The organism is Mesorhizobium sp. B2-4-7 (genome assembly GCF_006442685.1).
Classification (GTDB): Bacteria; Pseudomonadota; Alphaproteobacteria; order Rhizobiales; family Rhizobiaceae; genus Mesorhizobium.
Genome location: NZ_VFVH01000011.1, coordinates 165,236 through 219,760, shown reverse-complemented (window position 1 = coordinate 219,760; position 54,525 = coordinate 165,236). Strand labels below are relative to the sequence as shown.

The window sequence follows — 54,525 nt, the reverse complement described above, 5'->3', positions numbered from 1 at the left end:
ATCACCGGCGGCATCGACCTCTCGGTCGGTTCGGTGCTGTGCCTGTGCTCGATGGTGCTGGCCGTTACCATGCATGCCGGGTTTTCGATCGAAGTCGCCATCCTGGCTTCGATCGTCACCGCACTCGTCATCGGCGGCTTCAACGGCATTCTGATCGCCTATCTCGGCTTTCCGCCCTTCGTGGTGACGCTCGGCATGCTGTCGATCGCCCGCAGCCTCGCCATGGTCGCCTCCAACAACACCGTCGTCTTCCAGTTCGGGCCCGATCACGACAAGCTGCTGGCGCTGGGCGGCGGCGCCTGGCTGTTCGGGATCGCCAATCCGGTGCTCTACATGATCCTTTTGGCGCTGATCACCGGCTTCGTCCTGCGCTGGACCAAGTTCGGCCGGCACATCTTCGCCATTGGCGGCAACGAGCATGCGGCGACGCTGACCGGCGTTCCGGTGCGCCAGATCAAGGTCGCCGTCTACATGATCTCGGCGTTGTCGGCGGGAATAGCCGGCATCATCCAGACCGGCTGGCTGGGCGCCGTCACCACCAATCTCGGCAACGGCATGGAGCTGCAGGTCATCGCCGCCACCGTCATCGGCGGCGCCAATCTCGCCGGCGGCGTCGGCACCGCCTTTGGCGCCATCGTGGGTGCCGCCCTCATCGAGGTGATCCGCAACAGCCTCGGCCTGCTCGGTATTAACGCCTTCTGGCAGGGCACCTTCATCGGCGGCGCCATCCTGCTGGCGGTGCTGTTCGACCGCATCCGCAACTTCAGGCGAAGCGACTAAAAGCCTGTCTTCGCCGAAGCGGCGTTCATTTCGGTCCTATCGCTCAGTCTGAAAATCGGCTGAAGCGGCCTGCCGCGAATACCGGGCGTGCGGCTATGCCTTGACGGACACGGAAAACCGGCCGCACAATCCCCAAGCAGGCGAAGGGAGGCCAGTCGCCTGCGGGAGGATATACCCATGACGGAAGCGATCAGGCTCTACTGGGGCCAGTTCGGACATGTTTCTGTCCTGAATGTCGCGAGCGACTTCGTCACCCATGCCCATGTCGAGGCACATCTCATCATCTGGCTGGAAGGCACCGCCGGCGAGATGACCATCGGCCGTGAGACGGTCCTGCTTGGACCTGGCACGGCTGCCGGCATCAACTCGCTGCAGCCGCATAGCCATGTGCTGTCGCACGACGGCACCCCAGGCCTGTTCCTCGCCTTTTACATCGACCCGGACTGGGCACGGCGGCGCCGTGACCTGCCCTCGTCCGCGCCGCTTTTCGCGCAGGCGGCAATCACGCTCGAACCCTGGCTGCACCAGGCTGCTGCCGGCCTGCTCGATCATCTGACCGACAATGAGAGCATCGACGATGTCGCCAATTACGAGATCGAGCGCTTCATCGACTCGGTGCTCGATGCCGCCGACGCTTCAGCTCCGCAGGAGCCGCGTGGCCGCGTGAACACCATGCAGGATTTCCGCGTCCGCAAGGCGATCCAGCTGATGAAAGCCAATGTCTGCGAGCGTATCTCCTTCGATGACGTGGCGCGCAGCGTCGGCCTGTCGCGGCCGCATTTCTTCGCCCTGTTCAAGGAACAGACCAGTTTGACGCCCAACGTCTACTGGAACACGCTGCGCATGGAGGAAGCGGTGCGCCAGCTCCAGTGGTCGCATGAGCCGCTGATATCGGTCGCCTGCAATCTCGGCTTCACCACCCAGGGCAATTTCTCGCGTTTCTTCCGCGACCATGTCGGCGTGCCGCCGACGCTCTATCGCGAAGCGGCGCGAGCAGTGTCCTGACGGGCCGGAAAGCGGCTATTTTCAGACTGATTGATACGTGCCCAAGACGCATTGATAAGCACCGCGACCACGATCGGCCTACCGTCCCAAGCAGAACGTTTGCAGGGGAAAGAGCATATGGCTGATGTCACCATCTCCACCGTCATCGACGCGCCGGTCGAAAAGGTCTGGGCGCGCATCCGCGACTTCAACGGACTGCCGAATTGGCATCCGCGCATGGTCGAAAGCCATATCGAGGACGGCAAGGACGCCACCACGATCGGCTGCGTGCGCAACTTCCAGCTGGCCAGCGGCGCGCGGCTGCGCGAAAAGCTGCTCGATTTCTCCGATGAGAATTTCCTCGTCAGCTATTCGATCCTGGAAACGCCGCAGCCGCTCACCAACCACAGGGCTACGCTGCAATTGCGGCGCGTCACCGACGGCGACCGCACCTATGCCGAATGGACCGCCAGCTTCGACGCAGCACCCGAAGAAGCCGACAAGCTGGCCGAGGGCATGGGCGCCAATGTCTTCCAGGGCGGCTTCAACGCCCTGAAGAGCCATTTCACCGGCCAGGGTTGAGGAGCGGGCCATGGCGCTGGCATTGCAGAGTTTTGCAACGGTGAAAGACGCCAGCGCGGCGCTGAAAGCCGCCGGCACGCGCTATCTCGGCGGTGGCACGCTCGTCTTGCGCGCCGCCAATGAGGGCGACGTTTCGGTCTCCGGCCTTGTCAGGTCGACCGACCCGGCCTTGTCGGTCATCACGGTCTCCGGCGGCACGATCCGCATCGGCGCTTCGGTGACCATGGCGGCGATCGCCCGCCATCCCGAGCTCGGCCAGCTTGCCAAGGCCGCGCGTGCCGTTGGCGGTCCGGCGATCCGCAACATGGCGACCGTCGGCGGCAATCTGTTTGCGCCAAGCCCCTATGGCGATTTCGCAGTCGCCCTGCTGGCGCTGGACGCCATGGTGAGCACCAATGACGGCGAAATGCCGATGGAAGCGTTTCTGGCCAAGCGGGGCGGGAGCCGCGCGATCGTCACCTCGGTCAGCTTCACGCGGCCGGCGCAGGGAAGCTTTCGATTCGTGAAGGTCTCGCGGGTAAAGCCCAAGGGCGTCTCGGTGCTCAGTATCGCCGCTATCCTGGAACAAGCCGGCGACGGCACGATATCCTCGGCGCGCATCGCGCTCGGTTGTATGGCCGACCGGCCGATGCGAGCCAAGACAGCCGAAAAAGCGCTGCTCGGCAGGACACTGGACGCGGACGGCATCGCTTCGGCACTGGCCGCCGCGGGCGACGGCACCGCACCAATCACCGACCCGATCGCCAGCGCCTGGTATCGCGCGCAAGTGCTGCCGGTTCATCTCGGTCGGCTGCTGCTCAGCTAGTCACATTCGGGGCGCGCGCTTGCCCTGCGGGGCAGGCGCGCAAGGAGGAAGAATGGCAAAGGTTCCCGTCCAGTTCACGCTCAACGGTTCTGAGAAGGCCGAATTCGTCGAAAGCGGCACAACGCTGCTCAACGCCTTGCGCGACAAGATCGGCGACACTTCGCCGAAGGGCGGCTGCCATCAAGGCACCTGTGGCGCCTGCTCGGTGATCGTCGACGGTGAGCTCCGGCTGTCCTGTCTGACGCTCGCCGAGACCTGCAACGGCGCTGCCATCACCACCACGTCGGGTCTTGCGGAAGGCGGCGTCCTGCATCCGCTGCAGCGCGCCTTCCTCGACGCCTTCGCCACCCAATGCGGCTTCTGCACGCCGGGCATGCTCATGGCGGCCAAGGTGTTGCTCGACCACACGCCCGATCCCAGCCGCGACGATGTCGTCGAAGCGCTGTCGGGCAACATATGCCGCTGTACAGGCTACGAGCCTATCATCCAGGCGGTGCTCACCGCCGCTCGCGCCAACTCGCAGAACGCGGCCTGAGGGAAGCAAGATGGAACTGCGCAAAAGCTATTTTTCGGACGTCCGCAAGGATGACCTCAACGAGATCGGCCAGCCGAGGCCCCGCTCGGATTCGCCCGGCCATGTCACCGGCAAAACCGCCTATTTCGCCGACCGCAACTTTCCCGGCATGTTGCATCTGAAGATGGTGCGCAGCCCGCACCATCATGCCCGCATCCGATCGATCGATACGTCCGAAGCGGAAAAACATCCGGGCGTGGTGAAAATTCTCACCGCCAGGGACGTCCCGCACAATGTCTACACCATCCTGATCCTGATCCAGATCGGGCCGGAGGACGAGGCGGTTCTGGCCGACGGCAAGGTGCGCTGGAAGGGCGAGGCCGTGGTGGCGGTGCTGGCCGAGACGGAGCGCGCCGCCCAGGAAGCCGCGGCCAAGGTCAAGGTCGACTACGAGGTGCTGCCGGCCGTCTTCGACATGGAGGAAGCGCTGAAGCCCGGCGCGCCCCTCGTCAACGAGTATCACGGCCAGAACTACTATCTCTATGACAGCGGCGAGTGCCGCAAGGTGCGCTTCGGCGATGTCGAGGCGGGGTTTGCCGAGGCCGACTACGTCCTCGAACAAAGCTACCAGTCCTCGCCGATAGAGCATGCGCCGACCGAGACCACCGGCTGTATCGTGGCACCGGAGGGCAATGACCGCTTCACCTGCTATACCAACACGCAGGCGATGTTCTTCACCCTCGACAACACGTCGATCATTTTGCAGATGCCGGGCAGCAAGCTGCATTTCGTCGGCGGCACGGTCGGCGGCGGCTTTGGCGGCAAGGTCGATGTCATCGTCGAACCGATCGCGATCCTCGGCGCCAAGCTAACAGGGCGACCGGTCTGTTTTACCTACAGCCGCGAGGAGGAGATGCAGATCTCGTCACCTCGCGCGGCCGAAAAGGTCGTCATCAAGGACGGCGTGATGAAGGACGGCCGCATCGTCGCGCGCAAAGTCACCGGCTACACCGACGCCGGCGCCTACTCCCGCCATTCGCCCTATGGCGCCCAGAAGGGCGCGGGGCACTATCCCGGCCCCTACACCATCCCCAATGTTTGGATCGACACGTACTGCGTCTACACCAACCGCACCCCCTCCTCCGCCATGCGCGGCTTCGGCGTCACCATCGGTGACTTCGCGCTGGAGGTGCAGATGGACAAGCTGGCGCGGCTGATCGGCATGGATCCGCTCGAATTCCGCTTCATCAACGCCTATCGCGACGGCGATATGAAGGCGCATCGCCAGCCGACCGAAGGGGCGGCCCTCATAGAGTGCATGCAGGAGGCCTCGCGCGCGGCCAACTGGCCCGTGGCTGAGAAATACATGGCAATGTCCTCCTACGCGAAGGGAGCTTGAAATGGCGATCAGGCGTGGACGCGGCGTTGCCGCGATCAATTATCCCACGGGCATGAACCTTGGCGGCGATCCCACCCAGGCGCTGGTGCATTCGACCCCAACCGGCAATTTCATGGTGACCCTATCATCGGTCGATCTCGGCCAGGGCATGAAGCAGATCATGGCGCAGATCTGCGCCGAGACAATCGGCGTGCCGACCGACCGCGTCGTCGTCGACACCGCCGACACCGACACCGGCCCGCACTGCATGGGCACTTTCGCCTCGCGCGGCACGCACCGCGCCGGCAACGCCGTCATCCAGGCGGCGAGGGAAGCCCGCCAGGTGATGCTGGAAGTGGCCGCGGAGGAGTTGGAGGTCAACGCCTCCGACCTCGAGACCGACGGTCAGGGCAACATATTGGTGAAGGGCGCGCCGCAGAAATCGATCTCGATCTTCGACGTCGCTCTGTCGGCGCATTTCAAGCGCGGCCGCTCGATCTCGGGACGCGGCATGTTCCTCATCCCGCGCTCCTATCCGGAGAAGGAGACCGGCGCGATGAAGCCATCGACCTGCTACGCGCATGCCTGCACGGTGGCCGAGGTCGAGGTCGATGACGAGACTGGCGAGGTGACGGTGCTGACAGTGAAGAACGTCTTCGAGATCGGCCGTGCGCTGAACCCCAAAATGGTCGAGCAGCAGCTGGTCGGCGGCTCCTGGATGGGCATCAGCCACGCGCTCTACGAAACGACCGAGCCCTATTATCCCAGCCGTGACCACGGCGGCACCGACTTCAATCAGTATCTGATGCCAGGTCCCGGCGATCTGGCCGAAACCGAGGTCATCGTGCTGGAGCGGCCCTCGGCAGATGGTCCTTACGGCGCCAAGGGGCCCGGCGAAATGTGCGCCAATCCACAGATTCCGGCGGTCGCCAATGCCGTTTTCGACGCTGTCGGCGTGCGCATCGACACGCTACCGATCACGCCGGAACGCATTTTGCGTGCGCTCAAGGCGCAAGCGACGACCTGAGGACCGACATGCCCGAGGTAAACGCCGAAACGGTCGCGACTTCGCCAGAAGCGGTCGCCGAGCGCCTCGCTGCCTCGCATTATCTGGCTGATGAAAGCCTGGCGACGGCCATCTTCCTGGCGATCCGGCTGGGCAAGCCGCTGCTGCTCGAAGGCGCTCCGGGCGTCGGCAAGACGGAAGCGGCCAAGGCAATCGCCGGGCTGCTCGGCCGCGATCTGGTGCGGTTGCAATGCTATGAAGGCATAGACGCCGCGCATGCGCTCTATGAGTGGAACTACCAGCGCCAGCTGCTCGCCATCCGCCATGCCGGCGAGCAAGAAGTCGATATCTACGACGACCGCTTTCTGATCGCCCGCCCGCTGCTGCAGGTCCTGAAGGCGCCGGAGCAGCGCATCCTGCTGGTCGACGAGATCGACCGTTCCGACCACGAATTCGAGGCGCTGCTGTTGGAGTTTCTTTCCGACTTCCAGATCAGCATTCCCGAGCGCGGCACCATCCGCGCCACCGCACAGCCGATCGTCATCCTGACCTCCAACCGCACCCGCGAACTCGCCGAAGCGCTCCGGCGGCGTTGCGTCTATCACTGGATTGGCTATCCCGATGCCGAGCGTGAGGCGGCCATCATCATGCTGCGCGCCGGCGATGTCGCAGAGGCAACGGCACGCGCCGTGGCCACAGCCGTGCAGACCATCCGCGCGCGTCCACTCGCCAAACCGCCCGGCATCGCCGAGGCGGTCGAATGGGCCAATGCCGCGACCATTCTCGAAAAAGGCGGCAGTCCATGGCCGGAAGCCTTCCGCCGCGCCATCGGCGTGCTGATCAAGGACGAGGAGGATCTGTCCTACATCGCGCCCGAGCTCGGCCGGATCGTCGACGAGGTGCTGGCGTGAGCCGCGACGTCATTCAGCAACGCGGGCGGGACAGCGCCCCCCTCTGTCCTGCCGGACATCTCCCCCGCGCCGCAACGCCCTTGCTCAGCTTCGCTCGCCTGCTGCGCCGCTACGGCTTCGCTATTGCCCCGGAACAAGTCTCCCGTTTCATGCAGGCCGTGACCCTGCTGGGGCCGCGCTCGATGGCGGACATCCGTGAGGCGGCCCTGGCCACACTAGCGCCGTCGCCTGACCGCCGCGACGAATTCGAAGCGCATTTCCAGAGCCATTTCTATGGCAACGCGTCAGCTGTGATCGAAGGCGATGCAGACGAGGAAACGCGCATCAAGGATGATGGCGGTGCCGACGACGAACGGATCGAGGCCGAGCAGAAACAGGAAGGCGGCGAGTTGTCTTCCGCCCTGGAGCAGTTGAGCTCGCGCGACTTCCAGCGCGACGACGACAGTCTGACCGCGTTTCGCCGAAAGCTGTCATCGGCCCTGCCCGCCCGATGTTCCTTCCGCACCGTGCGTACCCATTCGCGCGGCAAGCTCGACCTGCGCCGCTCGCTCAGGGAAATCGTCGGCGCAGATGGCGATGTCCCCTCGCCGCTGCTGCGCCGCCGCCAGACCGTGCCGCGCAAACTGCTGCTCTTGATCGATGTCTCCGGCTCGATGAAGCTGCACACCGCCGACTATCTCAAGCTGGCGCATGCCGCCGTCCAGGGCGCGGACCGCGCCGAGATCTTTACCTTCGGCACGCGGCTCACCCGCATCACCTCGGCATTGCGTATCCGCGACCGCGATCAGGCGCTGGCGCGCGCGGCGGCCCAGGTCGACGATTGGGATGGCGGCACCCGCATGGGACCGACCCTGCTGGCATTCCTCTCGGTGCCGCGCTTTTCGTCGTTCACGCGCGGCGCCGCGGTCGTCATTCTCTCCGACGCGCTGGAGCGCGGCGACCATGCCGAACTGGAGATTGCCATGCGCAGGCTTAGCGCCCGCGCCTTCCGGCTGTCGCTGGCGACCCCGCTGGCCGGCGATCCGCGCTTCCAGCCGGCGACAGCGGCGCTGCGCGCCATCCTGCCCGACCTCGACGATCTGGTCGACGGCTCGTCGCTGGCCGGCCTCACCGATTTCATCCTGTCGCTCGCACGCCCCGCCCCGGCGGCCGCGACCATCTGGAAAAGGGTATCGTGATGCAGAAAGCCATCGACGCGCATTTCCACATCTGGCGCCAGAAGGACCAACCATGGCTGGTCGGCCCGATGGTGCCGCGCATCTTCGGCCCTTACGAACCGATCCGCCGCGACTATCCGATCGATGAATTTTTGGCCGACCAAAAAGGTTCGGGCGTCGAAAAAGCCGTCTATGTCCAGACCAATTGGGCCAAGGAGGATTTCGAGAAGGAGGTCGCCTTCCTGCAGAAGACCGCTGACGAGACCGGCTGGCCGCACGCCATCGTCGGCTATGCCGACATGACGGTGGACGATGTCAGGCCGCAGATCGACCGGTTGATGAAATACAGGCTGCTGCGCGGCGTGCGCATGCAACTGCACTGGCACGAGATCCCGGCCTTCCGCTTCGCCGCCTCGGCCGACCAGGTGATCGACCCCAAGGTCCGCGCCAACGTCGCGCGGCTGAAGGATTACGGCCTGTCCTTCGACCTGCAGCTCTTCCCCGCCCAGATGAAGGACGGGCTGACGCTGGTCGGCGAAAACCCGGAGACGAATTTCATCCTGACCCACGCCGGCATGCTGACCGGCATGGAACCGGAAACCACCGAAGCCTGGAAGGCCGGCCTGCGCACACTGTCGGCGGCGCCCAATCTCTACGCCAAGCTGTCTGGCCTCGGCACCTTCGTTCACCGCAACGACCCGGCGCTGATCGCCTACATCATCGACAATGCGATCGATATTCTTGGCAGCGACCATCTGATGTTCGGCTCGAACTTCCCGATCGAGAAGCTCTGGACCGGCCACGCCGAACTGATCAAGGCGCACCGCGATGCGGTGGAGAAGCATGGCACGGCGGCGGAAGCCGACATTTTCTGGAACGCGGCGGAGAAGGTTTACAGGCCGGTGTAGCGCGTCTTTCCTCACTTCACCTCGAACTGTGGATCGACCGGGATCTGCATTGCCGTCACCAGATGGTTGGTCTGTCCCGCCAACCCGATGATCGACACCAGTTCGCCATGCTGTGCGTCTGTCATGCCCTTGGCGCGCGCCGCCGCGGTGTGCGAATGGACGCAATAGGAGCAGCCATTGGCGGTCGACACCGCGATGTAGATCATCTCCTTGGTCAACGGATCGATCGCACTGTCTGCAACCATCACCGCCTTGAGCTGTTCCCAGATACGCTTCAGCGCCGCAGGATCATTGGCCAGCCCGCGCCAGAAATTATTGACGAAATCGGATTTGCGCGTCGCGCGGATGTCGTCGAACACCGCCTTTAAGGCCGGGATTTTCTCCACCTCGGCATCGCTCAGGAGTCTGGTGGTGGCCATGGTGTTTCCTTTCGTTTTTTCAATGCCGAACGTTTGAATCGGACGCTGAACAGCCGCCGCCAATCCATTCACTTCATTCGCCTATTCGCCTTTTGCGACGCAAACAGCACCGCGAGGGTGTGTCGAGATTCAGGTCAGGCCGAGTCGAAAACGACGGGTTCCGAGAACCGGAGCGGAGCGTACTTGAAGTACGTGAGCGCCGGAAGCGCAGGAAGTCGGCGTTTGCAGGCCGGCCTCACCTGAATACCGACACACTCTCTAATGCACCGCCGCATACATAATCTTCTCCTCCGTCGCCTCGGCCGGCGAAAACTCCTCGACGATACGGCCCTGGCGGCAGACCAGGATCCGGTCGGACAGGTTCATGATCTCCGGCAGGTAGGACGAGATGACGACGACGGCCAGACCCTGGTCGGCCAGCCGGTTGATGATCTGGTGGATCTCGGCGATGGCGCCGACATCGACGCCGCGCGTCGGCTCGTCGAAGATGACGACGCGCGGCTTCTGCACCAGCCCCTTGCCGATCACCACCTTCTGCTGGTTGCCGCCGGAAAGCTCGACCACGCGCGCATTGTCGTTGATCGCCCTGATGTTCAGCGTCTTGGTCCATTCGGCGGAGAGCGCGCGCATCTCCTGCTGATTGATCACCCAGCCTTTTTCGCGGCCGGCCGCCAGCAGCCCGCCGAACAGGTTCTCGGCAATGCCCATCGTCTCGAAAATACCTTCGCTCTTGCGGTCCTCCGTGACGTAGACGATGCCGTCGGCCACCGCTTCGCTCGGCACGAGATAGCGCACCGGCCTGTCGTCCAGCTCGATCGCCCCGCCGCGCAGGAAATCGCGTTTGTAAATGCCGGACACGATCTTGAACGTCTCGGTGCGGCCGGAGCCGATCAGCCCGAAGACGCCGGTGATCTGGCCTTCGAAGATCGAGAACGAATTGTTGCGCACGACATTGCTCATTGAGATATCCTGCACCGACAGCACTTTCTTGCCCGCCTTGCGCAGCTTGGCCTCGTCGCGCTGGCGATAGATCTGCCCCGATAGCGTGCGCCCGACCATGGCGGCAACGATCCGGTCGCGATCGAAGGCCGACGTGTCGTCGGTGATGACCAACTCGCCATCGCGCAGGATGGTGATGCGGTCGGCAATCAGCAGCGCCTCCTCCAACGCATGGCTGATGAAGACGATGGAGACGCCGCGCGCCTTGAGCCGCCGAATCAGCGCGAAGAAGTGCCGCTTCTCCTCCGGCGTCAACGTCGCGGTCGGCTCGTCGAAGATAATGATCTCGGCATTGTGGTGCACGGCGCGCGCGATCTCGACCATCTGGCGCTTGGCCGCGCCAAGCGTCGCCACCATGGCGTTCGGGTCGACCGGAAAATTCAGCGACTGCAGGAACTGCTGCGCCGAAATGTAGGTGCCGCGCAGCCGGTTGAGGAATTTCTCGGTGCCGAGATAGAGGTTCTGCGCCACCGTCATCGACGGCACCAGGCTGGTCTCCTGGAACACCATTGCGATGCCCGCCTCGAGCGCCGCATGCGGCGAGGCGTAAGCGATCTCGCGTCCCTTGTGGAACATCTTGCCCGAACTGGCGTCGACCACTCCGGCGATGATCTTGGTCAGCGTCGACTTGCCGGCGCCGTTTTCGCCGAGCAGCGCGTGGATCTCGCCCTTGCGCAATTCGAAGCTGACATTCTTGACCGCGGGCACGCCGCGATAATTTTTGGTGACATTCTCCAGGCGCACGATTGGTTCCATCAAAACCCCCCGGCATCGACAGCCAACACGCAGTCGCCGCCCTTCGAGGCGACGAACAGTTCGCCATCTTTTTCAACCACGCTGCAAATGCCGTGACGTATGCCGTTGGCGCGGCTGTGCAGGCTGAACCGAGGCTGCATGTTCTGGTCGAGCCTGACCACCAGACCGTAGGAGCGGCTCGGCGACCAGGGCTTGTGGATGCCCATCGTGCGGATGCCGCCGCATTGCAGCGGTTCGAGGAAGCTGCGGCTTGAGGCCAGAGCCGGTGCGATCCAATAGGCCGGCGGCACCTGCTCGATCATGTCCTGACGGTAATGCGTCTCCTGCAGCACGAATTCGATCAGCCGGTTGCGCGGCGCAAACAGGGTCAGCCAGGCGCCGCCATCGGCTGCCGGCGACAGCCGCGCGGGATAGCCGGGCAGATGGGTCAACACCGTTGAGCGGCTGCCGCTTGCCGCCTCGAAGCGGATGAGCTGATGGCGCCAGCTCTCGCTCACCAGCACATCCCTGCCGATGGGATGGAGCCCATAGGGAAAGGCGATGGCGCCGGCCACCTTGCGGAAGGTCCCGCCTGCCGCATCCTGCTTCCAAAGCGATCCGGACGTGCCTTTCTTCATCAGGTCGGCCGCCCATTGTGATGGTGCGAATTCGGCCGAACCATTGGCCAGCCACAGAGCGCCGTCACCGGGATAGGCGAGCGCGGTGATGCAGCTGACACCAGCCGGTAGCGAAACATCCCTACCGCCGACCAGGAGCCTGCCGCTTTCCAATCCGACCGTCAGCTCACCCGATGGCGAGAACGCCAGCGCGGTAACGGTGGACGCAAAGGTCTCGACCAACTTGGGCGCGGTACCGGCGGCAATCGAATAGACGGCGTTGCCGCTGGAAGCGAGCAGCTTGTCGCCAGAGATCAGCAGATTGTCCGGCTCGGTCAGTTCGGCAAACGCCGGCGCATCGTCAAGCTGCGTGTTGGGTCGGAAAGCGCCATCCAGCGGCGGGATCGTCACCGCCTTGCCGCGAAATAAATCCAGGATGGGATCGAGGATCATCGCTTTGCTCCCCAATAGGAAGCCGGGCTGGTCCAATTCGGGTCGGCGCCAGCAATCTTGTAGCGGCCGATGCGGTTGTTGAGGATGCCGCCGACGAAGAGATATCCCTTGTGCTCGCGCATCGAGGTGACCATCGGATGCGCGCTGCCGGTAAGGTCGCCCAACGCCTCGACGATGTCGCCCTTCTCCGTGAATTTCACCACGCCGCCGGTGTTGATGTTGGGGAACAGCCATTCGTCCTGCGGCAGCCGGCGTGTCATGCGCTTGCGCATGTCGGGGTGGCGCAGCGAGAGATCAAAACTCGGGGTGCGCATGCCGAGCCACGCCATCCAGTAATTGCCGTCGGAAGCGCGGTTGATGTTGTCGGGGTAGCCCGGCATGTCCCGGATGACGCATTCGGCGGTGCCGGCCTTCGGCCCTTCCAGCCAGTAGCGATGCACGCGGCAGGCCCAGCTCTCGGCGAAGAACAGCGACTTGCCGTCATGCGCCATGCACACGCCGTTGGTGTAGCGGTAGCCGTCGAGCAGCGTCCTGGTCGATCCGTCCTTCGGGTCATAGACCAGAAGACGGCCGGTGGCGCGGTTCTCGATCGAATCCAGCGCCCAGTCATGCGCGTCATAGCGCTTGGTCGAGTCGGTGAAATAGATGCGGCCGTCCGGTGCTATGTCGCAGTCGTTGGGATCGCGCAGCCGTGCGTCGTCGACGACCGATGTCCAGGAGCGCGACGTTTCGGCACAGGCGTTTGACCTCACGATCGGGCGAGACGGAATAGAGCCCCATGGCGCCGACACAACTGATCAGATTGCCTGATTTGTCGAAGGCAAGGCCGAGCGGAAAGCCGCCGATATGAGCGAACACTTCCGACTTCACATAGCCCGGCGCGAAGAAGCGGACGATCTCGCCATGGCGCGTGCCGCAATAGAGGTGGTCGTCACGGTCGAGAATGACATCTTCCGGTCCTTCCAGTTCGCCGAGCCCGATATGGTCGGCGCCCGACAGCCTGTCGTCGAGTTCGTAGGATGTGCCGGAGCCGGGCGCCGCCGACTGCGTCTCGCCCATCCTGAGATAGACCGGCGCGACATAGACCTCGTTCAGCACCTTGTGGCGGTTCTTCAGCCAGCGGATGTCGATCGTCACCGCCACCGCCAGCATGATGCCCAGCACCATCTGGTTGGTGCCGGTGCCGTAGCCCAGCCTGATCAGGCCGTTGGTCATGGTCAAAACGATGATGGCGCCCATCAGCCCCTTGATCACCGAGCCGCGCCCGCCTCCGAGGCTGACACCGCCGACCACCGCCGCGGTCAGCGCCATGATCTCGAGGTTGAGGCCGGTGCCCGGCCCTGCTCCGCTCAGCCGGCAAGCTATGAGGAAGCCGCCGATCGAGGCGCAGAAGCCTGAGAAGACATAAGTCATGAACACGGTGCGGCGCACACGGATGCCGGCATTGTGGGCAGAGCGCCGGGAGCCGCCAACCGCCAGCACATGCCAGCCGGGCCGCGAGCGCGTCAGCGCGATATGAGTGACGATGGCGAGGATAATGGCCAACCACACCGAGACCGACAGGCCCCAGAAGGTGCCGTCGCCGATGAAGTCGAGCACATCGGAGGTGGCTTGGGACAGCTGCACATCGGCGGCATAGGTGGTGACCAGGATGTCGAACAGCGCCCGCCCGAAAATGAAGGTCACCAGCGTGGTGAGGAAGGCGCGCAGCCTGAGGTATCCGACGAGATAGCCGTTGACGGCGCCGAAGACGAGGCCGGCGGCAAGCGAAGCGGCCAGCGCCAGCCAGATCGACTGTTCGAGGATGAAGAAGACATAGACGGCCGAAAAGCAGGACAGCGCAAAGATCGAGCCGACCGACAGGTCGATGCCGCCGCCAAGCATCACCACCGTCATGCCGGTGACGACCATCGAGAATTCACCGAGCTGGCGGGTCGATTCCTGCAGCGAGGTCAGTTTGAAGAAGCCCGGAATGATCGAACCGAACACGCCGAGTGTTGCCACCAGTGCCAGGAAGGGAATGGCATTGTCGGTCCAGCGCTTGGTCAGTATCTCGCCGACCAGATGGTCGGGCACGAGATTGTAGCGCCAGGCCTGGAGGCGTTCGCGAAAGGACATCAGGTCACTGCTATTGCGAGAGAAGAGAAAAAGGTGGCCGGGTAATCGCTCCGGAGCAATTCTCAACTTCGCCGCTGCCCCTCATCCGCCTGCCGGCACCTTCTCCCCGTGAAGAACGGGGAGAAGGGATAGGCTCCAGCGTCGACACCCCCCTCTCCCCGTTTTCACGAAGAGAGGGTAAGGTGAGGGGCAGCGCCGAGGTTGGAGATTGTCCACGTACAACCCGGCCGCCATGTTGATATCAGGCGTAAACTCGCGACCTACTTCGCCGCAGCTTCCGCTTGCAGCGCCTTCAGGTCCCAGCAGCTGTCGGGCTTGAGGTCGGCCTTGGTCGTCGCCTTCTCCAGCGTGTAGATGTAGGTGTGCGACGTGCCGGCCGGCTGGCCGCTCTGCAGCAGGAACTTTATGATGGCGTTCATGTCCCCCGACTGCCGGGCAAGGTCGGTCATGACAACCGCGCCATAAGTGCCGTCCTGCAGCTTGTCGCAGTCGGCCGCCTTTTCGCCGCCTCCGGTGGTGACCAGGAAAACCTTGCCCTCGAGCTTGGCATCACGGATCGCGGCCGACGCGCCAGTAGCATCACCATCCCAGAAGTCGATGATCGAGCAGATGTCGGGGTTCTGCTGCAGCATCGTCGTCGTGACATTGCGCGAGGTGGTCGCATCCCAGTTGGAGTCGGGCTTGGCCACGACCTGAAACTCGGGATGCTTTTCCAGTACCTTCATGATGCCGGCGTACTGATAAAGGCTGGAGGAGTTCGCTTGATCGCCCTGCACAAGGCCGATCTTTTTGGACGAGTTCTCGCCGCAGCCCTTGATCGCGGCTTCCGCCTCGAGTTGGCCGAGCCGGTCCCAATCGCTGCCGACAAAGGCATCGGCCGGGAAATTGGCGGGATTGTCGACCAGGATCACGTAGGTGCCGGCTGCCTGCGCCTTCTTCATCAGCTTGGAGTAGGAATTGAGGTCGGGCGCGTGGATGATCAGCACGTCAGGCCTGGTGTCGGAGGAGATGGCATCGGTGATCGCCTGCGCGCCGGCATCGACGACCCAGTTCGGATCGCGCGTCTCGAACGTGCCGCCCCAGGCCTCGACTTCGGTCTTCAGATAGTGCGCCCAGCCCTGCGCCAGGTCGAAGCCCATCGCCAGCGGCACCAGCATGACGCGTTTGCTCTTGAGTGCCTGCGCATAGGCAGCGGGGCCCGGATCGTCGGCAGCGAAGCTCGGCGCCACGAACGCGGTGACCGCAAGCGCCGCCGCGGCGGCCATCAATGTTTTGATCAGTTTCATGTCACATCCTCTGGTTGGTCGTTGTTATTTACGGCCGGCCCCAACCGTCCGCTTTGGTTTAGTCTTCCTGTTTGAGCATGATCTTTTCCGAAAAGTTCCCACTTTTCGGGATCATGCTCTAGATGTCGCCCTGCTGCGCCGTCTGTTCGTCACGCGGATTGATGATGCCGTCGACGATGATGGCACCGAGCAGGATCGCCGCCTTGATCAGGTTTTGGTAGAGCAGCGGAATGTCGATGATGGTCATCGCATTGAGCAGGATGCCGATCAGCGCCGCTCCGACCAGCACGTTTCGCACCCCGCCTCGTCCGCCCGAAAGCCCGATGCCCCCGATCACCGCCACCAGCACGATGTCGTAGAGCAGCGTCGAGTTGACGACGCGGGTGTTGATCGAATGCAGGCTGGCCGCTGTCAGCAGGCCGGCGATCAGCGCCACGAAGGCGGAAAGCACATAGCGCAGCACCAGCATCGGCCGCACTGGAATACCGATGTTGCGCGCGGCGACCGGATTATCGCCGGCGAAATAGATGTAGCGGCCCCATTTGGTGTAGCGCAGGAACAGGAAGAACAGGAAAGCCAGTGCAGCGAAGACGAACACCTCGATGGGAATGTCGAGGAAGCGCAGGCCGCCAAGCAGTTCCACCCAATGGCCCTGCGGCACCGGAACCGCATCCTGCGTGATCAGTTGCGAGCGCACATAGCCGAAGACGAAGGAGCCGGTGGCAAGCGTCACGAAGATCGCCGGCACGTCGGCGTAAGCGACGAGAAAGCCGTTGAGCAGGCCGATGGCGAGCACGCCGGCCAGCACATAGGCGAAGGCGAGCCCGTCAGGCGTTCCTGAATTCATCAATTGCAGATACCAGGCGACCGACATCGCCATGATCGCCACCGCCGAGAGGTCGATGCCACGGCCAATGATGACGACCGCCATGCCCAATGCCAATATGCCCAGTACCGAGACCGAACGAACGATGGCAACGAGATTGTTCGGAGCGATGAAGCCCGGCAGGCCTATGGCCGCGGCAATGAACAGCATCACCGCTATGGCAAAGACAATACCTTCCTGGTTCAGGCTCTTGAAACTCGGCCGACCGATCGCGTTCATTGTCTGTCTTCACCCCGGCGGCAGCGCTGCCGCCCCTGGGAAGAAAGCTAATCGGCTCAACGTCGGTTCGTCAAATGAATCCGCGTTCAAAACACGGACTGCCGACGAGACTCGCGATGTGGACGCATTGATTGCTGATGCTGGCGCAATGCCCGGAAACTTCAGCACTTTTGGCAATTGTTTGCGCCATCCCTGCGTCTTGCGCAAGCACGACACCAAGGCGCAAGGCGAAGATGGAATTTAACCCTGCGGTGGATGGGAAAATTCGATTTCAGTTCCCGGCCATGTGGCCGGAAACCTCGGCGCCGGCGGTCCTCGGCAACACCAGGAAACGGAACGACGCCACCAGCCCGATAACGCCGATCACCAGAAAGGTGACTCGAAAATCGACGAGGTCCAGCGCCGGCTGGGCCCTGGTGATCTGCGACAGGTTGAGGATCGCCGCAGCTATCGCCACACCGAACAGCATTGCCACCTGCTGCAGCATCGAGGACAGCGTCGCCGCCGAGCTGCGCTGCGCCGCGGCGACATCGGCGAAGGCCAGCGTGTTCAGCGCCGTGAACTGCATGGAACGCGACAGGCCGGCGATCAGCATCAGCCCCACCACGAGCGCCTGCGGCGTCTGCGGCGAGATCGCCGCGCAGGCCATGATCGATGCGGACGCAATGACGCCGTTGACGACCATCACCGAACGAAAGCCGAAGTGGCGCAGCATCGGCGTCGTCACCGTCTTCATCCCGAGATTGCCGAGGAAATAGGCCAGGATCATCATGCCGGCATCGACCGGACTCATGCCAAAGCCGACCTGGAACAAAAGCGGCAGCAGGAACGGCGTGGCGTTGATCGCGACGCGGAATATGGTGCCGGCCGCAAGCGTCGAGATGGCGAAGGTCAGCACCTTGAACGAGGACAGGTCGAGCAGCGGATGGGGCGCGCGCCGGAGATGCCGCACCGCCAACCAGCCGATGACGATCCCTGCCGCGACCAGCAGCACCGTCGGCAGCACGCCGTCGTCGGGATGCGCGATACGCTCGAGGCCGCAGAGAAGGCAAGCAAGTCCCGCCGATGTCAGGAAGAAACCCGGCCAGTCGAGTGGCTTGGGATCGGCTTCACGGTCACCGGGGATGAAGCGGGCGACCAGCGCCAGCCCGATCAGCCCAAGCGGGATGTTGATGAAGAAATTCCAGTGCCAGGAGAGATAGGTGGTGATGAAACCGCCAAGCACCGGACCAACGACAGGCGCGAACAGCGCCGGCCAGGTGATGAGCGCGGTTGCGTTGAGCAGTTCCGATTTTGACGCGTTGCGCAGCACCAGGATGCGGCCGACCGGCGTCATCAATGCGCTGCCCAGCCCTTGCGCGGCGCGCGCCGCGACGAACTCGGTGAGATTCTCGGAGAAGCCGCAGGCGAGCGAAGCCAGCGTGAACAGTGCGATCGCCATCAGGAAGATGTTGCGCGCGCCGAACCGGTCGGCGAGCCAGCCCGACAGCGGCACGAACACCGCCATGGTCAGCATATAGATGGTGATGCCGATGCTCATCGCCACCGCCGGCACGCCGAAGGAGGCGCCCATCTGCGGCAGCGACGTCGAGATGATCGTCGAATCCAAGAGCTGCATGAAGAAGGCAATGGCGACGATCAGCGCCACACGCCGCGAACTGCTGGCTGGGTCGGCTAAAACTTCAGTCTCGGGGATGGCAGTCATGACGGACCGCTTTGAACAGCATTTGGCCGGCGACGTCCAGGCAAGGGCCAACAAACTTTCGTGTCGCGGCGCGGCCTGTTATGGATGAACGGGGCGGCCGAGGAACGCGCACGCATGAAGACCGGCCTGGTGGCACAAGGCAACGGCCAGACGGTGATCGAGCCGCGCGTTCATCTAGAGCCTGATCCCTCTTTCCACGGCCATTTCAATGTCTTGCGCGGCTACGTGGCGCCGCTCGATGCGGCGGGCGTGAAGATCGTTGGCGACTATGTCGATAACTACCTGCACGGCCTGCCCTCCGAATTCGGCATCCTCAATCTGTTCGATCCGCGCACCGGCGCGCCGCGCGCCATCCTAGACGCCACCGTTATCACCGACATGCGCACCGGCGCCGTCACCGCGATCGGCGCCAGGCATCTGGCGCGCAGGAATTCGAAGGTGCTTGCCCATATCGGCGCGCGCGGCACGGCCTACTGGAACGTGCGGCTGCTCGACCACCTCTTCGACTTCGACGAGATCCGTGTCCATTCGCGCCGGCCGGAAAGCCGCGACGGCTTTGCCGCCAGGCTCTCCACCGATCTCGGCAAGCCGGTCAAGGCGGTGGCCGATTGGCAAAGTTGCGTCGAGGGCGCCGACATCGTCGTCGAGGCCTCGCGGCTGCCGGAACCGCAGCCGCTGCTGAAGACCGAGTGGATCAAGCGTGGCGCGCTGGTCCTGCCCTACGGCACGATGAGCGCGGTCGAAATACCTGTCGCCGGTCGGCGGCGCATCGGCCGGCTTCGTGCCGCTGCAGAAGGCGGTAACATCGATCCTGGCCGCCATCCGCCACAAGGCCAATCCGGTGATGCTCGATTTCCTGCCCGTCTCCTAGGACCTCGAGGACCATGCCACGCAAACGCCTCTGGCCGTTTCGAAATGCGCCGCCATGATCGCACTGTGGCGCCGGTTGATCGCCTTCGAACTGATGGCGGCCGCCCAGGCCGTCGACCTGCGCGACGGGCAGACGCTGGCGCCGCGCATAGCCGCTATCCATACGGCGATACGCGCGCTGGTGCCGGCGCTGAAGGAGGATCGGCCGCTCGGCATCGAAGCCGAAGCGCTGCATACAGCGCTTGCCAGCGACAGATGGCAGCCGACCTTAGCCCCGACCGACCTTGTCCAGGAACAGGCGTAGCTCGGCCGGGTCCATGTGCACCACATGCCTGTCCTCGGGATAGACGCCGCTGTTGACGTCGGCGACATATTCGGAGAATGCAGCCACCCGCTCCGCCTGCAACCGATCATATTCAGCGGCGAAGTTGCGATAGACCTTGGAGTGTCGTGGCATGTGGCCCCGATTCTGCCCGAGGATATCTTCGGCGAACAGATATTGCGCGTCGCAACCGGTGCCCGCGCCCATCGACAGCATGATCAGCGAGGTACGCTCGGAGATCGCCTTGGCGACCTCGACCGGCACCACTTCGATTTCGGCGCCGATGGCGCCGGCGGCCTCGAGCTGTTTCACCGCTTCGAACACCTGCATGGCGGCGCCGGCGGTCTTGCCTACCGCCTTGAAGCCGCCGGTCCACGTCGCGCGGGATGGAATGAGGCCGACATGGCCGATGACGGGGATGGCATCGTCCGCCATGCGCTTGATGGTGGCGTAGCCCGCGCTGCAATAGACCGCGTCGGCGCCGGCCTTGTAGAGCCGGAAAGCCCAACGCAGGAAATCATCCGATGTGCCGATTTCGTAGAAATTGTCTCCCGGCATGGTGAACAGGCTCGGTGCCGCATCGCGGTATTGCGGGTTGAGCACGAGTTCCGGCGGCACGGAGACGATATCGACCCCTGCCCGCTCGGCAGCTTCCGCTTCGTCCAGGGTCAGCACGCGCAGCATGGTCAGCTGACGCTTGCCTTTCATGGCGCGCAGGTCGGCGACGGTCGGTCTCTTTCGGCTCATTAAACGTTCCTCTTTTGCTTGCCGCGGTGCCGGATCGGTGTGCCGCGCTTCAGATCTCGATCATCACCTTGCCAGCTTCGATCTTCACCGGATAGGTCGCAAGATTGACGCAGACCGGCGCGCCCTTGGCCTGGCCGGTCTTATAGTTGAAGCGGCCATTGTGCTTGGGACATTCGATGATGTCGTCCATCACCAGCCCGTCGGCGAGATGTGCCTTCTCATGCGTGCAGAAACCGTCGGTGGCGAAGAATTCATTGTCCGGGGAGCGATAGATCGCGAAGGTTCGGCCACCGTGGTCGAAGCGGATGACATCCTCTTCCTCGACATCGTCCACCGCACACGCTTCAATCCAATCGACCATCTCTGTCTCCCGCAAGCATTCGCGATCCTTATTCAGCCGCCGCCGACATGTCGAACTCATGGAATTCGCCGCGATAGGGCCTGGCCGTCGGCGGCAGCTCGCGCTTGAGGTAGTAGTCCTCGTATTTCAGCTGCCTGAGCAGGACCGGCCAGACCTCGCGATAGGCATGCCACATCGACGGGTTCGGCACGGGCAGGTCGTGCTTGATCAGCTCATGCAGCCTGGGCAGCGCATGATAGGGCACCATCGGGAACATGTGGTGCTCCACATGATAGTTCATGTTCCAGTAGATGAACCGGCTGATCGGGTTCATGTAGACGGTGCGCGTGTTGAGCCGGTGGTCGACGACATTGTCGGCCAGCCCGATATGCTGCAGCAGGCCGGTGGTCACCATGTGCCAGGTGCCGTAGAGGCGCGGCAACCCAATCAGCACCACCGGTATCCATGACCTGAGGACGACCGCGACAGCGATCGTCGCAATGTACACGGCAACATGCCACCGCGCGGCCGTCACGGCCTTTGCCCATTCCATTTCCGGAACATAGCTCTTTTCCTCGTCGGACAGCTTGCCGAACGCCTGGCGCACGAGCGTCGGCAGCGAGTAGCGGAAATCGAGGATGCCGGTGAAGGCCAGCGCCGCCTTCAACAGGTCCGGCGGCCGCATGACGGCGATCTCGGCATCGCGGCCGACGATGATGGTGTCGGTGTGGTGGCGGGCATGGCTCCAGCGCCACTGCACTGGATTGCGCATCAGCATGAAGGAGGCGATGTGGTACACGACATCGTTCATCCAGCGCGTGCGGAAGGCCGTGCCATGGCCGCATTCGTGCCAGCGCGAGTCGCTAGACGAGCCGTAGAGCACGCCGTAGATGAATAGGAACGGCACCACCCACCATGAGCCCCAGAACCATATGATGCCGGCGGCCGAGGCCAGGATCGCAACAATCCAGATGATGGTGTCGCGGATCGCCGGCCCGTCGGAACGCTGCATCAGCTCCTTCATCACCTTGCGGGGGACATCGGTGTGGTACCATTCGGCGGAGGCCAGGCCGGTCTCGATCGCGGCTCTGGTGCTTTCACCGACCAGGCTGTAATCCCGCTTTTTTGCCATCGTCTTCACACGGGCCTCCAAACTTCTCGCACCGCTCGCAATCCGGTCCGCCGGCCGGAGGGCTTGCTTTGAATACATGTCGCGCTCATGCCGGGCCCGCCAGTCTCCGGAAATTGCCGGAAGGCCGAGGATAATCCTGTTCGGGCTGGCGGGCGATCGCCGCAATCCTGGCTTCGGCGCCGGCGATCGCTTCCCTGCCGTCCAGGACCCGGAACACGGCATCGTAGGCGCGGCCTTCGTCATGCTCCAGCCAGATCATCTCGCCGCGTTCGCGCGCGGCGAGATCGCCGAGCACATGATGCGTCGATGGCTCGATGCCCAGCGCATAGTGTCCGGCCTGGAAATTCTGCCATTGATAGGCGCAAGGCAGCTGGTCTTTCCGCGTCACCATTTCGAAGCCGAGGCCGAGCCGGTCGTTGACCACCGCCACTGGTACCTCGCCCTTTCCATCGGCGTCCATTTCATGCTGCCAGACCTGTTCGCTGAACCCCATTCGCGGTTCCGGCACGGTGCGGTAGCCGACCTTCTGCGCCTCATAGCGCTCGCCGGCATGGCCGGCCCACACCACGTCGCGGATTGGCGCGAGGTAGCGTGAGCCCTCGTCAAGCAGGGGATGACTGACATTCACATGGTAGAAATACATATGCGGCGTGCGATTGAAGCCATGGTTCACGACGCGGTCGGACAGCCGGATCTCGTTGCCGCCGACATCCGCCTCGATCCGCCGGATCAGATGCAGATCCTCGCCGAATACCGCCGATTGCTGGACGATGCCTTCGGCCCACAGCACGCAGCGGTCGCCGTCCCACGCCTCACCGTAGCCGGTCAGCCGCGCCGGGATGGTGCCGACACGGCCATGCAGCGAATGGATCACGGTCTTCTTGCCGGGATAGTTGTAGTTCTCGGCCGGCACCTCTTCCCGACCCAGTATATGGTCGAGGCCGCAGGTGACCAGCAAACCGGAAAAGGAGCGCGCCCAGGCCAGCCCCCCTTCCCCCTCATAGTCGTGAAGACCGGGGTTGCGAAAACCGCCCGGCGAGTGCCAGCCGATCGCCTGGCCCTTGAAGTCGCAATCGGCGATGTCGAGCGCGCGGTCGACGAGTGCGGTGAAGCGCAGGCCGGAGCCGGTGCGGAACTCCAGCATGCGGACACCGCGCTCCACCCCGTCGCCGAGCGTCATCAGCCGCACGCCGGCGAACTGCGACAGCATGCCGGAGCGTTCCGAGACCTGCCGGCGCGAGAGCGTCTTGCCGTAAAGCTCTACCATGCCGTCACTGCGCCCTCTTCATCAGAGCCGACAGGTCGGCGCCGGTGATGATGCTTTCCACGGTCAGCAGATCGGTATCGGCGACCGTCTGCTCGGCAACGATCTCGCCGCGGCGCATGACGATGATGCGGTCGGCAACCTCGAACACGTGATGGATGTTGTGGGTGATGAGCAGCACCGAATGGCCGGCCTGACGCATCTCCTTGACGAAGCGCAGCACGCCATGGGTTTCCTCGACGCCGAGATTGTTGGTCGGCTCGTCGAGGATGATCACCTTGGCGGCGAACTGCATGGCCCGCGAAATGGCGATCGACTGGCGCTCGCCGCCCGACAGCGTTGAGACCAGCGCGTCGGCGTCGAGTTTCTTCGATATGCCGACGCGCTTCAGCAGGGAGGAGGCAGCATCGCGCAGCTTGGCGAGATCGAGCGGCGCAAACACGCCCAACCATTTGAAATTGACCGGTTCGCGGCCGAGGAAGAGGTTGCGCGCGATACTGAGATCCGGCGCCAGCGACGTATCCTGGTGGATGGTCTCGATGCCGAGATCCATCGCGTCGCGCGTCGAGCGGATCGAAACCTTCTGCCCGCGCACATAGATGTCACCGCGATCGACCGGGAAGACGCCGGAGATCGCCTTGATCAGCGTCGATTTGCCGGCGCCATTGTCGCCGAGCAGGGCCACTATCTCGCCTTCTCTCAGCGTCAGCGAGGCATTCTTCAGCGCGCGCACGCTGCCGAAGGATTTTTGCAGGTTCTGCAGCCGAAGCACTTCTTGCATCATAGTCAGCTCCTTGCCGCGTTTTTCTGCAGCAAAGCATGCAGGATGAGCATGGCGAGGATGATCACGCCGACGAAGATGTTGTAGGCGAGGCCGGGCACGCCGACGAGCACGATGCCGTTACGGATGGCGCGCAGCATCAGCGCGCCGACGATGGTGCCCAGGATGGTGCCGCGTCCGCCGGTCAGCGCCGTGCCGCCAACCACCACCATGGCGATCACTTCGAGCTCATAGCCTGTGCCGGCCACCGGCGAAGCGGCCGAAATACGAAAGGCGCTGATCATGCCGGCAAGCCCGGCCAGCACCGAGGTGGCGATGAACAGCCATATCTTGACGGCGTCCGCCGGCACGCCGCGGGCCACTGCCGCGTTGCGGTTGGAACCGATGGCGCTGATCCAGTTGCCGAGCTTGGCATAGCGCAGGACGTAGATTGCCAGCAACGACAGGCCGACGAACCACCACAGCGAGGTGTAGAAGCGGAACGAGCCGATATTGAAGCTGCCGGCAAGCAGCGTCACGAAGAAGCCAGGCTGGTCCCACGACTTCAGCGGGAAACCCTGCGTGATGTAGAGGGCCGCGCCGCGCACGATCAGCAGCATGGACAGGGTCACCAGGAATGACGAGATGCCGATCTTGGTGACGATCACCCCATTGATCGCCCCAATCGCGATGCACAGTAAAAGTCCAGCCAGAAGGGCGACGCCGATATCCACCCCGCCGTTCTGCACCAGAAGCATCACGACCACTGGCGCCAGGCCGAATACGGCACCGACCGACAGGTCGAACTCGCCGGCCGTCAGAAGCAGCGTCATGCCGAGCGCGATGATGCCGAGCTCGGGCAGGAACGCCATCATGTTGGAGATGTTGAGCGGCGACAGGAAATTGCCGTCCGCGATCGCGAATACCACGAGAAGGACGACGAGGATGATGAACGAGGAAAATTGCGGCGAGCGCATCAGCCTCGACCTGCTCCTGGCGCTTGCTGCGCCCTCTTCCGCGGTGACTGCCATGACGTTCTGAACCATGCTGTTTGCAGGCGCCCGCCGCCGGCGCGGCGGGCGTCCATTTTCACTTCTTGTCGTAGAGTTTGAGGATCGGCTCGACGCTCGACGCGTCGTAGAGACCGAAAGTGTGGATGTCGTAGCCGATTGGCTCGCCCGAGGCGGCAAGCCCGAGCAGTGCTACCGGCATGAAGCCCTGCGCCGATGGGTACTGCCAGGCCGCAGCGTTGACGAAACCGTCCTGGACGGCTTGCGCCGTCTCCTTCGAATTGCCCCAGCCGACGACCGGGATTTTGCCTGCCGGCACGCCGGCGCCGTCGAAGACCCGCTTGACGCTGGCCGCCACGGAATCGCCGAGCGCGATGATCGCCGGCGGATTGTTGGCAACCATATAGTCGGTCATCTTGGCGATGATGCCGGCCGGATCGGTGCCGCAATCGACCACGTCATATTTGATGCCGAGCGGATCGAAGACGCTGGCGATGCCTTCGGTCTCGAGCTGCTGGTAGCTTGCGCCGGGGACTTCGACCGGCAGAAAGACCTTGTCACCCTGCTTCACCATTTTGTGGTCGACAAGATACTTTGCCCAGATCGTGCCGGCCTCCTTCAGGTCGGCGCCGACATAGGCCTGCCGCCCCGTCGCCGGATCGTCGGTGTTGAAGAACACGATCGGGATGCCGGCGGCCTTCGCCGCCTTGACCTCCTCGGTCCACAGGCCAGGCTGCGCCGAGGTGGTGGCGATGCCATCGGGCTTGGCGGCAAGCGCGGAATTGAAGGCTTCCTTCTGCGCCGCCATGTCGCCGCCGCTGAAGGAGATCTTGCAGGTCACCTTGAGCTGGTCGCAGGCCTTTGTGGCGCCGGCGTTCCAGTCGATCCAGAACGCATCCGACGGGCCGCCATGCGACAGTAGATAAAAGGTCTTCTGGCCGTCCTGTGCCTGCGCGGCCGACCCGAACGCGATGCCGGCAAGCACAGTCGCGGCGGCCGCCAATTTCAATGCAAATTTCAACATTGCTTTCCTCCTTGTTTGGAGCCGTGCCGCCATGCACAGGCGGCGCGGCCGGCCGTCACAGGCCGTTGGCGCGGAACTTCCCGTCGAGGAATGTCTTGGCGCGCGGCACGTCGTCTTCCGACAGGTGCTCGATGATGACCGGAATGTTCGGGTGCTTCTCGGCAAGCCGCTGAAGATAAAGGTCGTAGTTGAGCGAGCCGAGGCCGGGCGCCGGCAGTTCGATCTCGCCGACGCCGCGGAAGGTGTGGCTTTCCATGGCATCCTCATCGCCGATGTCGGCGTGCTTTTCCGACTTGTCGCTGCCCGAGCGCTTGACGTCCTTGGCATGCGCTATCTTGATTTTGTCCGTCAACGTGTCGAACACCTGGTTCAGGATCTGGTCCATCCTGTCGATGTTGTGCGTCTCGAAGTAGTTGGTCGGGTCCATCAAGAGGCCCAGGCCGGGATGGTCGACCTGCGCGAACATCTTGACCGTTTCCTCGACCGAGCCGACGACGTTGTTGACATAGGTTTCGAGCAGGAAGACCGCGCCATGGTCATAGGCGGTTTGCGCAAGATCAGCGATCACCTTGCGGCATTCCTCGAACCCCTCCTCGGTCTTGTTCTTGGGGTGGTGCACCCAGTCGGATTCGGTGTTGTAGGTGCCGGTTTCCGAGATCACGTAGGGCGAGCCGAAATGGCGGGCGTTGCGGATGATTTCCTTGAGGTAGCCGACGCGCTTGTCGCGCTCTGCCTTGTCGGGATGGATGATGTTGGTGTAGCCCGACACGCAGCAGACCGGCAGGTTGTGGTCGCGGAAGACATCGCGCACGGTCTTGGCCTTGTCTTTGGTGATCTGCCCGGCCGACAGGTCGATATCCCTGAAATGCAGATCGAGCTGCACCGTGTTGAAACCGAGCCCGCGGATCTTCTTCGCCGTCTCTTCGAGGCCGTACGGGAAATAGCCCGTGAAAATACCTGCCTGCATCATGGTGTGAATTCCTCCCTGTAAGCGATTCAGTTACCAGTGATTTCAATTGATCGGGTTTGTCGAGATTTCGGAAAGCTTGACCGTGCGGCCCGAAGCGATCGAGCGGTAACCCGCCTCTACCAGCGCCATGGTCTTGACGTTGTCGGCGACGGAAAGCGCCGGTGGCGTGCCTGTCTTCACCGCGTGCTGGAGTTGTTCCATCACGCCGATGAAAGCATGCGGGAACCACATCGTGTCCCAGCTTGGGCTCACCCACTCGCCATCCGTCGTCTCGGCCGAGGCATAGGTGAGCGTGGAGGCCGCACCGGTCGGCCAGCCGATCGTGCCCTTGGCGACGCCCTTGGTGCCGTCGACGCGCCAGTTGATGTGCTGGTCGTCCTTGTAGCCTTCCTGGCGTGGGCCGGACCAGACATCCTCGAGCGACACGGCAAGCACGCCGGACGGGAAGCGCAGCGTCGAGACGGTGATGCCGTCGGTGTGTTCGAAAGTCGTGCGCGGATCCTTGCGCGTCAGCGTGGTGATCTCATCGGGATCGCCGAACAGGAAACGCAGCACGTCGAGATGATGCACGCTCATATTGGCAAGCGTCAGCCGGTCGTACTCCTCGAGGAAGCCTTGCCAGTGCGGGATCGCATGCATGTCGATCTGCGCGAAGACGACGTCGCCGAGCGCGCCGCTGTCGATGATCTGCTTCAGCACGCGCATCGACTGGTCGTAGCGCATGTTCTGGTTGACCGAGAGGATCTTGCCAGCCTTCGCCGCCTCGTCGCGCAGCTTCACCGCTTCCTCGACCGACAGCGCCAGCGGCTTCTGCGCCAGGATCGCCTTGATGTGCTTCTGCTCCAGCGCGTGGCGGATCAGCGCCGGCTGCTGGTCCGGTGGGAAAGCCAGGTCGATGATCTCGACTTGCGGATCCTCGATCAGTCGTTCCGGCGTGTCGTGGACGGTCGGAATGCCCCAGCGCGTGGCGACCTTCTGCGCATTCGCCCTTGTGCGCGAAGCGATCGCCACGACAGGAAAGCCTGCTTCCTTATAGGCCGCGAGATGGCATTCGGCCATGATCATGCCGGCGCCGACGCAGCCGATCTTGAATTCCCTGGTGCGAACCTTCACGTCCGGCTCGAAGCCTTTGCCTGCCATCTCTTCCTCCCAGAATCTGTCTTCGCGGCCGTCGTCATCTCGCCAACGCGCTTCCAGATGCTGGCAACCGGAGCCGCGGCATGCGGATCGGATCAGGCATTGGAATTCCTCCCTCAGGGCCAATGTTTCCTCCACAGCCATGAGGGACATTGACGGCAGTACGGGAAGGCTGTCAACATCATAAATAATCAAAACACCTCATAACATCGCAACGAGGCAGGGAAATGCGTCATACGGAGATCCATCTAGCGCTCATGATGCCTCGATTTGATGGGAAATCTATTTTCCCATGCCGACGCGATCCTGCCGGGCGATCTGATTTAGCCTGGCTGCTTGCGCATCGGCCAAGGCCGGATACATCATTTCCCATCAGAATCGCGGATGGCGAAGAGCAGTCGCCACCCGGCCGGCGGTCGGCATTGCGTGATCCTGATGCATTGAGGAGATGAAAGACGGTGCGTTCCACCCTGACTGACATAGCCCGGGAAGCCGGCGTTTCCGCCGCCACCGTCGACCGTGTTCTCAACAACCGTCCGGGTGTGCGGGCGCGCACGCGCGAAATCGTGCTCGAAATGGCGCGGCGTCTTGGCTACATCGCCGAAGGCGCGAACGGGGCGCCTCTCAAGCCCTTGTCCGGCGATGTCATCCGGCTCGACTTCGCGCTGCCGGCCGGCACCAATTCCTTCATCAAGATGCTGCATCGCCACATCGAAGCCCAAGCCTTGGCGCGGCCGAATCTCGATGTCCACATCGCCACCATAGAGGGCTTCAATCCCGACCGGCTCGCACGCCTTTTGCAGGATCTGCGCGGCCAGACTCAGGGCGTCGGCGTCATCGCGCTCGACCATCCGACGGTGCGCGAGGCGATCCGCTCGCTGTCGGCCAACGACGTCAAGGTGGTGACCATCGCCTCCGACATCCTGCATGTGCCAAGGGTCGCGTATATCGGCATCGACAACCGCGCCGCCGGACGGCTGGCGGGCTATTTGCTCAACCGTTTCATGGGGTCGGAACGTCCTGGCAAGGTGGCGCTGTTCGCCGGCTCGCTCTCCTATCGCGGCCATGAGGAACGCGAGATGGGATTCCGGCACATATTGGCCGAGGAATCGCCCAATCTGGAGATCGTCGAAATGCGCGAGATGCTTGACGACCGCGAAAAGGCCTATTCGGAGGCATCAGCCCTTCTGGAGCGGCACCCCGACCTGGCCGCGATCTACAATGTCGGCGCGGGCAACACCGGCATTGCCCGCGCGCTCAAGGAGCGCGGCCGTGCGATATCGATGGTTTTCCTCGGCCATGAGGTAACCGAAGGCACCAAGGAGCTTCTGCTCGACGGCACGCTCGACGCGGTCATCGACCAGAACCCGCGCGTCGAAGCGCGCGAAGCGCTCAACACCTTGACCCACGCGGTCCGGAGACTGCCTTACGAATTGCACCAGCCGAGGCTCCAGGTGATCTTCAAGGAGAACATCCCGGAGATCTGACACTCTCTGAAATGGAGCGGCGCCGGAACCCCTGCCCGTTCAGCACGCCCGCTACTGGACGGCCGCGACTTCCGCGCCGGCCGCGTCGACAAAGCTCTTGTCGATCCATTTGCCGTAGTCGATCGAGCCCTTCAAAAGCCCGGCACCGGCCATGAATTTCTCTTCGCCCTTGAGCGCCTCGATCGCATCGTCGGTCAGCCTCGGATCCTGGTGGAAAACGCCGTCCGCATAGGTCTTGCGTACCGATTTCTCCGACGACTTGGTCGCCTCGACGAATGCCTTGATCGTCTCGTCGGGATGGGCATCGGCCCAGCGCGAAATCTCGATGTCGACCTTCAGCAGCCGCTTGACCAGGTCGGGATATTTCGCCGCGAAGGCACCGTTGACCGAAATAACGTTCGGCACGTTCCATTCCGGATGGGTGCTGGTGTCGAAGAGCACCCGTGCCTCGCCGGTGTCGACCAGCTTGGCCGCGGTCGAATCCGTTTCGACGAGGGCGTCGATGTCGCCGCGCAGCAGTGCCGGGCCGGATGCCTCGAAAGGCAGGTTCAATCCCTCGACATCACCGGTCGTCAGGCCGACGCTGTTCAGCGCCTTGCTGAAATTCGAGTGCCGCACCGTACCGGTGAGATAGGCGACCTTCTTGCCTTTGAGGTCCTGCAGCGTCTTCAGTGGAGAGTCGGATTTGACCACGATATACGAGCCGCCCGACCGCACATAGCTCGACAGGCCAATCAGCTTGACATCGGCGCCGGAGGCGGCGACGCGCAACGCGGGATTGTTGCCGGTATAGGTGAATTCGATGGCGCCTGTCGCAAGCGCCGTCGTCGCCTCGGAGCCGCCATTGAAGGTGACAAGTTCGACCTTGATGCCGTCCTTGGCGAACTCCTTTTCCCACCAGCCGTCCTTCTGTGCGAGGACGAATTTGAGGTGCCCCGGCGCGGTGCTGCCGATGCGGATGAATTCGGGCTTGTCCTGCGCGAAGGCGGGCATGCCGCCAAGGCCGATGACGACGGCAATGGCGCCCTTCAGGAACAGCCGGCGAAATCCGTCGAATGCAATGTTGGACATGAGGAAAATCCTTGCTGATTGGAATGAGTGAACGGCTCAGATGAGCGAGGACTCGGACTGGCCTTTCCAGGCGGTCGCCCAGCGCTCGAACCAGACGAGCAAATAGTTGACGGTGAGCCCGATGACGGTCAGCGTCAGGATGCCGGCATACATGTCCGCCGTTTCCATCATCAACTGCGAGTTCTGAATAAGGAAACCGAGGCCGGATTTGGCCGCCAGCATCTCGGCGCCGATCACCGCGAACAGCGACGACTTCACCGCCAGCCTTGCGCCGGCGACAACAGAGGGGATGCTGGCCGGCAGGATAACCTTCCGGAACAGGTCGAAGTCGGACGTACCCATCGAGCGCGCCGCCTTGATCAGCAGCGGATCGACCGACTTGACGCCGCTGATCGTGTTGACCAGCAGAAAGAAGACCGAGGAGTAGAAGGTGATCGCCACCTTCGATTCCTCGCCGATGCCGAGCAAAAGGATGAACACCGGAAGCAGCGCGAATTGCGAGGTGTTGCGCAGCGTCTGCACAAGCAGGTCAGAGACCTTCTCGAACAGCGAGTAGCGCCCCATCAGCAGGCCGAGCGGAATGGCCACCACCACGCCGAAAGCGAAGCCGATCGCAGCGCGCTGCAGGCTGATGCCGATATGTTCGACCAGAACGCCCGAGGCGAGCAGGTTCCACCAAGCGACCAGCACCTCGCTCAGCGGCGGAAAGAAGATGCGGTTCAGCCAGCCGAGCCGTGGCGCGATTTCCCACACGAGAAAGAACAGGCCGAGCAGCGGCAAGCCGTAAAGGAAAGTCCCGTGGCTCGTCCCTTTGCGCCGGACCTTGGCACTGTGGGCGGTGATGGCCGGGACTCTTGCTGCGGCCGCCGTCTCGCCGGCGCCGGCAAACAGATGAAGAGCGCCGGCAGGGCCGAACTTTTCGGTAAGATAAGCCATGGCTCTACCTCCTCAATGACTGAAGGCTGGCGACAGCGTCCAGTCCTTTTGCGCCTTGTTGACCTCATCGCGCAGCGCGTCCCAGACGCGGCCGCGATATCCGTTGAATCCGGCGCTGGCGCGGATGTCCCCGTCGCGCGGCCGTGGCAGGTCGATGTCTATGATCTCCTTCACCGCGCCCGGCCGCGCCGTCATCACCACCACGCGGTCAGCGAGGAAGATTGCCTCGTCGATCGAATGGGTAACGAAGATCACTGTTGTCTTGATCTTGCCCCAGATCCGCAGCAACTCGCCCTGCAGGAGCTCGCGCGTCTGCTGGTCGAGTGCGGCGAAGGGTTCATCCATCAAAAGCACTTCCGGGTTGCTCGCCAAGGCGCGGGCGATCGCCACGCGCTGCTGCATGCCCCCGGAGAGCTGGTTGGGGAAACGGTCCTCAAAACCGGCAAGACCGAACAACGATAACAAATGGCGCGCCGTCACCGTGCGCTCGGCCTTGGCGACGCCACGCACCTCCAGCGCGTATTCGATGTTGGCCAGCGCCGTGCGCCAGGGAAACAGCGCATATTGTTGGAAGACATAGCCGGTCTTAGGATCCGGCCTGGTGATGCGCCGGCCGTCGAGCTGGACATCGCCGCCGCTCGCCTGCGTCAGCCCGCCGATGATGTCGAGCAGCACAGATTTGCCCGAGCCGCTCGGGCCGACCAAAGTGATGAACTCGCCTTTGCGGATCGAAAGATCGACGCCGTCGAGCACGGTGACGCGGTCGGTCTCCTCGCCGTCGACGGTGACGAACTGCCCCGGCTTGAGCAGAAAGGTCTTCTTGATATCGCTGACGACGATGCGGTCCATGTCCTGTCGCTTCCTATTGCGCCACGCGGATGCGGTGCGTCGGGTCGAATTCAGAGCCGCCGGCCTTGCCGCGCTTCCAGCCGAGCGCGCGGGCGTAGCCGCCGAACAGTTGACGTGCCTCGACCTGCGCTTCCGTGATGCCGGTCGGCCCCTCGGCGAACTCGGCCACGTAAAGCGCGTCGGTCGGGCAGTAGATTTCACAGAGAAAGCAGGTCTGGCAGTCGTCCTGACGGGCGATCACAGGCGCGCCGTCCTTGGTAGCGTCGAACACATTGGTCGGGCACACCTTGACGCAGATGTCGCATTCGACGCAGCGCGCGGCCGAGACGATCTCGATCATGACGCCAGCTCCGCCAGGCGCTCCGGCGCCCCGGCAATGCGGAAGTCGTCGACGCCGGTGATGACCAGCCGATGCGCGAGGGCCGGGTTCTTGCCCTGCAGATCGGTGCGCCGATGCATGCCGCGGCTTTCTGTCCGATACAGCGCGGCCGCCACCGACCAGCGCCCCGCGGCGGCGATCGACGCCGCCTCGCGCGCGCGGACCCGGTCCACCCCTTCGCCCCGCAGATGGTCGCGCACGTCGCGCCAGACACTCTCCAGCCGCCCCCGGCTTTTCTCCAAGCTCTCGCCGTTGCGGAAGAAATTTTTGTCGAGCGGCGTCACCTCGTTGCGCACCGCCTCGATGACCTCGCCTGCAGCGATGTCGGCACGCGGCGAGGCCGCCGGGCGCAGGCCGGCCTGACCGAGTGGTTCGACGGTGTCGCGGAACGCCCTGCCGCCGCGACGCTTCGAATGGGTCGAGGCGCCCTTGCCCGCCCACCAGCCGCTGGCCAGCGCCCAGGAGGAATTGACGGCGCCGCCGCCCGATACCGCTCCGGTCATGATCTCGCGGCTGGCGGCGTCGCCTGCGACATAGAGGCCGGGCACGCCGGTGGCGCAGTCGTCGGAGACGATGTCGATGCCGCCGGTACCGCGTACCGTGCCTTCGGCGCGCAGGGTGATGCGGAACAGCTCGGTGAATGGATCGACACCGGCGCGGTCATAAGGCACGAAGCAGTTCGGCTGCCCTTGGCGCAACCAGCCTTGCAGCGCCGGCTCCGCCTGATCGAGCCGCGCATAGACCGGTCCCCCGATCAATGCGCGCGCCACCTCGTCCTCGCGGTCGCCGATGCCGTTGCGCAGCGGCTCACCGGCAGGGCCTAGGATCGGCGATCCATCCTCGCGATGGAATGAGGCCCAGCGGAACGGCAGCCCCTTGTTCAGCGAAGACCCAAAGGGCGCCAACGTGTATTTGCCGGTAAACTCCATGCCCGACAGGCTGGCACCGGCCTCCGCCGCCATCAGATAGCCGTCGCCGGTCAGTCCAGTCCCGCCGAGGATGCGCTCACGGAAAGCGCAGCCGCCGGTCGCCAGCACCACTGCGTTGGCGTCGACGCGCCAGTCCTGGCCGGCCTGCCGGCCGATACCGGCCGCGCCTACGACGGCATCGCCATCCGACAGGAGTTCCAGCGCCGGATGATGGTCGAGCACGGTAACGCCAGCCAGAAGCACACGGCGGCGCATGAAGCGCATGTAGTCGGGCCCGCGCAGATTGGCGATGTAGAGCCGGCCGTCATCCTCGCTTGGGAACGGATAGCCCCACTCGGAAAGCCTGAGCAGGTTGCGATAGGCCGTGTCGACGCAGCGCAGCATCCAGCGCTGGTCCGCAAGCTCGCCAGTGCGCTGCCAGCGTCGCTCGACCACCGCATGCCTGTTGTCGCCCGGCGGTACGCACCAGGTACCCGTATTGGACGGCGCGGTGGCGCCGCTGGTGCCGAGATAGCCCTTGTCGGCCAGCACCACCTGCGCGCCCCTTTCGGCAGCGGCGACCGCCGCCCAGGCTGCGGACGGGCCTCCGCCCAGCACGAGCACGTCGGTCTGGAGTTGCAGCCTGTCGGACGCGGATTTTTGAGGCATGGACATGGATGCTCTGCGAAGGAGTGCGAGGCGCTAAGCAGCGCGTGCAGCGCCCGAGAACCACGCCGGCTCATTGCCGGCGCTCCATTTGATGTTGCAGCCGATCGACGGCACCTGGCCGGCGGCGGGCCTGCCGCCCTCCAGCACCGCGTCGACCGCCGCGCGCAGGTCGTTACCCGTCACCGCCTTGCCATTGCCCGGCCGCGCATCGTCGAACTGGCCATGATAGGCAAGCCGCCGGCCGGCGCCGAACAGGAAGAAGTCGGGTGTACAGGCCGCGCCATAGGCTTTCGCCGTCTGCTGCGAGGCATCCTTGAGATAGGGGAAGGAATAGCCGAATTTCTCCACTTCCTCGCCGATGCGGGCCAGCGTCTCTTCGGGATGCGCCTCATGGTCGTTGGCATTGATGGCCACCACTTGCAGCCCCTTGCCCGCATATTCCCTGGCGAAAGCGGCAAGCTGCTCGCGGATCAGCACGACGAAAGGGCAGCGGTTGGAGATAAAGGCGACGAGCAAGGCGGGCTTTGCATCGAAATCGCCGAGCCGGTGCAGCACGCCTTGTGCGTCGGGCAGCAGGAAATCGGCCGCTTTGGTGCCAAGCTCGATCGAGTTGGATTCTGTCTTCGGCATCAATGCGCTCCCTTCTTGCTGCCGCTCAGACGGACCATGCCGTGCAGCGCCGGACGAAGTTAGTCTATGAATTTAGTAGAATTATAGGCTAGACAACCCGCCTCCGGTCAACCGCGCCGCTTGGAATATCGTGCCAATGTTTCGGGCCGGGCGAAAAGTTTGTTCGAACGGAAGGCCGTTTTGAAAGAAATGAGATTTGGCGGGGAGCGAAGCCGCAACTGCCTTCGTCGTCCGCGTCGAGCTTGGTCAGGAAACGGTTTCCTTGCGGACAATTGCCCTGTCATCCCCGCCGACATCGATCGCGATCCGCTCGCCGGAAACAATGCCGTTAATGTCGCAGACCACCAGCGGCATGCTGATCCCGTGGAGAAATTCCGCGACGATGGCGCCCACTGCCAGGATCGGGTCAGGCCGTTCCAGGAGGATGCCGGCCGGAGCCGTGCCCCTGCGGATTGCCTCGGCCAGCACCGAGGATGAGGACGAGGAGCCGCGCCCGCTCGGCATGATCAGGATTTTCCCGGCGACGTTCTGGCCGAGGCCAGGATGCGAGTGATCCGTTATGTCGCCTGTCGTGGCATCAACGCCGCCCCAGAAGCTCAGCGGTTGCGAGAATACCAACGCCCGGCCCTCGGCACTCCCGGCCAGTTGGAAGGTGCCGGATCGCTGGACGACGCCCGGTTCCACCGGCGCGGTCATGACGCGCCCCGCACGACATGCCCCACCGCGGCGGAGCGGATGCAATCCGCCATATCCGCGAACGCAACCGTCACGCCGATATTGCCCGGAGCGTAATGCGCCCATTTGCCGGAATTGGTCATCACCACGCCGTCGAGCCGTTCCAGAATCGCAGTGACATAGGTGCAGGTGTCGGCGACGGGGATCAGGCCGAACGCCTGTGTGCCATCAAGCGCGCCCTCCTCCTGCAATCGCGTCAGCGTCGCGCGACCGGTGTTGACATAGATCGGGATGCCCCTGCCCGGCGCGATGGCACGCAGCAAGGGCAGCAGGCGCATCCATTCCGCATGCGAGAAATGCGGAGTGCCCAGCGACACGGCCGCCAGCGGCGCCCCGTCGGGTACGCGCGACAGCTTGGCCAGTGCATGATCGATATCGGCGCGCGTGATGCGGATCGTCTCTTCCGGCGCTTGACCATGGAACGCCTCGTCGAGCGTTCCCGCTTCGGGCGTGATGCCGACCGCATGGAACAGCGCCACGGCGCCGGTAGTCGCTGCTGCCGCGCCCAGCGCCTTCAGCTGGTCCTCGTCGCGCGGCCGTGGCAGACCTGTGACAACCGGAACGCGATCGCCGCTGGGTTGCCCGATGATCAGTCCGACGCCGACGAACAGGGCGTCGCTCGGCTCTGGCTCAGCAAAGTCCAGCTCGAACAGGATGCGGCCGCGCCGGTTCTCGCTCAGATGCAGGCCCCAGGCCGGCGCGCGGCCCGTCATGGCGCAGCACAGGTCGATGAAATCGCCATAGCGGTTGGTGCGCGCGCCGATCACCGAATTTGCAAACACGATGGCGTTGGATTCGCCCCAGGCGATCTGCTGCCCGAAATCTGGCCGGAACCGCGTCTGGTAGGGCGCGCAGGTGAAGGTCGCCTGGCAGCCGAGCTCGACATGCGCCTTCATCAGCCGCCGCGCCGGCGCTTCCTCCGCCGCGGGCATCTTCACCATGCCGGGATGGATGAGATCGAATGAGCCGACATTGAGCGTCGTCGGCACCTGCACGCGGCCGCCGCCCTCGACCAGCCGTTCGACGAAATCGAGCCCTGCCGTGCCATGGTAGAGGCAGCCATCGATATGGGCGCCGGCAATGTCGAGGAGGCTGTCCGCTCCGACGGCTTTGGAAAAGGCGACGAGGATCTTCATGGCCGCGGCCGCCGACGGCCCTTGCTCGCCGTCGAGCATGGATTGGTCCTCGGCAGTCAATTCCAACGTCATTGCCGCTCTGGCCCCTACTCGATCTTATGGCGCGAAGGAACGCCAGCAGTTCAGTGAACTACCCCGCAGGGATCAACACCGTGCTCTGCGGGGACCAGCGTAGTACGACATGCTGACCTTCCGCCAGCCTGTCAGCGCCGGTGTTCTGGACGATGACCTTCAGCGTCTGGCCGGCACGCTCGACAAAGTAGGTGCTGTTGTTGCCGGCGAAGATGCGTTTGCAAACCTGGCCCTTCAGTATGTTGTCATCGCCGCCCGAAGTTCCGGCATCCAGGGCAATCCGAATACGCTCCGGACGCACGGCGCAGCTTGCCTTTGCGCCGGCGGCAAGCCTGCCGCCGGCCCCGGCGGCGATCGTCGTGCCGTCCGCCAAGCGGATGCCGTTGCCGGTGGTATCGCCGCGAAAGATGTTGGCATCCCCGAGGAAGATGGCGGCGAATTCGCTTTTCGGCCTGTCGTAGATCTCCTCCGGCGGCCCTTCCTGCACCAGCCGGCCATCGCGCAAGATACCGATGCGGTCGCTCATCGTCAGCGCCTCTTCCTGGTCGTGGGTGACGAAAATGGTTGTGATGCCGATCTCGCGCTGGATGCGCTTGAGCTCGATTTGCATGTCGACGCGCAGCGCCTTGTCGAGCGCGCCGAGCGGCTCGTCGAGCAAAAGCACGCGTGGCTTGGTGACGATGGCGCGCGCCAGCGCGACCCGCTGGCGCTGGCCGCCGGAGAGCTGATGCGGCTTGCGACCGCCGAGCGAGCCGAGCTGAACGAGGTCGAGCGCGCGTTGCACCTCGGTGGCAATCACCGCCTTGGCCTCGCCGCGCACCGACAGGCCGAAGGCGACATTGTCGGCGACGCTCATATTGGGGAACAGCGCGTAGTTCTGGAACACCATGCCGATGCGCCGCTTCTCGACCGGTACCCGCTCGACGCTCTCGCCGCCGATGGCGATGCGGCCGCTGTCGGGAAAATCGAAGCCGGCGATTTGCCTGAGCAGCGTGGTCTTGCCGCTGCCTGATGGCCCAAGCAGCGCGTAGAAGCCGCCATCGACGAAATCGATCGAGACGTCGTCCAACGCCTTGTGCGCGCCGAAGCTGCGCGAGACGTTTGATACCTGGACGCCCGCCATTATTTCTCTCCGCCGAATTTGAAGAAGCGCGCTGTGAGCAGCATCAGCGCCATTGACACCACGATTATGATGGTGGAGACCGCGTTGATCTCGGGCGTGAAACCCTTGCGGATCGCGGCGTAGATCTCGACCGGCAGCGTCGTCTGCCCCGGCGTCGCCAGGAAGTAGGACACCACGAACTGATCGAACGACACGGCGAACGCAAACAAGCCGCCCGCGATCACACCCGGCATGATCCACGGCAGCGTAACCCGGTTCGTCACCTGCCACTGATTGGCCCCGAGCGAGCGTGCCGCCTCTTCCAACTCCGGCGCGAAGGTTTGCAGCCGGGCCGAGACGACGACGATGACATAGGGCAGCGCCAGCGCGACATGGCCGAGCAGGATGGCGAACAGGCCGCGTCCAATGCCGATGCCGAAGAAGAAGATCAGCATCGCCGTGCCGGTGATCAGCCAGGGAATGGCGATCGGTGGGAACAACAGCGCCTGCAGGAATTTCTTGCCGCGGAATTCATTGCGGTAGAGCGCCAGGGACGCCGCCGAGCCGAGCACGGTCGAGATGACCGTGGTGATGACGGCGATCTCGATGCTGTTCCAGGTGGCGGCGATGAGCTGGTCGTTCTGCCACAGCGAGGCGTACCATTCCGTCGTCCACTCGAACGGCAGCTGGTAGAATGGCGAGACGTTGAACGACATCAGCGCCATGATAATGATGGGCAAATACAGGAAGGCGAGCAGCACCGCGATATAGAAGCGGCCGAGCCACTCCAGGATACGCGTCGTCGCCATCACGCCACCCTCCGCAGCACCGGTGCGGCCAGCGCCAGAATGATCAGCACGACGGCCAGCAGAATGAAGGAGAGTGCGGCCCCCAGCGGCCAGTTGAACACGGCGACGAACTGGTCCTCGATCACCGTGCCGTAAAAGGTGCCGCTGCGGCCGCCGAGGATCCGCGGCTCCATGAAGGAGCCGACGACGGGCACGAATATGAGGGCCGCGCCCGCCACCAGGCCCGGCATCGACAGCGGGATGATGACCCGCTTCAGCACCTGCAGCCGCGAGGCGCCGAGCGAGCGTCCGGCCTCGAGCAATGAATCGTCGATCGCCTGCAAAGTGAGATAACAGGTCAGCACCATGTAGGGCACATAGGAGTGCACCAGTCCGATGATGATCGCCGGATAGGAATACATGAGGTCGATGTTGATCTTGAACGGCAGCACAGCGTTGAGCGCGGTGTCGAGAATGCCACCTTCGCGCAGAACCATCGCCCAGGAGAAGATGCGCACCAGCCCGTTCGACCAGAACGGCAGGATGACGAGCAGGAAGATCGCCTCGCGGCTGCGCCCCTTCAGCACCTTGGCCAGTACATAAGCCGCGGGATAGCCGATGACGATGCACCACAAGGTCACCTCGAGGCCGAGGCGCAGCGAGGCGAGCAGCAGCGTCAGGTAAAGGTTCTGCGAGAAGAAGGCGGCGTAGTTGCCAAGCGTGAACGCCCACGGCTTTCCCGTCAGCGGCAGGTCGGTCATGAACGAGAAGAACACCATGGCCGACAACGGCAGGAAGATCGCCACCGTCAGCCAGAGATAGGCGGGCGCCAGCAGCGGCAGTGCCGACCTCAGCCCGCCGCGCACTGCGACCGCACCCTCTGCTGCCATGCTATCCTCCTCCCCGGATTGGAAGGACCAACCGGCGCGAACGCCGGCTGGCCCTGGCGCGGGTTTTACTTCACGTCGACCTTGAGCTGCTGCCAGAGCGTAAGATAAGCTTCGCGCTGCGCATCGGTGATCGGAGCCTGGAACTGGATGCGCTTGGCGACTGTGGGATCACCCATCACCTTGCGGTTGAACGAATCCTCGGGCAACGCTTCCACCGCCTTGGTGTTGGCCGACACCGGTGCACCGACCTTGGTGACCCATTCGACATAGAATTTCGGATCGATCATGTAATTGATGAAGGCTTCGGCGCCCGCGACATTCTTGGAGCCGACCGGGATGGAGAAGGCGTCCAGCCAGGCGACGGCGCCTTCCTGCGGGATCACGAGCGAGACCGGCAGCTTGAAATGCGTCTTGGCGCGGTCGGCCGAACCGCTCCAATAGGTGCCGATGTCGATCTGGTTGGAAGCCACCATCTGGTTCCAGTCGTTCTCCGAGCTCCAGAAGGTCTTGATCTGCGGCATCAGCGAGGTGAGCTTCGTCTTGACCGCGTCCATATCCTTGATGTCGTTGATGTTCTGGCCCGTCGCGATGGCGCCGAACTGCACCGCCTCGACGGCGTCGTCGCGGATGACGACGCGGCCCTTGTGGGCGGGATTCCACATTTCGGCGATCGACGTCGGCGGCTTGTCGAAGGACTTTTCGTTGATGGCAAGGGCGGTCAGGCCCCACACCCACGGCACGCCATAGACCTTGCCGTCATGGTCGAGCATCGGCGAGTTCGCCTTGTCCTTGCTGATATCGGCATAGTTGGGCAGCTTGGAGGTGTCGATCGGCTGGATCAGCTTTTCAGCCATCGCCTGGTCGTTGAAGGCGGCGTTGATCATGACGACGTCATAGAGGCCGGGATTGGTGCGGATCTTGGTCAGCATTTCCTGTTCGGAATTGAAGAAGTCGTTGACCACCTTATGGCCGGTCGCCTTCTCGAAGGCGGCGATCGCCCATGGCTCGTCGGCGCCGTAGCCCTTCCAGTTGAGCACGTGCACTTCATCGGCCTTGGCGGCAAAAGTAAGTGCGGAGGTGAAGACGGCCGTCGCCGTCAGCAGGGCAGTAAAGTCAGGCATGCGCATGTTCGTTCCTCTCTTTTGTTTGCCCGCTTCCCGGGCTTAATCAGGCTGTCTGATGGGCCTTCCGGTTCTGGCCTCGCGCGCCGGTCGAGCCACCGTCGGCATGGCTCAGGAAAGTCCGGATCTCCGCGTCTGTGGGCGCGGATGAACCGCCATGGCGAGTGACCGAAATGGCCGCCGCCGCATTGGCGTAGCGCGCCGCCTCGAAAGGCAGCATGCCGCGCGCGAGCGCACTTACGAAGGCGCCAATATGAGTGTCGCCGGCGCCGTTGGTATCGACCGCCGCCACCTTGAAACCGGGAATGGTCCCGGCGGAACCGTCCGCCAGTCGGATATGGCAGCCCCTGGCGCCGCAGCGGATGACGACGCCGTCGGCCTTGGGACAATGATCGGCAAGCAATCGCGCCGCAAGGGCGTCGGCATCGCCCGGGCCGGCAATGTCGGCAGCTTCCGTCGTATTGCAGCTCAGCCAGGTCGTGCGGGCGAGCACCCGCGACAGGGTGGCGCGCGAAATGTCCGAAACGACCGGCGTCGGGTCGAAGACAAGTGGAATGTCCGCCGGCAGCGTCTCGATCCAGTCGGTGAGCGCGTCGCGGCTGCCGGGATAGCTCAGCGTATAGCCTGACGTGAACACCCAATCCTCGGTCGAGACCAGCACCGGAGCCATCATGTCGAGGCTGAGCACGCTCTCCGCCCCCGGCCACGACACGAAGGTGCGTTCGGCATCGCTGGAGATCATGGCGACGCAGTTGCCGCTATCCATCAGAGGCGAAGGCTGCGTCAGAATGTTGATATCTTCGACGGCGAAGGCGGCGCGCAGGAAGTCGCCATTGGGTCCGCTGCCGAGTTGGCCTGCGAATACCACCTTCATCCCGGTGCGGATTGCCGCGACCATCATGTTGAAACCGCCACCGGCGACCTGCGCATAGCTCGAAGCCGTCTTCTCCGTGCCCGGCGCCGGCAAGGCATCGATACGGTAGACATAGTCGACCACCGCGCTGGCGATATGGACGAGACGCGCGCTCATGCCGCCGCGTCCTTGCCGGGGCCGGCCTGCTCCAGGCGACTGTGCGAGGTCCGCGCCGCGACGAGATCGGCGGCGAGCGCACGAACGCCCGCCATGTCAAAGCCTTTGAGGCGGGCGATGCGGTCCTGCGGCAATCGTGAAAGGCCGGTGCAGGCGCCGGCCATGCCTGCGGCGATGGCGCCGATCGTGTCGGTGTCGCCGCCGAGATTGGCGCTGATGACCGCCGCTTGCCAAGCATCGCCGCCGGCGACCTCCAGCACAGCAAAAGCGGCCGGAACGGACTCCTGGCTGGCAACGCCGGTGCCGACCAGATCGGTGATCAGCCGGACCGCGTCTCGTGGCGCCTTGCCGCGGATCAGATCCTGCGCCCAGGCGACGCGCGCGGCGATGTCGCCGCCGGTCACCCAGTGGCCGTGTGTCGCCCCCCGCCTCGCCGCCGCGACGGCGCTGTCGGACGCGGCGCGCCAGTCGCCGCCGGCGATGCCGCGGCTGACGGCGGCCGCGACCGCCGCGGCGGAGGCAATGGCGATCGAGGTGTTGTGTGTCGCCCGGCAGGTTTCGGCCACCTTGTCGACGAGCGCATCCAGCGGCTCCGGCTGCATCATGATGCCGAGCGGCGCGATGCGCATGGCCGCGCCATTGGTGTCGCCGCCGCGCCCAGCCTCCTCGGCTGGCACGCCCTTGTTGATGGCGTCGATGGCGCGCTTGGTCGACGGTCCCAAAAGGTCGTAGCTGCCGCGCGCCTTGACCTCGCGCTCCCAGTCGAGCAGCGCGTTGACCCAGCGCGCATGGTCGAAGCGGTCGCCTGAGGCAACCAGGATGCGGCCGAGCAGCAGCGCCTGCTCGGTATCGTCGGTGATAGTCCCGGCCGGCAGCCCTTTCGACACCGGATGATCGGCAAAGGGCGAGACGAAATCCTCGACATGGCCGTAGAGTTCGGCGATGCGCTGAGGCGACAGAAGCTGCGTCGGCATGCCGAGCGCGTCGCCCAGCGCCCCGCCGACGAGCGCACCCATGGCGCGGTCCATCTCAAGCTCGTTCTCCGGCATCGCTCAGAACCTCATATGCAGCGCGAAATGGGCGGGATTGAGCAGGCTGGTGACATATTCGACCGGCCGCTCATCGGCCGCACGCGTCAGGCGACGGCCGCGCAGGAAGGGTGTGCCTTGCGGGCACCCGAGGATAGCGGCGTCATGGGCGTTCAACATCTCGATGTCGACCCACTCCTCGCCATGGTCGGGTACAAGCCCCGCTTCGCGTAGCGTCTGGTGCAGCGAGCCTTCGCGCAAGCCCCGCAGAGGCACGTCCTCCAGCTCTGGCGACAGCGGCAGGCGGCTGCGTTCGATGGAGATGGCATGGCCGTCGCTGGCATTGGTGCGGACCCGGTCGACGGCGATGAAGAGCGGACTTTCGACGCCTAACAGCACGGCAAGGTCGTGGTCTTCGATCACCTCCAGCCGCAGCGTCCGCGTTTCGGCGTTGGCGCCGGCATTGGCCAGCGCGCGCGACCAGCCGATCGCATCATCGACCGGCTTGCCGTCAAAGGTGACGAAGGAGCCGATACCGACCTTTGTGGTGATCAATCCGCGGCTGGAAAGTTCCTCCAAGCCTTTGCGCACCGTGTTGCGGCTGACGGAGAAACGCTGCACGAGTTCGTTTTCGCTTTGCAGACGGTCGCCGAAACCCAGCACGCCGGAGCGGATCTCGTATTCCAGAACGGTGGCGATCTGCTCGGGCTTGCCCGTGCCGGGAGACAGTTTGATCGCGCTCCGCTTCATATTCGTACCTGTATAGTGAACCTGTCTAGTCCTGTTTAATCTCTCCTCGTATAGCGGACTTGTCAATGGGACGGGTCATGTGCCCCGATGCACTGCTTTCGACGATCCGCCGGCCGCAGGCGGCAACGAAGAAGGAATTTCCCCAGTGCTGGACGCGTCGCACCGTGTCGCGATCCTGCTGCGGTGACCCTACCGGCAGAAGAACGAAAGCCCGCTCCGGGAACCGGGGCGGGCCTTGGAGGAGGACAAGGGGTGGGACCTCTCCTCTTGCTTTCCACGGGGGGTGTGGACCGAAATCACCTTACGGGAGTTTCGCCAGAGGCCCGATCACAAGCCTGTTTGCCCGCATCACGATCCGGTGCGCACCGGCATCGACATTGGTCACGGGATCGCGATCAGCGACCAATGCATGTCGCCCAAACAATGCATGTCGCCCAAAAGCGGCTCTCGCCTTGTGAGAACGACGTGCACGACGCGCTTTAGATGCGTCCGAGCACGACCAGAATAATGACGATCAGCAACACAAGCCCCAGCCCGCCGCCACCATAATAACCGGTTCCGTAGAACGGACCGCCGCCGAGGCCACTGAAGCCGCCGAGCAGGGCGAGGATAAGGATGATGATAAGGATGGTTCCAAGACTCATGGCTTCCACTCCCGCAGGCACTTGCGCGCCGGTTCGGCACTTCTGGGTTGAGAATGTTGCTCACAGACAACGCTTTGAACGCGTTCGCGTTCCACCTAATGCATGACGTCGAGAAGGCGACGGCGCAATTCGTGCAGCAGTCCTGCCGCAATGGGGGGGCTTTCCGACCGGCCGACGCGCAGGATACGATAAAGCTGAAGGAACGTGACTACGGCGTAAACGGCGAGATTGTAGAAGGATAAAGCCGACAGCAAAAACAGGCGGTTGAGCGTCAAGATCGGATCCACTTCGACTTATCTCGATCTTGCATCGTCAGATCTGTGAGAGCGGATTTGCAATTCATGCTTGCATTTCTGGAACAAATAAGGAACAGTAGGGAACCTAGCTGCCAAGGCGGATTAAAGTTTTGGGGGGACCAGCGATATGATGAGGTGGAAGGATGCGGGGCTCCTCGCCGCCGCGATCGCGCTGACAAGCCTTGCGCCCGACCGGTGGCCCTCAGCCGGGCTTGGCGCCGCTCTCGCCCGGAACACGCCTGCGCTCGCAGCCGAGAAGGATTATGCAACCTGCTTCGGCGAGGACATCGAGTCGGACAAGCGCATTGTTGCCTGCTCCGCGATTGCGGAGGACGCCGCAGAGCCAGCGCGCAGCCGCGCCACAGCCTATTTCCAAAGGGGCGTCGCTCTCGGCGACCAGAAGCAATACGACCGATCGATCGCCGACTACAGCGAGGCGATCGCGCTCGATCCGAACGACGCTTCCGCGTATCTCAACCGCGGCGCCGACTGGTTCAGCAATGGAGACGACGACCGTGCGATCGCGGACTTCAACATCGCCATCAGCCTGGAGCCGTCCTCCAGCGATGCCTACAGCAACCGTGGCCTCGCCTTCCTGCACAAGGGCAAGATCGACGCGGCCATCATCGATTTCCAACAGGCAATCGAGGCGGACCCTCAGAATGGCAAGGCGCATGCGGGCCTGGGCATCGCCTGGGACAGGATGGGCGACCCGAAACAGGCCCTGGCCGAGTATGACGAGGCGGTCCGTATCGATCCCAACAACATATTGGCCAATGTCAAACGCGGTATCGCCCGCGCCGCCGAGAGTGAGTTCGATCCCACTGTCACCGATGACGATGCTGAACAGGCGCCCGGCGAGGACTTATCCGCCGCCAAGGATACGACCAGCAATCGCGCAGCCGCAAAGACCTTGATCGAGCGTGCGGGGATGCGGCTGTCGAAATATGGCCTCGAAGGCGCGCTTCTCGATTTCGACAAGGCGATCAGCCTCGATCCCGACAATGCGGACGCCTATCTCGGGCGCAGCCGCGCAAGGACACTCAAGGGAGACAGCGCCGGAGCGGCGGCGGATTGCCTGCGCGCCATCGAGCTTGATCCGACGCGGGCAGGAAGCTGCGGCGCTCAGCTCGCCGCCGACCAAAGCAAGCCGGCACCGTTGCCGGACACCCAACAGCAAAAGCAGCGAGCCGTCGTTCCGGATATCACTGCTACCCAAGACACGCTGGCCGCAAGGGTTCTGGAGGCGACCGATCCGCGCGCCCTCGAAGCGATCCTTGGCGGCGATGCCTTCCTGGACATGGGCAAGTACGATCAGGCGATCGGCGCCTACAACAAAGCGATTGCGCTCGATCCGAACAACCGGTTCGCCTATTACGGCCGCGGCAAGGCCCAGGCCGCCAAACGCGTTTACGAGCAAGCGATCGCCGATTACGACACGGTCATCCAGCTCGCCCCCAATTTTGCTGCGGCTCATTCTCGCCGGGGCCTCGCCAAGATCACGTCAGGCGATGCCGAAGGCGCTCTTGCCGATTGCAGCCGGGCTTCAACACTCGATCCAAAAGCGCGCGACGCCTACTTCTGCATGGGCATGGCCTGGCACGCCAAGGGCGACGCGGGGCGCGCGATTGCCGCCTATTCGGTAGCCATCGAGATCGATCCGAAAGACGACGCCAGCCATTACGGGCGCGGCATGGCGCGTGCTGACAGGAAGGACTATGACGAGGCAATCGCCGACTTCGGCCAGGCGATCAAGCTCGATCCCGACAATCGCGATTACGCGGTCGCCCGCAAGGCGGCTGTGGCTGCGAAGGGACAGGGCGATATGGCGGCCGCCACGCTCGGCGCCGTCAGCTCGGCGGCGGCCACCGCCAGTTCAGCCGCCGGTTCGGCCGCACCGAGCGATACTGATTCGGCCGCCAAGGCGCTTTTCGCCAAGGGTCGGAGGCTGCATGAGAAAAATGACTATGACGGCGCCATAGCCCTGTATGGCAAGGCGATCGCACTGGTCCCGGCATTTCATGACGCCTATCTGGCCCGGGCCATGGCTTGGGAGGCCAAGAACGATTATGCTCATGCTGTTGCCGATTACACGCAGGCGATCGCGATCAATCCGAATATAGCCGAGACCTACTACAGTCGCGGCCAGAACCTCAGTTTCCAGGAAAACTACGACGGGGCGTTTGCCGACTTCGAAAAGGCCATCAATCTCAACCCCGCGGACGCAAGGGTCTATGCCGATCGAGGCCTCCTATGGATGGGAGGGCACGAGGACGTCGCCGCGCTGCACGATTTCGAAAAGGCCATCAGCCTCGATCACAAGAACCCCTTTGGCTATTTCGGTCGAGGCGTGATCCGAACCAGCAGAGCGGACTATGAAGGGGCCATCGCGGATTTCAGCCAGGCGATAAGGCTTAAGCCGGATTTCGCAACCGCCTACGAGGCGCGGAGCCGGGCGTGGGAAGCCAAGGGCAACCGCAAGCGTGCTCAGGCCGATCGCAAGAAGGCACTGAGCCTTGGGGTAGATTAGACGGGCTTTTCGGGAGGGCGCGGATTTTGCGTTGGAGTGGTTTGGGCGTAATGGCAGTCGCCGCTCTGTGCTTTATTGCGGTAAAGGTTTTGCCTTGGGCGCAGCTCTGACGAGGCTGACGAAAGGCAATCAGCTTGAGCAGCGCTGGCGCCCGATGCGGTTTGATCCCTACCCCAAATAGAAGTTACTGAAATAATTGCCAAAATCCGGTTGCCGGGCAACGGGCTCGCCGTCCCCGTTCCGGAGGATGCCGGCGGCGAAGAGATAGGAACCGATCGCTTCCATCTTGGCCGGGTCCATGCTGCCTATGGCGCCGTTTCGCCGGCGCAGATAGTGCCCGTCGATCAGCGTCTTCAGCGAGGCGTGGATCAATGCCGGATTGGTCAGGGCGTCCTTGTTGGCGGCGATCAGCAGTGTGGCCGCTTCTTCGGGATGATCGACGGTGAACTGGTAGCCGCGCCGCGTTGCCCGTATGAAGCCCGACGCCAATTCCGGATTTGCACGCAGATACGCATCGCTAGAGGAGATCAGCGTGGTGTGCTCGTCGGGCACGCCGTAGTCGGCATAGACGAAGCTTCGCTGTTTAACGCCTTTCAGTTCTGCCTCGACGCCTTCCCAGGTCGAGACCTCCAACGTGAAGTCGACCGAACCGTTGGCCAGCGCCTCATAGGCGGACGTGCCGAGCGTCACCGTTTCGAAAGCCCCCTTGCCGCCGTCGTGACGGATGATGGTCGAGATCAGCGCGTTTTCCCAGGCACTGCCGAAACCGCCATAGGTCAGGCCGTCAAGATCCCTGGGGGTTTTGATCTCGTCACGCGCTGCATTGAACACCAGCCGTCCGGTTTCGGACTGCACCACGGCATAGACCGCCTTGAGATCGGCGCCGGCGGCTTTCTGGGTGAAGAGGCCGATGGAGCCGTTGATGCCGAAATCGGCAACGCGGTTGGCAACCAGCGTGCCTGCACCGGTATCGCTGTAGGGCAGGATGTCGACCTCGAGGCCGGCCTCGCTGTAAAACCCTTTGTCGCGAGCGACGAACAGGCCGATATGGTTGGTGTTGACCGTCCAGTCCAGCGCCACCGTTACTTTCCGGGCGGCCGCCTGGGCAAGAGATCGGCCTGGCCGGGCTATAAGGGGAAGGCCGGCAGCGGCAGTGAGCAGCAAGGCTTGCCGGCGCGTCAGGTCAGTCATGGTCCGTGTCCTTCTGGTGGCTCGGGTTGAGGAGGATGTCGAGGATCTCGGCTTCGAGGGTGCCGGCCTGCCGTGCAGCGCCGCCGGCCAGTTCGCGTGGACGCGGCAGCGGCACGGTGATCTCAGCGACGACGCGCGCCGGCCGCGCCGAAAGCACATAGATGCGGTCGGACAGGAACACAGCTTCGCGCACGTCGTGGGTGATCAGCAGCGCCGTCCAGCAGTGGCGCCGCCACATCTGTTCCAACCAGCGTTGCATGGCGGCGCGGGTCAGCGCATCGAGTGCGCCGAACGGCTCGTCGAGCAGCAGCATATCGCGTTCCTGCACCACGGTGCGCAGCAAGGCCGCGCGCTGGCGCATGCCGCCGGAAAGCTGCGCCGGAAAATGCCGTTCGAAACCGGCAAGCCCGAATTCCTCGAACAGCGGAGCAACGCGAGCGCGGGCAGCCTTGCGCCTGACACCTTGCACCTCAAGCCCGAGCGTGGCGTTGTCAAGAATGCGCCGCCAAGGCATCAACGCGTCGCGCTGCGGCATGAAAGCGAAATGCCGGCCGTGGTCATCGAGCGGCTTGCCGTCGAAGAATATCTCGCCCTCGCCGTGAAGCGCGCCGGTCAGAAACTGGAACAGCGTCGACTTGCCGGCGCCGGAGGGGCCCAGAATGGAGACGAATTCGCCGGCGCCGACGCTGAGCGAAATGTCGGCAAGCACGTCGAGTCCTTCGAAGGCCTTGCGCACATGTCGCAGTTCGAGCCGGTTCATCGCCACGGCCCCTTTCCTGCGGCCCGCCCGCCGGCGGTCCGTTCCCATGGCATGGCAAGGCGCTGGACCAGCATCGTCAGCCCGAACAGGACGAGCGTCAGCACGGCGCTGACGGCGACGGCGGCCAGCACCAGGTCCGGGCGGAAGTTGTTCTTGGCGTTGAGCATGTAGATGCCGAGGCCCTTCGCCGCGCCCGCATATTCGGCGAAGATGGCGCCCACGACAGCATAGGTGATCGAGATCCTGACACCGGCGAAGAAGTAGGGCAGCGCCGAGGGCAGCCGCGCCAGGACGAAGACACGCCAGCGCCCTGCCCCCATGGCGCGCAGCATTTGGCCGATCTCAGCCTCCGTCGCCTCATATCCTTCGGCCAAAGCCACCAACATCGGAAAGAAGGTGACCAGCGCCACCAGCATGATCTTGGGCATCAGCCCAAAGCCGAACCACAGCACCACCAGCGGTGCAATCGCCACCAGCGGCAAGGTCTGGCTGACCACGAAGACCGGAAAAAGGGCGCGCCGCAATGGCTGGGAGAAGTCGATCAATATCGACAGCGCAAAGGCACCGCCGAGCGAACAGGCAAAGCCTGCGAGCGTGGCACGGAGGGTTGGCACGGCGTTATCGGCCAGCGCGTGCCGGTTGAGCATTGCCTGAGCGAAGACGCGCGATGGCGCCGGGAGGATTGTCGGCTTGATGCCACCAAAGCGCGCATAGAGTTCCCACGCGGCTAGCAGCAGCCCCACCGAAAGCATCGCCGGAGCGGTTCTGGCGATGAGGTCCACGATCGGACGCGAAGGGGCGGACGGGGAGGACACGCAGGTACCTGGAGCGGATGGCGCGGGGCGCGCCGTCAGACGGCGGTGGGGCTGTTGGCCGAGACGGTGACGTCGAGCGTTACGTGGCCGGCACCCGGCCCGAAGCGGCAAAAGGCCTCGTTGAGTGCGGTAAAAATGGCGCCTGCGTCGCCGCGCAACTTTGTGCAGAAATGCTTGGAGCGCTCATATACGCCCGACTGCTTCAGGAAGTCGATGCAGCCATAGATCTCGTCCATGTGGTCGTCGGTGCCCATGACATAAAGCGAGAACTGCGCCGCCGCCGGCTGGCCGGTGGCGGCCACGCCGCGCACGGCGGCGATAGCGGCTTCCTTGCGCGGGCCGAGCGGCCCGGCAGGTCCGCCAAACGCGTCGGAGCGGCAGATCGGATCGTCCGGCTCGCCCGGGCAGCCGCGCGAGATGGCGGCCGAAAGCACGCAATGCTTGCCGCTGCGCGCTGCCGCCACGAACAGGTCGCGCATGGCAGGAAACAGCACCTCGGGCGGCCCGACAAGCAAGGTCGAGATATCGTCGGTCTCGATCCGCAGTCGATCACGATAGGGGTCCAGTGCCCCGAGCGCGCCAAGGATGACGCCGACAAAATCGCCGGACATGGGATATAGGGAAATCTGTGCGCCTGAAAACATCGCCCGCCTCGCTCCGCTGGTATTACCCAGATCAGCTTCTAGGGTCTGTGGGCTTGCCGCCCCCGTCTCAGCCCCGACCGTACGGAGCACCCCTGTGGATGGACGCGTTAAAGCACCAATCGGGCGGCTATGAAAGCTGTTTTTTCAGGACCATCGCCGGAAATGCATTGCGCCAGGCCTGATTTATGGGCGGTTCCGTCGGGCCCGGTCTTGAGGGAAATTTGTCCGGAACCTTAGCCACGACGAGTGGTTGTCCCTATAGTCGCAAACGCGACGAACTTCGTGGAAACGAGCGAAGACTTCACAGAAATGGAGACAAACCATGCTCATGAAAATCCTCGCAGCTTCGGCTCTTACCATTGGTCTCGCGACTTCGGCGATGGCGCAAAGTGCTGGCGGAAACGGCGCCAATAATGGGCCCGGCAGCGGCCAGTCGGTCACGGTCGACCCGAACACGCCGGCATCGCCGAACACGGTGGATCCTGGCACGACCGGGAGCACGACCGTCATGCCCGACGGCATGAATTCGAACGCGGACCGGAACTGTCCGGCCAGCCCACAAGGTGCTCAGCCGGATGCCAGCCACACCGCTCCGGGCACCGCTTCGCCGACCGTCAATGACAAGCATTGCGGCAAGTAGCCATTCGCCGAAACTGCTGGAGAACGCCACGGGGCGTCTGTTCCGTGGCGTTTCCGTCTCTTTATGTTTCACCCTCGCCGAACAGGCAGGCGCCTGAGACGTAAACCGCCATCGGCCTTCGTCTCGGTTCGGGCGCCGTCTACGATACAGCCTTTTCGCGAACCGGCAGCTTCCAGCCCGGCCTGACGAAATGACAGGTGTAGCCGTTCGGGTATTTCTGCAGATAGTCCTGATGCTCGGGTTCGGCTTCCCAGAACGCGCCGGCCGGAGCCACCTCGGTGACCACCTTGCCGGGCCACAGGCCCGAGGCGTCGACGTCGGCGATGGTGTCTTCGGCGACGCGCTTCTGCTCATCGCTGGTGTAGTAGATCGCCGAACGGTAGCTCATCCCCACATCGTTGCCCTGGCGGTTGCGTGTCGTCGGATCATGAATCTGGAAGAAGAACTCCAGCAGCGTACGGTAGCTCACCCTGGCGGGATCGAAATTGATCTCGATGGCTTCGGCATGGGTGCCGTGGTTTCGGTAGGTGGCATCAGGCACGTCGCCGCCGCTGTAGCCGACGCGCGTGGACAGGACGCCCGGGATGCGTCGGATCAGATCCTGCATGCCCCAGAAACAGCCGCCGGCAAGCACCGCGCGTTCGCTTGAAGTCGCCATATCAAATCTCCCCAAAGCAACTCCGGGGAAAGGTTGTAGCCGTTTCCGTCCGGAATTGCGCACGATAAAACTGGAGGCCCGGCGCTATGACAGCCGCTCCAGGATTTCCCATAGATGGGCATTGTCGTCGGCTTCGTCCAGTCGACGGGCGCGTCCTGCTGCCGATCACCACGGACGCGCGGCGTCACTCCCCAGGCCTGAACCTGCGCACCACGACCTCGAATACGATATCCGATATCCACATCGCGCAGACGCCGATGAGGAATGCGGCCGCCAGGGTCGTGGTGTCGTCATTGGCCATCGGCAGGCCCATGGCGCGGGAATACTGGACCACGGGCAGCGTCAGATAGGCGGCGGCTAGCGCGCCGCAGATCGGCGAGGCCACCATCTCGCGCGGTTTGTAGCGGTGGCGCGACAGCGCGCGCAATATGCCGCCGGAAAGGCCGGCGACCACCACCGGCACCTTGATACCGAGCAGGTCGAAAAGATCATGCATCATTTCATTGTCTCGCGATCAGGAAACAGAACGACCGATCCGGCACCGAAGATGAGCGGTCCCCGAGCAGCAGGGCCCGAATCGAGCGGCAACACGATCGTCATGGCTTCCACCCGCACAGTTTCTCGCCCTTGCGGTTGTGCGCCAGCAGCGTCCGGACTTCCGCATCCGACAGTGCTGCGACGGCGGATGCGGACAAGCGCAGCGGGCTCGAGACCGCGCAAAATCCGCCGGTGACGGTGGTGCAGCCGGCTACCGCGACAAGTGCTGCGGCCGCTGCGACAATCAATCCCTTGCCCATGACCTGAGCTCCTTTCGGGCAGTGGCGGCGGGTAGCGCGCCGATGTCGTTGTCAACCTGGTCGGCGACGTCGCGCGCCGCCGCCTCGGCCGCGGCCTGCCGGCTACGTTCGGCGCGCTCGCCGGCAAGCCGCTGGCGAACACCCCAGCCAAACGCAGCGACGATGGCTGCGCCGATGCCGAGAACGGTCGAATTGCTGAGCAGGAAGGAGAGGAGCGCGCTCATTGGTTTGGCGCGTCCTTGACGAGATAGCCGACGGCAAAGACGGCTAGCGGCAGCAGCGTGGCCCATGTCTCGGCATCGTACCAGGATGGCCAGACATTGCGCACGAAGACGCCGGAAATCGAAACGGCGGCGGCGGCGATGGTCGCGGCCGTCAGTTTGTTGGTCGGGCGGATGGTCGGCTGGGTTGTGGTGGCCATGATCAGAACATTCCTTGCAAGGCGGCGGCGATGTGGTGCCAGGCGGCGTAGGCGACGAGCAGGCACGCGACAATGATCCCGCCCGCCTTGGTGGCAGCTGGGATGTTGGCGCCGGCAGGCGCCGCCGCGACCGGTTCGACGGCATCTACGGCAGCAGCGCCGCCCGGCGCCGCCGCAGCAGCGGCCGGTGCAGGATCTGGCCGCGTGGCCGATGCCTCGCCTGCCCCGACAGCCGTCAGCAGCAGCGCCTGTGCGCGGACGGATCCGACCCGCCTCGACCAGCCTTTGCCGAAAGTCGGCCAGGTCGGAAGCCGCTTCAGGAAAGCCAGGCGGGCATCGCAGAGATTGTCGATGACGACGGCGGCCGGTCTGGAACCGACGGCAGCGAGCGTCTCGGGCCCGATGCGGCCGTCCTGGGCGGTGCCGACCACTGCTTGAAGATATTTCGCCGCCCTGCTTGGCCCACTGTTCACGGCATAGTCGAACACCGCGTAATCCACGCCGTCGGGCAACTCGGCGCCAGCCACCGCATCCCAGTAGAAGCGGCGGTACACCGTGGCGAGTTGGGCATCGCTGATCTTCCTGAGATCCGCCTTGGCGGCATCCGCCTTCACGTAGCGGCGGAAATTGGCGAGCGTGACGCCCTTCATGGTGGCGCCGCCCGGATCGGCCGGATTGTCCGACCAGCCGCCTTCGGATTTGAGGACGAGCGCAAGCGCCCGCGTAAAATTGCGGTCCATGATATCCCTTTCGATTTCTTGGTGGATGAGGTGAGTGGGTGATCGCCGGCAGCACAGGGGTGCGGATAGTCGCCGTTGCGCGCGCCTCGGTGCCTACTTGCAGTGCGTCAAAACCGGAGGTCGCCTTGCGCGCCGGCCGGCGCATGGTTAGAAAAAATACAATTTTGGGACGAACAGGTCTGGGATGAGAGACTTTGTTGGCGCCGCGCGGCGCCTGGCCTTCAACAGGCTGTCGGCCGCCATCGATCGCCGCTGGAACGTCGACCCGCTGGGCTCGGCGCCGCGTGCCTCGAAAGAGGAATATCTGAGGCTGTTCGAAGCCACCCGGCGCGTCTCATTCGCTGAGATCGACAGGCTCGAGGCCGAAACCGGCTTTGCCGTCGATCGCGACTGGCTCGACGAACTGGCCCTCCACACCCAGATCACCATCAAGACCAGCGCGCTCGCCTACCCGCACGGGCGGGTGCTCTACAGTCTTCTTCGCCGCCAGCTGGCCGACAGCCCAAGGCCGTTCACCACCGTCGTCGAGACCGGCACCGCGCGTGGTTTCTCCGCGATCTGCATGGCCAAGGCACTCGCCGATGCCGGCGCCTGCGGGCATGTCGTCACGCTCGACGTCCTGCCGCACCATCATCGCTTCTACTGGAATTGCATCGACGACCATGACGGCAGGAAGTCGCGCGCCGAACTGCTTCGGCCTTGGCAGCCGCTGGCCGACCGGATCATTTTCCTGCAAGGCGATTCACTCCTTCAATTGCCCAGGGTCGGCG

General features: G+C 63.8%; 56 protein-coding genes, 3 pseudogenes and 1 riboswitch (2 of these 60 only partly in view). Of the genes and pseudogenes, 16 read left to right on the top strand and 43 right to left on the bottom strand.

Annotated elements, in window-relative coordinates; all coding sequences use genetic code 11:
- The 10 genes from FJ946_RS25665 to FJ946_RS25620 all read left to right on the top strand — a co-directional run.
- Positions 1-780, top strand: partial view of an ABC transporter permease gene (locus FJ946_RS25665; RefSeq protein WP_140567544.1) — the 3' portion only. 219 nt of this gene lie to the left of the window's left edge; only the last 780 of its 999 coding nucleotides appear in the window; the start codon falls outside the window, past its left edge; its stop codon occupies positions 778-780.
- A gap of 177 nt (positions 781-957) precedes the next feature.
- On the top strand, positions 958-1,785 hold the full coding sequence (locus FJ946_RS25660) for an AraC family transcriptional regulator (RefSeq protein ID WP_140567546.1): 828 nt from the start codon (positions 958-960) through the stop codon (positions 1,783-1,785).
- Positions 1,786-1,902: 117 nt separating this feature from the next.
- Entirely contained in the window at positions 1,903-2,346 is a 444-nt protein-coding gene (locus FJ946_RS25655; RefSeq protein WP_140567548.1) for an SRPBCC family protein, read from the top strand.
- Between the two features lie 10 nt (positions 2,347-2,356).
- Entirely contained in the window at positions 2,357-3,151 is a 795-nt protein-coding gene (locus tag FJ946_RS25650) for an FAD binding domain-containing protein (RefSeq protein WP_140499860.1), read from the top strand.
- Between the two features lie 52 nt (positions 3,152-3,203).
- On the top strand, positions 3,204-3,686 hold the full coding sequence (locus FJ946_RS25645) for a (2Fe-2S)-binding protein (protein WP_140499861.1): 483 nt from the start codon (positions 3,204-3,206) through the stop codon (positions 3,684-3,686).
- A gap of 10 nt (positions 3,687-3,696) precedes the next feature.
- Positions 3,697-5,064: a xanthine dehydrogenase family protein molybdopterin-binding subunit gene (locus FJ946_RS31495; RefSeq protein WP_140499863.1), complete on the top strand. Its 1,368-nt coding sequence runs from the start codon at positions 3,697-3,699 to the stop codon at positions 5,062-5,064.
- 1 nt (position 5,065) lies between these two features.
- Entirely contained in the window at positions 5,066-6,070 is a 1,005-nt protein-coding gene (locus FJ946_RS31490; protein WP_140567550.1) for a molybdopterin cofactor-binding domain-containing protein, read from the top strand.
- Positions 6,071-6,078: 8 nt separating this feature from the next.
- Entirely contained in the window at positions 6,079-6,960 is an 882-nt protein-coding gene (locus FJ946_RS25630) for a MoxR family ATPase (protein WP_140515853.1), read from the top strand.
- A 101-nt stretch (positions 6,961-7,061) separates the two neighbouring features.
- The gene (locus tag FJ946_RS25625) at positions 7,062-8,138 is read left to right on the top strand and encodes a VWA domain-containing protein (protein WP_181167685.1); all 1,077 of its coding nucleotides are present in this window, start codon (positions 7,062-7,064) and stop codon (positions 8,136-8,138) included.
- Positions 8,138-9,025 carry an amidohydrolase gene (locus FJ946_RS25620; protein WP_181167664.1) on the top strand — a complete coding sequence of 296 codons (888 nt, stop codon included), beginning with the start codon at positions 8,138-8,140 and terminating at the stop codon, positions 9,023-9,025. The genes FJ946_RS25625 and FJ946_RS25620 overlap by 1 nt, the downstream gene beginning before the upstream one ends.
- Before the next feature lie 11 nt (positions 9,026-9,036).
- Here the strand turns inward: FJ946_RS25620 and FJ946_RS25615 are convergent, their stop codons facing one another.
- The 7 genes and pseudogenes from FJ946_RS25615 to FJ946_RS25585 all read right to left on the bottom strand — a co-directional run bounded on the left by FJ946_RS25615 (position 9,037) and on the right by FJ946_RS25585 (position 18,462).
- A complete protein-coding gene (locus tag FJ946_RS25615) occupies positions 9,037-9,444 on the bottom strand; it encodes a carboxymuconolactone decarboxylase family protein (RefSeq protein WP_140499869.1) in 408 nt (135 codons plus the stop codon).
- A 258-nt stretch (positions 9,445-9,702) separates the two neighbouring features.
- Positions 9,703-11,199, bottom strand: a complete 1,497-nt coding sequence (locus FJ946_RS25610; RefSeq protein WP_140567554.1) for a sugar ABC transporter ATP-binding protein — start codon at positions 11,197-11,199, stop codon at positions 9,703-9,705.
- On the bottom strand, positions 11,199-12,248 hold the full coding sequence (locus FJ946_RS25605) for a hypothetical protein (protein WP_140567561.1): 1,050 nt from the start codon (positions 12,246-12,248) through the stop codon (positions 11,199-11,201). The genes FJ946_RS25610 and FJ946_RS25605 overlap by 1 nt, the downstream gene beginning before the upstream one ends.
- Positions 12,245-14,366 (bottom strand): annotated as a pseudogene (locus tag FJ946_RS25600) (SMP-30/gluconolactonase/LRE family protein). The gene FJ946_RS25605 and the pseudogene FJ946_RS25600 overlap by 4 nt, the downstream one beginning before the upstream one ends.
- A 260-nt stretch (positions 14,367-14,626) precedes the next feature.
- A complete protein-coding gene (locus FJ946_RS25595; protein ID WP_140567564.1) occupies positions 14,627-15,652 on the bottom strand; it encodes a sugar ABC transporter substrate-binding protein in 1,026 nt (341 codons plus the stop codon).
- A 118-nt stretch (positions 15,653-15,770) separates the two neighbouring features.
- Positions 15,771-16,757, bottom strand: coding sequence for an ABC transporter permease (locus tag FJ946_RS25590; RefSeq protein ID WP_140499878.1), 987 nt, complete (start codon positions 16,755-16,757; stop codon positions 15,771-15,773).
- Positions 16,758-17,028: 271 nt separating this feature from the next.
- Positions 17,029-18,462, bottom strand: a complete 1,434-nt coding sequence (locus FJ946_RS25585) for a DHA2 family efflux MFS transporter permease subunit (protein WP_140499879.1) — start codon at positions 18,460-18,462, stop codon at positions 17,029-17,031.
- A gap of 84 nt (positions 18,463-18,546) precedes the next feature.
- On the opposite strand from FJ946_RS25585, the pseudogene FJ946_RS25580 reads away from it, so the two are divergent.
- Positions 18,547-19,206: pseudogene (locus FJ946_RS25580) on the top strand (ornithine cyclodeaminase family protein); the annotation flags it as partial.
- Positions 19,205-19,636 (top strand): annotated as a pseudogene (locus tag FJ946_RS25575) (aromatic amino acid lyase); the annotation flags it as partial. The pseudogenes FJ946_RS25580 and FJ946_RS25575, both read left to right, overlap by 2 nt.
- Here FJ946_RS25575 and FJ946_RS25570 read toward each other — a convergent pair.
- From FJ946_RS25570 to FJ946_RS25530, 9 genes are all read right to left on the bottom strand, one after another.
- Positions 19,601-20,401, bottom strand: coding sequence for a 3-methyl-2-oxobutanoate hydroxymethyltransferase (locus FJ946_RS25570; protein WP_140557936.1), 801 nt, complete (start codon positions 20,399-20,401; stop codon positions 19,601-19,603). The pseudogene FJ946_RS25575 and the gene FJ946_RS25570 sit on opposite strands and share 36 nt — an antisense overlap.
- A 49-nt stretch (positions 20,402-20,450) precedes the next feature.
- Positions 20,451-20,762, bottom strand: coding sequence for a MocE family 2Fe-2S type ferredoxin (locus FJ946_RS25565; RefSeq protein ID WP_140515869.1), 312 nt, complete (start codon positions 20,760-20,762; stop codon positions 20,451-20,453).
- A 28-nt stretch (positions 20,763-20,790) separates the two neighbouring features.
- Complete coding sequence (locus FJ946_RS25560; protein WP_140500160.1) at positions 20,791-21,873, bottom strand: fatty acid desaturase family protein; 1,083 nt, start codon at positions 21,871-21,873, stop codon at positions 20,791-20,793.
- A gap of 85 nt (positions 21,874-21,958) precedes the next feature.
- The gene (locus tag FJ946_RS25555) at positions 21,959-23,140 is read right to left on the bottom strand and encodes an aldose 1-epimerase family protein (RefSeq protein ID WP_140499885.1); all 1,182 of its coding nucleotides are present in this window, start codon (positions 23,138-23,140) and stop codon (positions 21,959-21,961) included.
- A gap of 4 nt (positions 23,141-23,144) precedes the next feature.
- A complete protein-coding gene (locus tag FJ946_RS25550) occupies positions 23,145-23,921 on the bottom strand; it encodes an ATP-binding cassette domain-containing protein (protein ID WP_140499887.1) in 777 nt (258 codons plus the stop codon).
- A gap of 2 nt (positions 23,922-23,923) precedes the next feature.
- Positions 23,924-24,943: an ABC transporter permease gene (locus tag FJ946_RS25545; RefSeq protein WP_181165269.1), complete on the bottom strand. Its 1,020-nt coding sequence runs from the start codon at positions 24,941-24,943 to the stop codon at positions 23,924-23,926.
- Between the two features lie 43 nt (positions 24,944-24,986).
- Positions 24,987-25,931 (bottom strand): substrate-binding domain-containing protein, encoded by a 945-nt coding sequence (locus FJ946_RS25540; protein ID WP_140499889.1) that lies wholly within the window; start codon positions 25,929-25,931, stop codon positions 24,987-24,989.
- Positions 25,932-25,986: 55 nt separating this feature from the next.
- The gene (locus FJ946_RS25535; RefSeq protein WP_140567567.1) at positions 25,987-26,901 is read right to left on the bottom strand and encodes a sugar phosphate isomerase/epimerase; all 915 of its coding nucleotides are present in this window, start codon (positions 26,899-26,901) and stop codon (positions 25,987-25,989) included.
- Positions 26,902-26,943: 42 nt separating this feature from the next.
- Entirely contained in the window at positions 26,944-28,041 is a 1,098-nt protein-coding gene (locus FJ946_RS25530) for a Gfo/Idh/MocA family oxidoreductase (RefSeq protein WP_140499892.1), read from the bottom strand.
- Positions 28,042-28,496: 455 nt separating this feature from the next.
- Here FJ946_RS25530 and FJ946_RS25525 point away from each other — a divergent pair, with 455 nt between their 5' ends.
- Entirely contained in the window at positions 28,497-29,525 is a 1,029-nt protein-coding gene (locus FJ946_RS25525) for a LacI family DNA-binding transcriptional regulator (RefSeq protein ID WP_140567570.1), read from the top strand.
- Positions 29,526-29,576: 51 nt separating this feature from the next.
- Here FJ946_RS25525 and FJ946_RS25520 read toward each other — a convergent pair whose 3' ends face one another.
- The 17 genes from FJ946_RS25520 to FJ946_RS31315 all read right to left on the bottom strand — a co-directional run bounded on the left by FJ946_RS25520 (position 29,577) and on the right by FJ946_RS31315 (position 44,538).
- A complete protein-coding gene (locus FJ946_RS25520; RefSeq protein ID WP_140567572.1) occupies positions 29,577-30,596 on the bottom strand; it encodes an aliphatic sulfonate ABC transporter substrate-binding protein in 1,020 nt (339 codons plus the stop codon).
- 36 nt (positions 30,597-30,632) lie between these two features.
- A complete protein-coding gene (locus FJ946_RS25515; protein WP_140561053.1) occupies positions 30,633-31,532 on the bottom strand; it encodes an ABC transporter permease in 900 nt (299 codons plus the stop codon).
- Between the two features lie 12 nt (positions 31,533-31,544).
- Positions 31,545-32,381: an ABC transporter ATP-binding protein gene (locus FJ946_RS25510; RefSeq protein WP_140499899.1), complete on the bottom strand. Its 837-nt coding sequence runs from the start codon at positions 32,379-32,381 to the stop codon at positions 31,545-31,547.
- Between the two features lie 13 nt (positions 32,382-32,394).
- Positions 32,395-32,721, bottom strand: coding sequence for a ferredoxin family protein (locus tag FJ946_RS25505; protein WP_140499901.1), 327 nt, complete (start codon positions 32,719-32,721; stop codon positions 32,395-32,397).
- Positions 32,718-34,343, bottom strand: a complete 1,626-nt coding sequence (locus tag FJ946_RS25500) for an FAD-binding protein (protein WP_140567575.1) — start codon at positions 34,341-34,343, stop codon at positions 32,718-32,720. The genes FJ946_RS25505 and FJ946_RS25500 overlap by 4 nt, the downstream gene beginning before the upstream one ends.
- A gap of 27 nt (positions 34,344-34,370) precedes the next feature.
- A complete protein-coding gene (locus FJ946_RS25495) occupies positions 34,371-34,967 on the bottom strand; it encodes a thioredoxin family protein (RefSeq protein WP_140567578.1) in 597 nt (198 codons plus the stop codon).
- Positions 34,968-35,213: 246 nt separating this feature from the next.
- Positions 35,214-35,663 (bottom strand): DUF126 domain-containing protein, encoded by a 450-nt coding sequence (locus tag FJ946_RS25490; RefSeq protein WP_140547456.1) that lies wholly within the window; start codon positions 35,661-35,663, stop codon positions 35,214-35,216.
- Positions 35,660-36,910 (bottom strand): aconitase X, encoded by a 1,251-nt coding sequence (locus tag FJ946_RS25485; RefSeq protein ID WP_140567580.1) that lies wholly within the window; start codon positions 36,908-36,910, stop codon positions 35,660-35,662. Before FJ946_RS25485 ends, FJ946_RS25490 begins: the two co-directional genes overlap by 4 nt.
- Positions 36,911-36,968: 58 nt before the next feature.
- Positions 36,969-38,033 (bottom strand): ABC transporter ATP-binding protein, encoded by a 1,065-nt coding sequence (locus FJ946_RS25480; protein WP_140567583.1) that lies wholly within the window; start codon positions 38,031-38,033, stop codon positions 36,969-36,971.
- On the bottom strand, positions 38,033-38,821 hold the full coding sequence (locus FJ946_RS25475) for an ABC transporter permease (protein WP_140521546.1): 789 nt from the start codon (positions 38,819-38,821) through the stop codon (positions 38,033-38,035). The genes FJ946_RS25480 and FJ946_RS25475 overlap by 1 nt, the downstream gene beginning before the upstream one ends.
- The gene (locus tag FJ946_RS25470; RefSeq protein ID WP_140521545.1) at positions 38,821-39,690 is read right to left on the bottom strand and encodes an ABC transporter permease; all 870 of its coding nucleotides are present in this window, start codon (positions 39,688-39,690) and stop codon (positions 38,821-38,823) included. The genes FJ946_RS25475 and FJ946_RS25470 overlap by 1 nt, the downstream gene beginning before the upstream one ends.
- A 65-nt stretch (positions 39,691-39,755) precedes the next feature.
- Complete coding sequence (locus FJ946_RS25465) at positions 39,756-40,817, bottom strand: ABC transporter substrate-binding protein (protein ID WP_140499914.1); 1,062 nt, start codon at positions 40,815-40,817, stop codon at positions 39,756-39,758.
- 40 nt (positions 40,818-40,857) lie between these two features.
- The gene (locus FJ946_RS25460) at positions 40,858-41,841 is read right to left on the bottom strand and encodes a PfkB family carbohydrate kinase (RefSeq protein WP_140567586.1); all 984 of its coding nucleotides are present in this window, start codon (positions 41,839-41,841) and stop codon (positions 40,858-40,860) included.
- Positions 41,838-42,890, bottom strand: a complete 1,053-nt coding sequence (locus FJ946_RS25455; RefSeq protein ID WP_140499917.1) for an ADP-ribosylglycohydrolase family protein — start codon at positions 42,888-42,890, stop codon at positions 41,838-41,840. Before FJ946_RS25455 ends, FJ946_RS25460 begins: the two co-directional genes overlap by 4 nt.
- Before the next feature lie 3 nt (positions 42,891-42,893).
- The gene (locus tag FJ946_RS25450; RefSeq protein WP_140499919.1) at positions 42,894-43,619 is read right to left on the bottom strand and encodes a GntR family transcriptional regulator; all 726 of its coding nucleotides are present in this window, start codon (positions 43,617-43,619) and stop codon (positions 42,894-42,896) included.
- Between the two features lie 479 nt (positions 43,620-44,098).
- The gene (locus FJ946_RS25445) at positions 44,099-44,263 is read right to left on the bottom strand and encodes a DUF3309 family protein (protein WP_023757858.1); all 165 of its coding nucleotides are present in this window, start codon (positions 44,261-44,263) and stop codon (positions 44,099-44,101) included.
- Between the two features lie 95 nt (positions 44,264-44,358).
- Positions 44,359-44,538, bottom strand: coding sequence for a hypothetical protein (locus FJ946_RS31315; protein ID WP_246673058.1), 180 nt, complete (start codon positions 44,536-44,538; stop codon positions 44,359-44,361).
- 148 nt (positions 44,539-44,686) lie between these two features.
- On the opposite strand from FJ946_RS31315, the gene FJ946_RS25435 reads away from it, so the two are divergent.
- On the top strand, positions 44,687-47,089 hold the full coding sequence (locus FJ946_RS25435; RefSeq protein WP_140567588.1) for a tetratricopeptide repeat protein: 2,403 nt from the start codon (positions 44,687-44,689) through the stop codon (positions 47,087-47,089).
- 168 nt (positions 47,090-47,257) lie between these two features.
- On the opposite strand, the gene FJ946_RS25430 is transcribed toward FJ946_RS25435, so the two are convergent.
- The 4 genes from FJ946_RS25430 to FJ946_RS25415 all read right to left on the bottom strand — a co-directional run bounded on the left by FJ946_RS25430 (position 47,258) and on the right by FJ946_RS25415 (position 50,499).
- The gene (locus FJ946_RS25430; RefSeq protein ID WP_140515905.1) at positions 47,258-48,280 is read right to left on the bottom strand and encodes an ABC transporter substrate-binding protein; all 1,023 of its coding nucleotides are present in this window, start codon (positions 48,278-48,280) and stop codon (positions 47,258-47,260) included.
- Complete coding sequence (locus FJ946_RS25425) at positions 48,273-49,040, bottom strand: ABC transporter ATP-binding protein (RefSeq protein ID WP_140515907.1); 768 nt, start codon at positions 49,038-49,040, stop codon at positions 48,273-48,275. Before FJ946_RS25425 ends, FJ946_RS25430 begins: the two co-directional genes overlap by 8 nt.
- Positions 49,037-49,792, bottom strand: a complete 756-nt coding sequence (locus tag FJ946_RS25420; RefSeq protein ID WP_140500165.1) for an ABC transporter permease — start codon at positions 49,790-49,792, stop codon at positions 49,037-49,039. Before FJ946_RS25420 ends, FJ946_RS25425 begins: the two co-directional genes overlap by 4 nt.
- A gap of 98 nt (positions 49,793-49,890) precedes the next feature.
- Positions 49,891-50,499 carry a YkoF family thiamine/hydroxymethylpyrimidine-binding protein gene (locus FJ946_RS25415; protein WP_140630751.1) on the bottom strand — a complete coding sequence of 203 codons (609 nt, stop codon included), beginning with the start codon at positions 50,497-50,499 and terminating at the stop codon, positions 49,891-49,893.
- Positions 50,490-50,603: riboswitch (TPP riboswitch) on the bottom strand. Its footprint overlaps the gene before it by 10 nt.
- A 218-nt stretch (positions 50,604-50,821) precedes the next feature.
- Between FJ946_RS25415 and FJ946_RS25410 the strand changes: the two genes are divergently transcribed.
- The gene (locus tag FJ946_RS25410; protein ID WP_140515911.1) at positions 50,822-51,139 is read left to right on the top strand and encodes a hypothetical protein; all 318 of its coding nucleotides are present in this window, start codon (positions 50,822-50,824) and stop codon (positions 51,137-51,139) included.
- A gap of 139 nt (positions 51,140-51,278) precedes the next feature.
- Here FJ946_RS25410 and msrA read toward each other — a convergent pair whose 3' ends face one another.
- The 6 genes from msrA to FJ946_RS25380 all read right to left on the bottom strand — a co-directional run bounded on the left by msrA (position 51,279) and on the right by FJ946_RS25380 (position 53,755).
- A complete protein-coding gene (gene msrA / locus FJ946_RS25405) occupies positions 51,279-51,797 on the bottom strand; it encodes a peptide-methionine (S)-S-oxide reductase MsrA (RefSeq protein WP_140567593.1) in 519 nt (172 codons plus the stop codon).
- 184 nt (positions 51,798-51,981) lie between these two features.
- Positions 51,982-52,293 (bottom strand): hypothetical protein, encoded by a 312-nt coding sequence (locus FJ946_RS25400; protein ID WP_140500166.1) that lies wholly within the window; start codon positions 52,291-52,293, stop codon positions 51,982-51,984.
- 100 nt (positions 52,294-52,393) lie between these two features.
- Complete coding sequence (locus FJ946_RS25395; protein ID WP_140499930.1) at positions 52,394-52,594, bottom strand: hypothetical protein; 201 nt, start codon at positions 52,592-52,594, stop codon at positions 52,394-52,396.
- Positions 52,579-52,818 carry an ABC transporter permease gene (locus FJ946_RS25390; RefSeq protein ID WP_140499931.1) on the bottom strand — a complete coding sequence of 80 codons (240 nt, stop codon included), beginning with the start codon at positions 52,816-52,818 and terminating at the stop codon, positions 52,579-52,581. Before FJ946_RS25390 ends, FJ946_RS25395 begins: the two co-directional genes overlap by 16 nt.
- Positions 52,815-53,015: a hypothetical protein gene (locus FJ946_RS25385; RefSeq protein ID WP_140499933.1), complete on the bottom strand. Its 201-nt coding sequence runs from the start codon at positions 53,013-53,015 to the stop codon at positions 52,815-52,817. The genes FJ946_RS25390 and FJ946_RS25385 overlap by 4 nt, the downstream gene beginning before the upstream one ends.
- A gap of 2 nt (positions 53,016-53,017) precedes the next feature.
- A complete protein-coding gene (locus FJ946_RS25380; RefSeq protein ID WP_140499935.1) occupies positions 53,018-53,755 on the bottom strand; it encodes a glycosyl hydrolase 108 family protein in 738 nt (245 codons plus the stop codon).
- A 184-nt stretch (positions 53,756-53,939) separates the two neighbouring features.
- On the opposite strand from FJ946_RS25380, the gene FJ946_RS25375 reads away from it, so the two are divergent.
- Positions 53,940-54,525, top strand: the 5' portion of a protein-coding gene (locus tag FJ946_RS25375) for a class I SAM-dependent methyltransferase (protein WP_140567596.1). 242 nt of this gene lie beyond the right edge of the window; the window shows 586 of its 828 coding nt (coding positions 1-586); it begins with the start codon at positions 53,940-53,942; its stop codon lies off the right edge, out of view.

What these genes read in the sequence shown, in the direction of transcription:
- FJ946_RS25425 (WP_140515907.1), bottom strand. Translation starts at nt 49,040, where the DNA reads ATGAACCGGCTCGAACTGCGACATGTGCGCAAGGCCTTCGAAGGACTC.
- FJ946_RS31490 (WP_140567550.1), top strand. Translation starts at nt 5,066, where the DNA reads ATGGCGATCAGGCGTGGACGCGGCGTTGCCGCGATCAATTATCCCACG.
- FJ946_RS25400 (WP_140500166.1), bottom strand. Translation starts at nt 52,293, where the DNA reads ATGCATGATCTTTTCGACCTGCTCGGTATCAAGGTGCCGGTGGTGGTC.
- FJ946_RS25585 (WP_140499879.1), bottom strand. Translation starts at nt 18,462, where the DNA reads ATGACTGCCATCCCCGAGACTGAAGTTTTAGCCGACCCAGCCAGCAGT.
- FJ946_RS25380 (WP_140499935.1), bottom strand. Translation starts at nt 53,755, where the DNA reads ATGGACCGCAATTTTACGCGGGCGCTTGCGCTCGTCCTCAAATCCGAA.
- FJ946_RS25415 (WP_140630751.1), bottom strand. Translation starts at nt 50,499, where the DNA reads ATGTTTTCAGGCGCACAGATTTCCCTATATCCCATGTCCGGCGATTTT.
- FJ946_RS25520 (WP_140567572.1), bottom strand. Translation starts at nt 30,596, where the DNA reads ATGTCCAACATTGCATTCGACGGATTTCGCCGGCTGTTCCTGAAGGGC.
- msrA (WP_140567593.1), bottom strand. Translation starts at nt 51,797, where the DNA reads ATGGCGACTTCAAGCGAACGCGCGGTGCTTGCCGGCGGCTGTTTCTGG.
- FJ946_RS25475 (WP_140521546.1), bottom strand. Translation starts at nt 38,821, where the DNA reads ATGGCGACGACGCGTATCCTGGAGTGGCTCGGCCGCTTCTATATCGCG.
- FJ946_RS25545 (WP_181165269.1), bottom strand. Translation starts at nt 24,943, where the DNA reads ATGGTTCAGAACGTCATGGCAGTCACCGCGGAAGAGGGCGCAGCAAGC.
- FJ946_RS25490 (WP_140547456.1), bottom strand. Translation starts at nt 35,663, where the DNA reads ATGACCGCGCCGGTGGAACCGGGCGTCGTCCAGCGATCCGGCACCTTC.
- FJ946_RS25495 (WP_140567578.1), bottom strand. Translation starts at nt 34,967, where the DNA reads ATGCCGAAGACAGAATCCAACTCGATCGAGCTTGGCACCAAAGCGGCC.
- FJ946_RS25645 (WP_140499861.1), top strand. Translation starts at nt 3,204, where the DNA reads ATGGCAAAGGTTCCCGTCCAGTTCACGCTCAACGGTTCTGAGAAGGCC.
- FJ946_RS25430 (WP_140515905.1), bottom strand. Translation starts at nt 48,280, where the DNA reads ATGACTGACCTGACGCGCCGGCAAGCCTTGCTGCTCACTGCCGCTGCC.
- FJ946_RS25530 (WP_140499892.1), bottom strand. Translation starts at nt 28,041, where the DNA reads ATGGCAGGCAAAGGCTTCGAGCCGGACGTGAAGGTTCGCACCAGGGAA.
- FJ946_RS25620 (WP_181167664.1), top strand. Translation starts at nt 8,138, where the DNA reads ATGCAGAAAGCCATCGACGCGCATTTCCACATCTGGCGCCAGAAGGAC.
- FJ946_RS25465 (WP_140499914.1), bottom strand. Translation starts at nt 40,817, where the DNA reads ATGCGCATGCCTGACTTTACTGCCCTGCTGACGGCGACGGCCGTCTTC.
- FJ946_RS25435 (WP_140567588.1), top strand. Translation starts at nt 44,687, where the DNA reads ATGATGAGGTGGAAGGATGCGGGGCTCCTCGCCGCCGCGATCGCGCTG.
- FJ946_RS25610 (WP_140567554.1), bottom strand. Translation starts at nt 11,199, where the DNA reads ATGGAACCAATCGTGCGCCTGGAGAATGTCACCAAAAATTATCGCGGC.
- FJ946_RS25510 (WP_140499899.1), bottom strand. Translation starts at nt 32,381, where the DNA reads ATGGACCGCATCGTCGTCAGCGATATCAAGAAGACCTTTCTGCTCAAG.
- FJ946_RS25595 (WP_140567564.1), bottom strand. Translation starts at nt 15,652, where the DNA reads ATGAAACTGATCAAAACATTGATGGCCGCCGCGGCGGCGCTTGCGGTC.
- FJ946_RS25500 (WP_140567575.1), bottom strand. Translation starts at nt 34,343, where the DNA reads ATGTCCATGCCTCAAAAATCCGCGTCCGACAGGCTGCAACTCCAGACC.
- FJ946_RS25505 (WP_140499901.1), bottom strand. Translation starts at nt 32,721, where the DNA reads ATGATCGAGATCGTCTCGGCCGCGCGCTGCGTCGAATGCGACATCTGC.
- FJ946_RS25480 (WP_140567583.1), bottom strand. Translation starts at nt 38,033, where the DNA reads ATGGCGGGCGTCCAGGTATCAAACGTCTCGCGCAGCTTCGGCGCGCAC.
- FJ946_RS25390 (WP_140499931.1), bottom strand. Translation starts at nt 52,818, where the DNA reads ATGAGCGCGCTCCTCTCCTTCCTGCTCAGCAATTCGACCGTTCTCGGC.
- FJ946_RS25385 (WP_140499933.1), bottom strand. Translation starts at nt 53,015, where the DNA reads ATGGCCACCACAACCCAGCCGACCATCCGCCCGACCAACAAACTGACG.
- FJ946_RS25565 (WP_140515869.1), bottom strand. Translation starts at nt 20,762, where the DNA reads ATGGTCGATTGGATTGAAGCGTGTGCGGTGGACGATGTCGAGGAAGAG.
- FJ946_RS25450 (WP_140499919.1), bottom strand. Translation starts at nt 43,619, where the DNA reads ATGAAGCGGAGCGCGATCAAACTGTCTCCCGGCACGGGCAAGCCCGAG.
- FJ946_RS25470 (WP_140521545.1), bottom strand. Translation starts at nt 39,690, where the DNA reads ATGGCAGCAGAGGGTGCGGTCGCAGTGCGCGGCGGGCTGAGGTCGGCA.
- FJ946_RS25395 (WP_140499930.1), bottom strand. Translation starts at nt 52,594, where the DNA reads ATGGGCAAGGGATTGATTGTCGCAGCGGCCGCAGCACTTGTCGCGGTA.
- FJ946_RS25615 (WP_140499869.1), bottom strand. Translation starts at nt 9,444, where the DNA reads ATGGCCACCACCAGACTCCTGAGCGATGCCGAGGTGGAGAAAATCCCG.
- FJ946_RS25410 (WP_140515911.1), top strand. Translation starts at nt 50,822, where the DNA reads ATGCTCATGAAAATCCTCGCAGCTTCGGCTCTTACCATTGGTCTCGCG.
- FJ946_RS25535 (WP_140567567.1), bottom strand. Translation starts at nt 26,901, where the DNA reads ATGATGCAGGCAGGTATTTTCACGGGCTATTTCCCGTACGGCCTCGAA.
- FJ946_RS25455 (WP_140499917.1), bottom strand. Translation starts at nt 42,890, where the DNA reads ATGCCGGAGAACGAGCTTGAGATGGACCGCGCCATGGGTGCGCTCGTC.
- FJ946_RS25460 (WP_140567586.1), bottom strand. Translation starts at nt 41,841, where the DNA reads ATGAGCGCGCGTCTCGTCCATATCGCCAGCGCGGTGGTCGACTATGTC.
- FJ946_RS31495 (WP_140499863.1), top strand. Translation starts at nt 3,697, where the DNA reads ATGGAACTGCGCAAAAGCTATTTTTCGGACGTCCGCAAGGATGACCTC.
- FJ946_RS25485 (WP_140567580.1), bottom strand. Translation starts at nt 36,910, where the DNA reads ATGACGTTGGAATTGACTGCCGAGGACCAATCCATGCTCGACGGCGAG.
- FJ946_RS25650 (WP_140499860.1), top strand. Translation starts at nt 2,357, where the DNA reads ATGGCGCTGGCATTGCAGAGTTTTGCAACGGTGAAAGACGCCAGCGCG.
- FJ946_RS25560 (WP_140500160.1), bottom strand. Translation starts at nt 21,873, where the DNA reads ATGGCAAAAAAGCGGGATTACAGCCTGGTCGGTGAAAGCACCAGAGCC.
- FJ946_RS25445 (WP_023757858.1), bottom strand. Translation starts at nt 44,263, where the DNA reads ATGAGTCTTGGAACCATCCTTATCATCATCCTTATCCTCGCCCTGCTC.
- FJ946_RS25555 (WP_140499885.1), bottom strand. Translation starts at nt 23,140, where the DNA reads ATGGTAGAGCTTTACGGCAAGACGCTCTCGCGCCGGCAGGTCTCGGAA.
- FJ946_RS25570 (WP_140557936.1), bottom strand. Translation starts at nt 20,401, where the DNA reads ATGAGCCGAAAGAGACCGACCGTCGCCGACCTGCGCGCCATGAAAGGC.
- FJ946_RS25655 (WP_140567548.1), top strand. Translation starts at nt 1,903, where the DNA reads ATGGCTGATGTCACCATCTCCACCGTCATCGACGCGCCGGTCGAAAAG.
- FJ946_RS25630 (WP_140515853.1), top strand. Translation starts at nt 6,079, where the DNA reads ATGCCCGAGGTAAACGCCGAAACGGTCGCGACTTCGCCAGAAGCGGTC.
- FJ946_RS25420 (WP_140500165.1), bottom strand. Translation starts at nt 49,792, where the DNA reads ATGCTTTCGGTGGGGCTGCTGCTAGCCGCGTGGGAACTCTATGCGCGC.
- FJ946_RS25590 (WP_140499878.1), bottom strand. Translation starts at nt 16,757, where the DNA reads ATGAACGCGATCGGTCGGCCGAGTTTCAAGAGCCTGAACCAGGAAGGT.
- FJ946_RS25550 (WP_140499887.1), bottom strand. Translation starts at nt 23,921, where the DNA reads ATGATGCAAGAAGTGCTTCGGCTGCAGAACCTGCAAAAATCCTTCGGC.
- FJ946_RS25605 (WP_140567561.1), bottom strand. Translation starts at nt 12,248, where the DNA reads ATGATCCTCGATCCCATCCTGGATTTATTTCGCGGCAAGGCGGTGACG.
- FJ946_RS25515 (WP_140561053.1), bottom strand. Translation starts at nt 31,532, where the DNA reads ATGGCTTATCTTACCGAAAAGTTCGGCCCTGCCGGCGCTCTTCATCTG.
- FJ946_RS25660 (WP_140567546.1), top strand. Translation starts at nt 958, where the DNA reads ATGACGGAAGCGATCAGGCTCTACTGGGGCCAGTTCGGACATGTTTCT.
- FJ946_RS25540 (WP_140499889.1), bottom strand. Translation starts at nt 25,931, where the DNA reads ATGTTGAAATTTGCATTGAAATTGGCGGCCGCCGCGACTGTGCTTGCC.